Annotated in this window: 67 protein-coding genes, 1 other RNA gene, 5 pseudogenes and 1 riboswitch (2 of these 74 cut by a window edge); of the genes and pseudogenes, 22 read left to right on the forward strand and 51 right to left on the reverse strand. The window is 44.2% G+C overall.

Translation table 11 applies throughout. The features are described from left to right. Together ACWJJ5_RS14765 and ACWJJ5_RS14770 are read right to left on the reverse strand one after the other, a co-directional pair. A protein-coding gene (locus ACWJJ5_RS14765; protein ID WP_454022499.1) for a T7SS effector LXG polymorphic toxin crosses the window boundary here: on the reverse strand, positions 1–33 show its beginning. It extends 1,767 nt beyond the left edge of the window; 33 of the gene's 1,800 nt are visible here — the first part of the coding sequence; its start codon is at positions 31–33; the stop codon falls past the left edge of the window. Between the two features lie 36 nt (positions 34–69). Next, positions 70–504: an SMI1/KNR4 family protein gene (locus ACWJJ5_RS14770; RefSeq protein ID WP_088412337.1), complete on the reverse strand. Its 435-nt coding sequence runs from the start codon at positions 502–504 to the stop codon at positions 70–72. 261 nt (positions 505–765) lie between these two features. Here ACWJJ5_RS14770 and ACWJJ5_RS14775 point away from each other — a divergent pair, with 261 nt between their 5' ends. Then, complete coding sequence (locus tag ACWJJ5_RS14775; protein ID WP_003153650.1) at positions 766–1,746, forward strand: thermonuclease family protein; 981 nt, start codon at positions 766–768, stop codon at positions 1,744–1,746. Between the two features lie 128 nt (positions 1,747–1,874). On the opposite strand, the gene ACWJJ5_RS14780 is transcribed toward ACWJJ5_RS14775, so the two are convergent. Both ACWJJ5_RS14780 and ACWJJ5_RS14785 read right to left on the reverse strand, forming a co-directional pair. Next, positions 1,875–2,195: a hypothetical protein gene (locus ACWJJ5_RS14780; protein ID WP_070081995.1), complete on the reverse strand. Its 321-nt coding sequence runs from the start codon at positions 2,193–2,195 to the stop codon at positions 1,875–1,877. A 23-nt stretch (positions 2,196–2,218) separates the two neighbouring features. Beyond that, positions 2,219–2,782 (reverse strand): hypothetical protein, encoded by a 564-nt coding sequence (locus tag ACWJJ5_RS14785; RefSeq protein ID WP_454022500.1) that lies wholly within the window; start codon positions 2,780–2,782, stop codon positions 2,219–2,221. Between the two features lie 373 nt (positions 2,783–3,155). Between ACWJJ5_RS14785 and ACWJJ5_RS14790 the strand changes: the two are divergent. Both ACWJJ5_RS14790 and ACWJJ5_RS14795 read left to right on the forward strand, forming a co-directional pair. Next, a pseudogene (locus ACWJJ5_RS14790) lies at positions 3,156–4,840 on the forward strand (recombinase family protein). Then, a pseudogene (locus tag ACWJJ5_RS14795) lies at positions 4,816–5,436 on the forward strand (polysaccharide biosynthesis protein); the annotation flags it as partial. The pseudogenes ACWJJ5_RS14790 and ACWJJ5_RS14795, both read left to right, overlap by 25 nt. A gap of 40 nt (positions 5,437–5,476) precedes the next feature. On the opposite strand, the gene msrB reads toward ACWJJ5_RS14795, so the two are convergent. Together msrB and msrA are read right to left on the reverse strand one after the other, a co-directional pair. Then, positions 5,477–5,911 (reverse strand): peptide-methionine (R)-S-oxide reductase MsrB, encoded by a 435-nt coding sequence (gene msrB / locus ACWJJ5_RS14800; protein WP_003153643.1) that lies wholly within the window; start codon positions 5,909–5,911, stop codon positions 5,477–5,479. Position 5,912: 1 nt separating this feature from the next. Then, a complete protein-coding gene (gene msrA / locus ACWJJ5_RS14805) occupies positions 5,913–6,446 on the reverse strand; it encodes a peptide-methionine (S)-S-oxide reductase MsrA (protein ID WP_003153641.1) in 534 nt (177 codons plus the stop codon). 128 nt (positions 6,447–6,574) lie between these two features. On the opposite strand from msrA, the gene ACWJJ5_RS14810 reads away from it, so the two are divergent. Continuing rightward, positions 6,575–7,000, forward strand: coding sequence for a MarR family transcriptional regulator (locus ACWJJ5_RS14810; protein ID WP_003153639.1), 426 nt, complete (start codon positions 6,575–6,577; stop codon positions 6,998–7,000). Positions 7,001–7,049: 49 nt separating this feature from the next. Here ACWJJ5_RS14810 and ACWJJ5_RS14815 read toward each other — a convergent pair whose 3' ends face one another. From ACWJJ5_RS14815 to ilvA, 5 genes are all read right to left on the reverse strand, one after another. Further along, positions 7,050–7,613, reverse strand: coding sequence for a YpmS family protein (locus ACWJJ5_RS14815; RefSeq protein WP_454022501.1), 564 nt, complete (start codon positions 7,611–7,613; stop codon positions 7,050–7,052). Positions 7,614–7,622: 9 nt separating this feature from the next. Continuing rightward, entirely contained in the window at positions 7,623–8,378 is a 756-nt protein-coding gene (locus tag ACWJJ5_RS14820; RefSeq protein WP_369614708.1) for an SGNH/GDSL hydrolase family protein, read from the reverse strand. Positions 8,379–8,455: 77 nt separating this feature from the next. Then, positions 8,456–9,037, reverse strand: a complete 582-nt coding sequence (locus tag ACWJJ5_RS14825; RefSeq protein ID WP_003153633.1) for an SCO family protein — start codon at positions 9,035–9,037, stop codon at positions 8,456–8,458. 99 nt (positions 9,038–9,136) lie between these two features. Continuing rightward, positions 9,137–9,388 carry a DUF2535 family protein gene (locus ACWJJ5_RS14830; RefSeq protein ID WP_094247854.1) on the reverse strand — a complete coding sequence of 84 codons (252 nt, stop codon included), beginning with the start codon at positions 9,386–9,388 and terminating at the stop codon, positions 9,137–9,139. Positions 9,389–9,480: 92 nt separating this feature from the next. Further along, complete coding sequence (ilvA, locus tag ACWJJ5_RS14835; protein ID WP_031379000.1) at positions 9,481–10,749, reverse strand: threonine ammonia-lyase IlvA; 1,269 nt, start codon at positions 10,747–10,749, stop codon at positions 9,481–9,483. 184 nt (positions 10,750–10,933) lie between these two features. On the opposite strand from ilvA, the gene ACWJJ5_RS14840 reads away from it, so the two are divergent. Both ACWJJ5_RS14840 and trhA read left to right on the forward strand, forming a co-directional pair. Then, positions 10,934–11,926, forward strand: coding sequence for a sigma-54-dependent transcriptional regulator (locus ACWJJ5_RS14840; RefSeq protein WP_454022502.1), 993 nt, complete (start codon positions 10,934–10,936; stop codon positions 11,924–11,926). Positions 11,927–11,942: 16 nt separating this feature from the next. Next, positions 11,943–12,581: a PAQR family membrane homeostasis protein TrhA gene (gene trhA, locus ACWJJ5_RS14845; protein ID WP_003153625.1), complete on the forward strand. Its 639-nt coding sequence runs from the start codon at positions 11,943–11,945 to the stop codon at positions 12,579–12,581. Between the two features lie 41 nt (positions 12,582–12,622). Here trhA and ACWJJ5_RS14850 read toward each other — a convergent pair whose 3' ends face one another. The 10 genes from ACWJJ5_RS14850 to ACWJJ5_RS14895 all read right to left on the reverse strand — a co-directional run bounded on the left by ACWJJ5_RS14850 (position 12,623) and on the right by ACWJJ5_RS14895 (position 21,074). After that, positions 12,623–13,246, reverse strand: coding sequence for a lysophospholipid acyltransferase family protein (locus ACWJJ5_RS14850; protein ID WP_015417675.1), 624 nt, complete (start codon positions 13,244–13,246; stop codon positions 12,623–12,625). A 15-nt stretch (positions 13,247–13,261) separates the two neighbouring features. Then, the gene (locus ACWJJ5_RS14855; protein ID WP_025649779.1) at positions 13,262–13,747 is read right to left on the reverse strand and encodes a dihydrofolate reductase; all 486 of its coding nucleotides are present in this window, start codon (positions 13,745–13,747) and stop codon (positions 13,262–13,264) included. Further along, the gene (locus ACWJJ5_RS14860) at positions 13,744–14,538 is read right to left on the reverse strand and encodes a thymidylate synthase (protein WP_102422248.1); all 795 of its coding nucleotides are present in this window, start codon (positions 14,536–14,538) and stop codon (positions 13,744–13,746) included. The genes ACWJJ5_RS14855 and ACWJJ5_RS14860 overlap by 4 nt, the downstream gene beginning before the upstream one ends. Positions 14,539–14,637: 99 nt before the next feature. Next, complete coding sequence (locus ACWJJ5_RS14865; protein ID WP_031378998.1) at positions 14,638–15,246, reverse strand: YpjP family protein; 609 nt, start codon at positions 15,244–15,246, stop codon at positions 14,638–14,640. A gap of 262 nt (positions 15,247–15,508) precedes the next feature. Then, positions 15,509–16,279 carry a class I SAM-dependent methyltransferase gene (locus ACWJJ5_RS14870; RefSeq protein WP_454022503.1) on the reverse strand — a complete coding sequence of 257 codons (771 nt, stop codon included), beginning with the start codon at positions 16,277–16,279 and terminating at the stop codon, positions 15,509–15,511. A gap of 39 nt (positions 16,280–16,318) precedes the next feature. After that, positions 16,319–16,753, reverse strand: a complete 435-nt coding sequence (locus tag ACWJJ5_RS14875) for a BrxA/BrxB family bacilliredoxin (RefSeq protein ID WP_003153619.1) — start codon at positions 16,751–16,753, stop codon at positions 16,319–16,321. A gap of 81 nt (positions 16,754–16,834) precedes the next feature. Beyond that, positions 16,835–18,511, reverse strand: a complete 1,677-nt coding sequence (gene ilvD, locus ACWJJ5_RS14880) for a dihydroxy-acid dehydratase (RefSeq protein WP_454022504.1) — start codon at positions 18,509–18,511, stop codon at positions 16,835–16,837. 258 nt (positions 18,512–18,769) lie between these two features. Beyond that, entirely contained in the window at positions 18,770–19,903 is a 1,134-nt protein-coding gene (locus ACWJJ5_RS14885) for a conserved virulence factor C family protein (RefSeq protein ID WP_165625690.1), read from the reverse strand. A gap of 68 nt (positions 19,904–19,971) precedes the next feature. Further along, entirely contained in the window at positions 19,972–20,580 is a 609-nt protein-coding gene (locus ACWJJ5_RS14890) for an HD domain-containing protein (protein WP_070082001.1), read from the reverse strand. 11 nt (positions 20,581–20,591) lie between these two features. Beyond that, complete coding sequence (locus ACWJJ5_RS14895; RefSeq protein WP_007409521.1) at positions 20,592–21,074, reverse strand: glutathione peroxidase; 483 nt, start codon at positions 21,072–21,074, stop codon at positions 20,592–20,594. 283 nt (positions 21,075–21,357) lie between these two features. Here ACWJJ5_RS14895 and metA point away from each other — a divergent pair, with 283 nt between their 5' ends. The 4 genes and pseudogenes from metA to cspD all read left to right on the forward strand — a co-directional run bounded on the left by metA (position 21,358) and on the right by cspD (position 24,052). Continuing rightward, positions 21,358–22,263 carry a homoserine O-acetyltransferase MetA gene (metA, locus tag ACWJJ5_RS14900; RefSeq protein WP_003153608.1) on the forward strand — a complete coding sequence of 302 codons (906 nt, stop codon included), beginning with the start codon at positions 21,358–21,360 and terminating at the stop codon, positions 22,261–22,263. Positions 22,264–22,487: 224 nt separating this feature from the next. Further along, a complete protein-coding gene (locus ACWJJ5_RS14905) occupies positions 22,488–23,630 on the forward strand; it encodes a diglucosyl diacylglycerol synthase (RefSeq protein WP_007409520.1) in 1,143 nt (380 codons plus the stop codon). 94 nt (positions 23,631–23,724) lie between these two features. Continuing rightward, positions 23,725–23,836: pseudogene (locus tag ACWJJ5_RS14910) on the forward strand (hypothetical protein); the annotation flags it as partial. A gap of 15 nt (positions 23,837–23,851) precedes the next feature. After that, positions 23,852–24,052, forward strand: a complete 201-nt coding sequence (gene cspD, locus ACWJJ5_RS14915; RefSeq protein ID WP_003153604.1) for a cold-shock protein CspD — start codon at positions 23,852–23,854, stop codon at positions 24,050–24,052. Positions 24,053–24,103: 51 nt separating this feature from the next. On the opposite strand, the gene ACWJJ5_RS14920 is transcribed toward cspD, so the two are convergent. After that, a complete protein-coding gene (locus ACWJJ5_RS14920) occupies positions 24,104–24,286 on the reverse strand; it encodes a hypothetical protein (protein ID WP_077722488.1) in 183 nt (60 codons plus the stop codon). A 161-nt stretch (positions 24,287–24,447) separates the two neighbouring features. On the opposite strand from ACWJJ5_RS14920, the gene ACWJJ5_RS14925 reads away from it, so the two are divergent. Then, positions 24,448–24,705 (forward strand): DUF2564 family protein, encoded by a 258-nt coding sequence (locus ACWJJ5_RS14925; protein ID WP_007409519.1) that lies wholly within the window; start codon positions 24,448–24,450, stop codon positions 24,703–24,705. A gap of 26 nt (positions 24,706–24,731) precedes the next feature. On the opposite strand, the gene ACWJJ5_RS14930 is transcribed toward ACWJJ5_RS14925, so the two are convergent. Both ACWJJ5_RS14930 and ACWJJ5_RS14935 read right to left on the reverse strand, forming a co-directional pair. Then, positions 24,732–24,914 carry a zinc-finger domain-containing protein gene (locus ACWJJ5_RS14930; protein ID WP_003153581.1) on the reverse strand — a complete coding sequence of 61 codons (183 nt, stop codon included), beginning with the start codon at positions 24,912–24,914 and terminating at the stop codon, positions 24,732–24,734. A gap of 2 nt (positions 24,915–24,916) precedes the next feature. Further along, positions 24,917–25,588, reverse strand: a complete 672-nt coding sequence (locus ACWJJ5_RS14935; protein ID WP_024085518.1) for a ribonuclease H family protein — start codon at positions 25,586–25,588, stop codon at positions 24,917–24,919. Positions 25,589–25,669: 81 nt separating this feature from the next. Here ACWJJ5_RS14935 and ACWJJ5_RS14940 point away from each other — a divergent pair, with 81 nt between their 5' ends. The 3 genes from ACWJJ5_RS14940 to sspL are packed head-to-tail and all read left to right on the forward strand — an operon-like array spanning position 25,670 to position 26,929. Further along, entirely contained in the window at positions 25,670–26,350 is a 681-nt protein-coding gene (locus ACWJJ5_RS14940; protein WP_003153578.1) for a queuosine precursor transporter, read from the forward strand. A 6-nt stretch (positions 26,351–26,356) separates the two neighbouring features. Further along, positions 26,357–26,749, forward strand: coding sequence for a reverse transcriptase-like protein (locus ACWJJ5_RS14945; protein WP_454022526.1), 393 nt, complete (start codon positions 26,357–26,359; stop codon positions 26,747–26,749). A gap of 51 nt (positions 26,750–26,800) precedes the next feature. Continuing rightward, positions 26,801–26,929, forward strand: a complete 129-nt coding sequence (gene sspL / locus ACWJJ5_RS14950; RefSeq protein WP_003153575.1) for a small, acid-soluble spore protein L — start codon at positions 26,801–26,803, stop codon at positions 26,927–26,929. A gap of 5 nt (positions 26,930–26,934) precedes the next feature. Here sspL and ACWJJ5_RS14955 read toward each other — a convergent pair whose 3' ends face one another. From ACWJJ5_RS14955 to ACWJJ5_RS14985, 7 genes are all read right to left on the reverse strand, one after another. After that, positions 26,935–27,822: a 5'-3' exonuclease gene (locus ACWJJ5_RS14955; RefSeq protein ID WP_070082003.1), complete on the reverse strand. Its 888-nt coding sequence runs from the start codon at positions 27,820–27,822 to the stop codon at positions 26,935–26,937. Positions 27,823–27,917: 95 nt separating this feature from the next. Then, the gene (locus ACWJJ5_RS14960) at positions 27,918–28,061 is read right to left on the reverse strand and encodes a hypothetical protein (RefSeq protein WP_003153570.1); all 144 of its coding nucleotides are present in this window, start codon (positions 28,059–28,061) and stop codon (positions 27,918–27,920) included. A 76-nt stretch (positions 28,062–28,137) separates the two neighbouring features. Continuing rightward, on the reverse strand, positions 28,138–28,395 hold the full coding sequence (locus tag ACWJJ5_RS14965; RefSeq protein WP_031378990.1) for a YpbS family protein: 258 nt from the start codon (positions 28,393–28,395) through the stop codon (positions 28,138–28,140). A 67-nt stretch (positions 28,396–28,462) separates the two neighbouring features. Continuing rightward, complete coding sequence (locus tag ACWJJ5_RS14970) at positions 28,463–32,044, reverse strand: dynamin family protein (protein ID WP_454022505.1); 3,582 nt, start codon at positions 32,042–32,044, stop codon at positions 28,463–28,465. Positions 32,045–32,226: 182 nt separating this feature from the next. Then, on the reverse strand, positions 32,227–32,322 hold the full coding sequence (gene fbpC, locus ACWJJ5_RS14975; RefSeq protein WP_025284905.1) for a Fur-regulated basic protein FbpC: 96 nt from the start codon (positions 32,320–32,322) through the stop codon (positions 32,227–32,229). Between the two features lie 72 nt (positions 32,323–32,394). After that, positions 32,395–32,901 carry an isoprenylcysteine carboxyl methyltransferase family protein gene (locus ACWJJ5_RS14980; RefSeq protein WP_003153565.1) on the reverse strand — a complete coding sequence of 169 codons (507 nt, stop codon included), beginning with the start codon at positions 32,899–32,901 and terminating at the stop codon, positions 32,395–32,397. After that, positions 32,901–34,001 carry a type III polyketide synthase gene (locus ACWJJ5_RS14985; RefSeq protein WP_094247848.1) on the reverse strand — a complete coding sequence of 367 codons (1,101 nt, stop codon included), beginning with the start codon at positions 33,999–34,001 and terminating at the stop codon, positions 32,901–32,903. The genes ACWJJ5_RS14980 and ACWJJ5_RS14985 overlap by 1 nt, the downstream gene beginning before the upstream one ends. Before the next feature lie 165 nt (positions 34,002–34,166). On the opposite strand from ACWJJ5_RS14985, the gene ACWJJ5_RS14990 reads away from it, so the two are divergent. Continuing rightward, positions 34,167–34,775, forward strand: a complete 609-nt coding sequence (locus ACWJJ5_RS14990) for a GNAT family N-acetyltransferase (protein ID WP_454022506.1) — start codon at positions 34,167–34,169, stop codon at positions 34,773–34,775. Between the two features lie 29 nt (positions 34,776–34,804). On the opposite strand, the gene ACWJJ5_RS14995 is transcribed toward ACWJJ5_RS14990, so the two are convergent. Then, entirely contained in the window at positions 34,805–35,113 is a 309-nt protein-coding gene (locus ACWJJ5_RS14995; protein ID WP_146284443.1) for an MGMT family protein, read from the reverse strand. A gap of 222 nt (positions 35,114–35,335) precedes the next feature. Here ACWJJ5_RS14995 and ACWJJ5_RS15000 point away from each other — a divergent pair, with 222 nt between their 5' ends. Both ACWJJ5_RS15000 and ACWJJ5_RS15005 read left to right on the forward strand, forming a co-directional pair. After that, the gene (locus tag ACWJJ5_RS15000; RefSeq protein ID WP_031378986.1) at positions 35,336–35,599 is read left to right on the forward strand and encodes a hypothetical protein; all 264 of its coding nucleotides are present in this window, start codon (positions 35,336–35,338) and stop codon (positions 35,597–35,599) included. A gap of 346 nt (positions 35,600–35,945) precedes the next feature. Then, positions 35,946–36,529 (forward strand): annotated as a pseudogene (locus ACWJJ5_RS15005) (DUF421 domain-containing protein). A 205-nt stretch (positions 36,530–36,734) separates the two neighbouring features. Here ACWJJ5_RS15005 and ACWJJ5_RS15010 read toward each other — a convergent pair. Then, positions 36,735–37,301 carry a cysteine hydrolase family protein gene (locus ACWJJ5_RS15010; protein ID WP_454022507.1) on the reverse strand — a complete coding sequence of 189 codons (567 nt, stop codon included), beginning with the start codon at positions 37,299–37,301 and terminating at the stop codon, positions 36,735–36,737. A 335-nt stretch (positions 37,302–37,636) separates the two neighbouring features. Between ACWJJ5_RS15010 and ACWJJ5_RS15015 the strand changes: the two genes are divergently transcribed. After that, positions 37,637–37,912 (forward strand): hypothetical protein, encoded by a 276-nt coding sequence (locus ACWJJ5_RS15015; protein WP_070082007.1) that lies wholly within the window; start codon positions 37,637–37,639, stop codon positions 37,910–37,912. Positions 37,913–38,304: 392 nt separating this feature from the next. Here ACWJJ5_RS15015 and pbuX read toward each other — a convergent pair whose 3' ends face one another. The 5 genes from pbuX to ACWJJ5_RS15040 all read right to left on the reverse strand — a co-directional run bounded on the left by pbuX (position 38,305) and on the right by ACWJJ5_RS15040 (position 44,353). Further along, complete coding sequence (pbuX, locus tag ACWJJ5_RS15020; RefSeq protein WP_167860232.1) at positions 38,305–39,609, reverse strand: xanthine permease PbuX; 1,305 nt, start codon at positions 39,607–39,609, stop codon at positions 38,305–38,307. Continuing rightward, positions 39,606–40,190 (reverse strand): xanthine phosphoribosyltransferase, encoded by a 585-nt coding sequence (gene xpt, locus ACWJJ5_RS15025; RefSeq protein ID WP_173612999.1) that lies wholly within the window; start codon positions 40,188–40,190, stop codon positions 39,606–39,608. The genes pbuX and xpt overlap by 4 nt, the downstream gene beginning before the upstream one ends. A gap of 100 nt (positions 40,191–40,290) precedes the next feature. Continuing rightward, positions 40,291–40,390, reverse strand: a riboswitch (purine riboswitch). A gap of 133 nt (positions 40,391–40,523) precedes the next feature. Beyond that, the gene (locus ACWJJ5_RS15030) at positions 40,524–42,026 is read right to left on the reverse strand and encodes a carboxypeptidase M32 (protein WP_070082009.1); all 1,503 of its coding nucleotides are present in this window, start codon (positions 42,024–42,026) and stop codon (positions 40,524–40,526) included. Positions 42,027–42,137: 111 nt separating this feature from the next. After that, on the reverse strand, positions 42,138–44,057 hold the full coding sequence (locus ACWJJ5_RS15035) for an ATP-dependent DNA helicase (protein WP_173613001.1): 1,920 nt from the start codon (positions 44,055–44,057) through the stop codon (positions 42,138–42,140). Positions 44,058–44,161: 104 nt separating this feature from the next. Beyond that, positions 44,162–44,353 (reverse strand): hypothetical protein, encoded by a 192-nt coding sequence (locus ACWJJ5_RS15040; RefSeq protein ID WP_454022508.1) that lies wholly within the window; start codon positions 44,351–44,353, stop codon positions 44,162–44,164. Positions 44,354–44,519: 166 nt separating this feature from the next. Here ACWJJ5_RS15040 and ACWJJ5_RS15045 point away from each other — a divergent pair, with 166 nt between their 5' ends. Continuing rightward, positions 44,520–44,672, forward strand: coding sequence for a YpzG family protein (locus ACWJJ5_RS15045; RefSeq protein ID WP_003153548.1), 153 nt, complete (start codon positions 44,520–44,522; stop codon positions 44,670–44,672). A 58-nt stretch (positions 44,673–44,730) separates the two neighbouring features. Here ACWJJ5_RS15045 and ACWJJ5_RS15050 read toward each other — a convergent pair whose 3' ends face one another. The 9 genes and pseudogenes from ACWJJ5_RS15050 to ACWJJ5_RS15090 form a co-directional block, all read right to left on the reverse strand. Then, complete coding sequence (locus ACWJJ5_RS15050; protein WP_094247842.1) at positions 44,731–45,879, reverse strand: THUMP domain-containing class I SAM-dependent RNA methyltransferase; 1,149 nt, start codon at positions 45,877–45,879, stop codon at positions 44,731–44,733. A gap of 96 nt (positions 45,880–45,975) precedes the next feature. Continuing rightward, positions 45,976–46,357: RNase P RNA component class B (gene rnpB / locus ACWJJ5_RS15055), an RNA gene on the reverse strand. Between the two features lie 55 nt (positions 46,358–46,412). Next, positions 46,413–46,712, reverse strand: coding sequence for a cell division regulator GpsB (gene gpsB / locus ACWJJ5_RS15060; RefSeq protein WP_003153541.1), 300 nt, complete (start codon positions 46,710–46,712; stop codon positions 46,413–46,415). 79 nt (positions 46,713–46,791) lie between these two features. Further along, positions 46,792–47,340, reverse strand: coding sequence for a DUF1273 domain-containing protein (locus ACWJJ5_RS15065; protein ID WP_070082012.1), 549 nt, complete (start codon positions 47,338–47,340; stop codon positions 46,792–46,794). 88 nt (positions 47,341–47,428) lie between these two features. Continuing rightward, positions 47,429–47,665 carry a spore coat protein CotD gene (gene cotD, locus ACWJJ5_RS15070; protein ID WP_003153539.1) on the reverse strand — a complete coding sequence of 79 codons (237 nt, stop codon included), beginning with the start codon at positions 47,663–47,665 and terminating at the stop codon, positions 47,429–47,431. An 83-nt stretch (positions 47,666–47,748) separates the two neighbouring features. After that, positions 47,749–47,856: pseudogene (locus tag ACWJJ5_RS15075) on the reverse strand (hypothetical protein); the annotation flags it as partial. 121 nt (positions 47,857–47,977) lie between these two features. Further along, a complete protein-coding gene (locus tag ACWJJ5_RS15080; RefSeq protein WP_101562215.1) occupies positions 47,978–49,216 on the reverse strand; it encodes a ribonuclease H-like domain-containing protein in 1,239 nt (412 codons plus the stop codon). Positions 49,217–49,235: 19 nt separating this feature from the next. Beyond that, entirely contained in the window at positions 49,236–51,482 is a 2,247-nt protein-coding gene (locus tag ACWJJ5_RS15085) for a DEAD/DEAH box helicase (protein WP_102422776.1), read from the reverse strand. 98 nt (positions 51,483–51,580) lie between these two features. After that, the gene (locus ACWJJ5_RS15090; RefSeq protein WP_012117833.1) at positions 51,581–52,087 is read right to left on the reverse strand and encodes a PTS sugar transporter subunit IIA; all 507 of its coding nucleotides are present in this window, start codon (positions 52,085–52,087) and stop codon (positions 51,581–51,583) included. 138 nt (positions 52,088–52,225) lie between these two features. On the opposite strand from ACWJJ5_RS15090, the gene ACWJJ5_RS15095 reads away from it, so the two are divergent. Beyond that, entirely contained in the window at positions 52,226–52,639 is a 414-nt protein-coding gene (locus ACWJJ5_RS15095) for a hypothetical protein (RefSeq protein ID WP_076851379.1), read from the forward strand. A gap of 29 nt (positions 52,640–52,668) precedes the next feature. On the opposite strand, the gene ACWJJ5_RS15100 is transcribed toward ACWJJ5_RS15095, so the two are convergent. Then, positions 52,669–53,103 carry a YppG family protein gene (locus tag ACWJJ5_RS15100; protein ID WP_077722505.1) on the reverse strand — a complete coding sequence of 145 codons (435 nt, stop codon included), beginning with the start codon at positions 53,101–53,103 and terminating at the stop codon, positions 52,669–52,671. Positions 53,104–53,289: 186 nt separating this feature from the next. Here ACWJJ5_RS15100 and ACWJJ5_RS15105 point away from each other — a divergent pair, with 186 nt between their 5' ends. Then, on the forward strand, positions 53,290–53,472 hold the full coding sequence (locus ACWJJ5_RS15105) for a YppF family protein (RefSeq protein WP_003153532.1): 183 nt from the start codon (positions 53,290–53,292) through the stop codon (positions 53,470–53,472). Between the two features lie 39 nt (positions 53,473–53,511). On the opposite strand, the gene ACWJJ5_RS15110 is transcribed toward ACWJJ5_RS15105, so the two are convergent. Both ACWJJ5_RS15110 and ACWJJ5_RS15115 read right to left on the reverse strand, forming a co-directional pair. Next, complete coding sequence (locus ACWJJ5_RS15110; protein ID WP_003153529.1) at positions 53,512–53,880, reverse strand: YppE family protein; 369 nt, start codon at positions 53,878–53,880, stop codon at positions 53,512–53,514. A gap of 45 nt (positions 53,881–53,925) precedes the next feature. After that, positions 53,926–54,171: a DUF5446 family protein gene (locus ACWJJ5_RS15115; RefSeq protein WP_039063257.1), complete on the reverse strand. Its 246-nt coding sequence runs from the start codon at positions 54,169–54,171 to the stop codon at positions 53,926–53,928. A gap of 208 nt (positions 54,172–54,379) precedes the next feature. Between ACWJJ5_RS15115 and sspM the strand changes: the two genes are divergently transcribed. Continuing rightward, a complete protein-coding gene (sspM, locus tag ACWJJ5_RS15120) occupies positions 54,380–54,484 on the forward strand; it encodes an acid-soluble spore protein SspM (protein ID WP_003153525.1) in 105 nt (34 codons plus the stop codon). 43 nt (positions 54,485–54,527) lie between these two features. Here sspM and ACWJJ5_RS15125 read toward each other — a convergent pair whose 3' ends face one another. Beyond that, positions 54,528–54,636, reverse strand: the 3' portion of a protein-coding gene (locus tag ACWJJ5_RS15125) for a DUF2515 domain-containing protein (RefSeq protein ID WP_454022509.1). It continues 854 nt past the right edge of the window; 109 of the gene's 963 nt are visible here — the last part of the coding sequence; its start codon lies off the right edge, out of view; the stop codon is at positions 54,528–54,530.

Genomic DNA, 54,636 nt, shown 5'->3' on the forward strand with positions numbered 1-54,636 from the left:
TGAAATGAACGAGGCTGCTTCAAATACTTTCATAGCTGTCTCCTTCCCACTTGATTTTATCTAAACTTTCTATTCTGAAACATATTTATAATACTCTTGAGTTTTCGGGCTCACTTCCCAGTATTTTGTTCCATTTGAAGACACTAACATGTCAAACCATACCTCAAAGTTAGAGTCTAAATATACCGTATCTTCAATGTCATCAATTGAATCTAGATACAACATATACTCTAATCCCTTATTTGATTTGTTTGTGTCAATAACATACCTGCCATCATAGTGGTATCCAATTAGGACATAGCCTTTAGGGAAGTCTTGAACTTCATTAAATTCAATTATCCCTTCTGTGCTAAGAAGCTCAATACCATTAAACATTTCCATTCCGTTGTGATTGAATAGGAACTCTTTATAATCATTAGGCAAAGTTATCCCAAGCTTTTTTTCTAAACTGCTAACTTCATGAGGACTGGCCGGATCTCTGAATTGAAAAGCAGCGTCTTCCATGACATGCCCCCCATGTTGGAACATAGGAAAAGTTCCGTATTTAGAAACAGCATCCTTTATTCCATTAAGAGTCATGTGAATTAACTTCCCTTCTTCCATATAAATTCCCTCCTCTAATGTTTAGACCACTAAATTTTACCTCAAAACTGTATTTGAGTGTCTTAAAATGCCAAAATGGAATTTACAATCTTTGGTTTTATATTTATAATTAGGAAGGTTTGTCCGATATAGAGACAGAACAAACAAATTGGGGGAATTACATTGAAGAAATGGCTGTTAGGTATTTGCGCATTATCTTTAAGCTTTTCTTTGGCCGCGTGCGGGTCTGATTCTGATTCTTCAGATAAAACAGATTCAGACAAAGCTAAAACAACGCAGCAAGAAGAAAAGGATGTAAAAGAGACAAAGGCAGACACTCAATCAAATGACAAAAGTACTAATGACAACAATGAAAAAGCCGAAAATGCTTCAAAGAAGGATTCGTCGGATAAAAAGGCGTCTGACAAAAAGAAAAGGCTGGTCGATGTAACACTTAACAGAACAGTTGATGGGAATACGATTAAAGTAAACTATAAAGGCGAAGTCAAAACGGTTCGTTATTTACTTGTTGACACGCCTAAAACTAAGAAGCCAAACTCTTGCGTACAACCATATGGTGAGGAGGCTTCAGCAAGAAACAAACAGCTGGTTAACAAGGGAAAACTTCAACTGGAGTTTGATAAAGGAGATCGTACAGACAAGTATGGCAGAATGCTGGCTTACGTTTATGCAGATGGCAAATCAGTACAAGAAACACTGCTTAAAGAAGGATTAGCACGAGTAGCTTATGTATATGAGCCAAACACGAAGTATTTAGACACGTATAAGAAAGATGAGCAAGCTGCGAAAGATAAAGACTTGAAGATTTGGAGTAAGAATGGGTATGTGACTGATAAAGGATTTAATGGCTGCGCAACGAAACCGAAGAAATCAGTAAGTGTATCTAAGCCGGCTCAAAAGTCAGTTACAACACACCAATCCGAGACACATAAATCGAACCCCAGCAATTCAAATTCAAGCAGTTCAGCATCAAGCAGCTCTTCTAACTCTGCACAAGCCTCCCCTTCTGCTGGAGGAACAGAACACTTTGCAAACTGCACAGAGCTGAGAAAGAAATACCCGCATGGCGTACCAAGCACTCACCCTGCTTATACATCTAAGATGGATCGCGATAATGACAACTTTGCATGTGAGAAGAATTGATAATTTTAGAAGTCCTCTGAGGCTTCTTTTTTTATTTGGATACATTCAAAAAAACCACAGAGCGTGTGAAGGACTCTGTAGTCTATAGTGGCTGATTAAACCCCTATGATACATCAATTAGGATTTTATCAAAACTTTTCTTTTAAAGATAACATCATCTCTGTCTCAAATAATGCCTGCAGCAGTTCATCTATATTAATTTCGTTCTGCTTGTAATTATTCTTTTCATAAGTACGAATAATTTCTTCATATTCTGATCGATTATCTCCTTTAATGGAGCTAATTCCAAGCTCTTCACCATATCGGGTAATGAATAATTGCTTACTCATTTCTTTCGCTTTATCATTTTCATAATTACAAAATGCACCTGACAACTGGACGAGAAAAGTTTCGTCTTCAGAATTTAGGTTATTTTCGTTACACCAGTCTACAAAACGATTTCCAGTCATGGTATCACCTTTAATTTTAGTATTTAAAGAACAAGATAATCTGCAGCAAGGATGATATATTCTACCGCCATGCCAATTGTTTCAGCAACTCCTGCGCCAACTGCACCTTTAATAGCTGGTGGAATTTGTTTTCTTGCCATAGCAGCAACCTCTTTAGGAGCTCCGGTTATACCTTCGAGAACCTTACAAATTTTGTTTGTGTTTTTAATAATCTTGTTTACCGTGGACTTTCCGAACATTGTACCTAAAATGTCTTTTGCCCAAGCATTATTCGCTAGTCCTCTAATAACCTTAATCGCTTCTTTAGCTGCGGCGCTTTTAGCTCCCATAGTACTCATTTGATCTTGTGAGTTACCATTTTCGAGACCTTTTAATTCTTCAGCCGCATTTAAAATGCCTTTTTCTTTAACTGACGGGACTGAGTATTCTTTAGCAAGTTTTTGAAGCTCGGTTGGATTATAAGTAAATTGCACATCCTGTTTAGAAGTACTCGCTTTTTTCACTTCCGAGGCCGAAGCTCCAACAGTTGGGATGGCTATAACGGCTGCAAGCAACATAAAGAGAATTTTAGCAAATAGACTTTTCAATTTGAACTCTCATTTATCCCTAATTTTATTGTTTAACACATTGAACACCATACCATAAAACATTTATATTTTTTCCTGTTTTTATTATATTCGTTTAAAAAAGGTAAGGCAGTCCTACGTTTGAAACCGTTCAAAAATCACTGCGGTGATCAAATATTCATTCACAATTTAAGATATATTTACTACACAAAAAAGGCTGTTTTTGAGACAGTCTTAGATGTTTTTAATCTATATATCCGTTAGAATAGATCAAGATTCAAACAATACAATCCTTACAATATATTACGTTATTTTCGTATTCAATGTCAGACAGAATATTGTACGAATACTTCTGTTTTTACAGTAAATACAATAAAGAGGAGGTGCTGATTTTTTGGAGTTAAAAAACATCGTTCATTCTTACAACATTACAAATATTTTGGGTTATCTTAGACGCTCTCGTCAGGATATGGAGCGGGAAAAAAGAACAGGCGAAGATACGCTAACAGAACAAAATGAACTCATGAATAAAATACTGAAGCCGATTGAAATCCCCTATGAATTAAAAATGGAAATCGGGTCAGGAGAAAGCATTGAGGGTCGCCCTGTTTTTAAAGAATGTCTTAAAGACCTCGAGGAAGGCAAGTACCAGGCAATTGCTGTTAAAGAAATAACAAGACTCAGCCGCGGGAGCTACAGTGATGCGGGACAAATTGTTAACCTTCTTCAAAGCAAGCGATTGATTATCATTACACCATATAAAGTTTATGACCCTCGAAATCCTGCAGACATGCGTCAGATTCGTTTTGAATTGTTTATGGCCAGAGAAGAATTTGAAATGACCAGAGAGCGTATGACAGGCGCTAAATACACATATGCGGCACAAGGGAAATGGATTTCCGGACTAGCGCCTTATGGATACCGGTTAAACAAAAAAACATCCAAACTAGTCCCAGTCGAAGAAGAAGCAAAAGTCGTTCAATTCATCTTTAACATCTTTTTAAATGGGTTGAATGGAAAAGATTATAGTTATACAGCGATTGCTTCTCACTTAACAAAATTACAAATACCGACTCCATCAGGAAAAAAGCGCTGGAATCAATACACAATTAAAGCAATTCTGCAAAACGAAGCGTATATCGGAACTGTTAAATATAAGGTTAGGGAAAAAACAAAAGACGGTAAACGAACAATTAGACCTGAAAAGGAACAAATTGTAGTATCGGATGCACACGCCCCTATAATAGATCAAGAACAATTTCAACAATCACAAGAGAAAATTGCAAACAAAGTTCCCTTGCTGCCTAATAAAAACGCATTGGAATTAAGTGAATTGGCAGGCGTATGCACTTGTTCTAAGTGCGGTGAACCATTATCTAAATACGAAACTAGGCGAACGCGAGAAAACAAAAACGGCACGGAAAGTGTGTATCACGTTAAATCACTCACTTGCAAAAAGAATAAATGCACTTATGTGAGATATAACGATGTTGAAAATGCCATTCTGGATTACCTCTCTTCTTTAAGCAACTTAGATAATAAGACTTTAACAAAACATATCATTTCGATGATTTCTAAATACGAAGACGTAAATAGTAATATGAAAACAAAGAAGCAAATGTCTGAACATCTTTCACAAAAAGAACAAGAGTTAAAAAACAAAGAGAATTTTATCTTCGAGAAATATGAAAGCGGCATTTACACTGATGAACTTTTTTTGAAAAGAAAAGCTGTTTTAGATGAAGAATTTAAAGAACTCCAGATTGCCAAGCATGAGCTCGATGGAACTCAAGAAGTACAATCAGAAATAGACAGTAATACAGTCAGAAACAACATAAATAAGATAATTGATCAATACCACATTGAAACAAGCACAGAGAAAAAGAACTCACTATTAAGAATGGTCTTCAAAGATGTTATCGTTACGATGACACAAAAAAGAAAAGGACCAATTCCGGCTCAGTTTGAAATCACCCCTATCCTGAGGTTTAATTTTTCGCTTTCGATCTCACCGCCACTGATAGTTCCTCAAAATGCAGTAAATATCTTAAAAAACCGATAAAGCCGTTTCCCCGGTAAACACAATGGGTGCTACGAAGCTGTTGTCCGAGAAGCTGTTTCATCAGGCAAATCATCATGTTCAAAACCGCGGTACGGTGTTTTGTTCGGTCCGCTTCGGCAATGTGCTCGGTTCACGCGGTTCCGTTATTCCTATTTTATTTGAGCAGTTGATGGCAGGCGGTCCGCTCACCATTACGGATAAAAACATGACGAGGTTTTTTATGTCGATCGATGACGCCGCAACGCTCACTCTGCAATCTGCGGCGATTACAAAGGGCGGAGAAACGTTTATTTTTAAAATGGAGTCCCTGAGGCTTGAAGAACTGCTTCACGGGTTTGAAGAATATGCGTTCCGGCACGGACTGCCGCGGCCAGCCGCTGTTGAAGTGGGAAAACGCCCCGGTGAGAAGCTTCATGAAGAACTGACCTCTCCTCATGAGACGGAATCTTTATATGAATGGGGCAATCTTTACGCGATATTGCCGGATCCCGCCAAACATCCGGAATTTCGGAAGGTCAATCTCCCCAGATATCAATCCGATCAGGCGCCGCTCATCACAAAAGACACAATCGTAAAAATTATTGAACGATTACATGAAGAAAAAAAAACATAGAAAAAAGGCCTGTCTGATAGGCAGGCCTTATTGCTGAGCTCTATTTTTCAAATAAATGCAGGCAGGATTCATAGCCCTCTTCCTTCAGCTTGTCTTTCGGAATAAACCGGAGTGCCGCAGAGTTAATGCAATAACGGAGACCGCTTGGCCCCGGGCCGTCATTAAATACGTGGCCTAAGTGGGAGTCCGCTGTTTTGCTTCTCACTTCCGTCCGGATCATCCCGTGGCTTGTGTCCAGTTTTTCGTCAACCTCTTCTTCCTCAATCGGTTTTGTAAAGCTGGGCCAGCCGCAATGAGAATCGAATTTATCCAGAGATGTAAACAAGGGCTTTCCTGATACGATATCAACATACAGCCCCTCTTCTTTGTGATCCCAGAATTCATTTTGAAACGGCGGCTCCGTTCCGTTATTTTGCGTGACTTCATATTGCATGCGGTTTAATGATTTGATTTTTTCTTCTTTATTAAAAGCCATCTTATCTGTCCCTCCAATGCTCATCCAGAAAGCCTTGACGTCCGGAACCTACACGGTAGCGCCCGTAGTGATCAGGATTTTTCTTATAAAAGTGCTGATGATAGCCTTCCGCTTCATAAAAAGGCTCAGCCTTTAAAATGTCTGTGACGATCGGCTTTTTAAATATGCCGCTTTCTTCAAGCTGTTTTTTTGAGGCTTCAGCGATTTGTTTTTGCTCATCATTATGGTAATATATCGCCGCCCGATATGAACTTCCGCGGTCTGCAAACTGGCCGCCTGCATCAGTCGGGTCGATCTGCTGCCAAAACAGCTCGACAAGCTTTTCATACGGATAAATGTCAGGTTGAAATGTGATTTGAACGGCTTCTCTGTGTCCGGTCGTTTCACTGCACACTTCTTCATAAGTCGGATTCTCAGTATGACCTCCTGTATAGCCGGACACCACCTTTTCAATCCCGGGCTGTTCGTCAAACGGCTTCACCATGCACCAAAAACAGCCGCCTGCAAATGTGGCGATTTCTTTTTTTTCTGACATACGGGTGCCCTCCTTTGTTCATACGTGGTATTATTATATTATAGCATGTATAAACAGAATAAAAATAATTCTGCTCTCAGGGGAAGCTGAACGAATGCCACGCTGACTACATATTGGAGGTTCATGATTTGAAAGTAAGGACACAAATGATGTATGATATGGAAGCTTTGCTTCGAAAAGTGTTTAAACAAATCAGAAATGAAGTTAATGAAATTCTAGATAAAGAGCTGTCCAGGAACGAATTCACCATTTTGCGGATTCTCAGTGAACAAGGGCCTAAAAAAGTAACGGAATTTGCCCCCATTCTTGAGGTCTCCGCAAGCCACATTACCGCAGTGACCGACGCTTTAGTAGAAAAGGAATGGATCACCCGCATCCGTTCTAAAGAGGACAGGCGAATTATCAGAATCCATATTACGGAAGCCGGGGAGAAAATTGTCGATCATTTCAACCAGAAAAAAACAGAATACTTTTTTAAACGGTTTGACTGCTACTCTGATGAAGAGCTTGCAACGTTAATCAAACTGTTCAGCAAGCTAGACAAAAAACGCTGACACAAAAAAACACAAATCCCTGAAAGGATCTGTGTTTTTTTATGAAAACTTATTGTTTCGGATGATAATAGGAAAATTCAATTTCATCCGTGTCGAGATTGATTTTATCCGCTTTTACATACATGCCGTTGTCTAAAGGCATTTCTGACAGACGGATCTCGATGCTTTTATCCCCGGAATGAACGTGCACAAATGACGGGAGTTCGTAAAAGCTGTCCATATAATTCAGCACAAAGCTGATCGGCAGGCTTAATTCGCCTAATGAAAACTTCGTCACTTTCAAAACCACATCTCCGTTCTCCTGTACGGACGGTTCAAATGTGACGACCGCGTTAATGGAGGTTGAGAATGCTTTGATTTTACCTGCCACGTGCACATCGTTATTGATGTCCACTTTGTAGTCAAGCTGATTCGATGCCTTCTCTTTTAAGTACGAATTCACAAACCTGGCAAGTGATTCTTTGGAGCTTGTGATATGAAAGCCGTACTCACTTTTTGTCTGATCTTGTATTTTCGCCTGCTCTCTCGGCATAACCAATAATGTCACAATTACCGCGGCGGCAATCACATTGAGTGCGAGAAGAACAAAAAACAGCGATTTCCACTTTTTCATCATTTCACCCTATTCTGCTGGTAACCCTTGTTTTTCTATGATGCCGTATAATCGGTCGGCGATGAGTGCATACCCTTTTGCGTTCGGATGAAAATCATCATCCTTTGAAATCCGTCTGCTGCCGCTTTTTTGACTGAACAAGTCTTCAACATTCACCGCAGCGGCGTGGGGATCTTTTTCCAGCTCTTTTGCGGCGATCTTGTTCCAATCCGTCACAACCCCATTAATTTCTTTTAATTCAGGCAGCGTAAACGTGAACGGATTATACATGCTGACATACACCAGCTCTGCGTTTTCATTATATTTGCGGATTTTTGAAACGATCGCCTTGAACCGTTTTTCAAAAGGTTTCTCTTCCTTTTGGAACGGCTGAACCGTCAGCTGCATCATATTCTGGCGGAGCACCTTCATTAAGTCATTGCCGCCGATGGTAAAAAAGATATAGTCGGCGCTCTTTAATGATTTCTGCACTTTTTTATTATCAAGCTTTTCCAGCAGGTCCGACGTTTTGTCGCCCTGCACCGCATAATTTTTAATATCTACCGTTTTCACATGTCCCTTTTTCTTAAGAGACTCCGCTGTCTTGCCGACGTATCCTGAACCGTCAGGATCTCCTACTCCTTCAGTCAATGAATCACCGACCGCAGCTATGACAATATGATCTTTCGTTTTCGGTTCTTCAGCGTCAGAACCGGTGCGCTGGACAGAACAAGCTGATAAAAGCAAAGCCAGTCCGGCGATCAATGAGAACATTCGCAGCTTCAATCTGGTTGCTCCTTCCCCGTCTACTAGTGGAAAGTGTAACATGTTTTTTCAGTTTTGAAAATGTCTAATCTGCCAGTTTACTTGAGCTCCTCAGCCGCTTTGACATCTGAGAGGATATCATCATACGGAACCTTCTGCACGCCGTCATAATCTTTAAGCACCTTGCCGTCAGGTCCGACTAAATAAAAAGAAGTTTTATGTATTACCTGATCCTCTCCCTCCGGCTTTTTGACGATTGCTTTAAAGCTGTTCAGCGCAAAATCTTCAATGTCCTTTTGGCTGTAACCGGTCAGAAAATCCCAGTTGCGAAGCGAAAGCGGATATTTGGAAGCAAAGGCTTTCAGCTGTTTCGGCGTATCATTTTCAGGATCTACACTGAATGACACAATCCGCACGTCCAGGTTCTCAGCCTTCAGTTTTTTTTGCAGTTCGGTCATGTGGGCCGTCATCGGCGGACAGACTGTATTACAGTTTGTAAACATAAAATCGGCAATCCAGACATGCCCCTTCAGGCTTTTCAGTGACACTGTTTTCCCGTCTTGGTTCTGATATGAAAACGGCTCAATCTGATAGTTCAGCGGGTCTTTTATCGTTTTCCCCCCGCAGGCGCACAAGAGCAGCAAACAAAAGACGGCAGCGAAGCTTTTCATTTTTTTCATTTCCATTCCCCCCCATAGATAAAACGCTTACAGCGTTCATCATAAAAAAATTCCCGCACCCTCCCTTATCAAAAGGAAGGCGCTAAGGAATGTGCACCGTTATGCGTTATGTTTTAAAATCTCTTGGATGAAAACGGCCTCATAATCTTTCCACTTCATACGGCGCTTGACATATTGTCGGAATGAATACACTGTTCTCACACTTTGTGAAGCAAAAACTTCTCTCAAATAAAGCTCAAGGTGCTGATGAATTTGAAAAAAATAATGTTCACCTTCCGTGACAACCGGTATTTCTGTCACTTTTACCTGAATCCCGTCCTGTCGTTTGAACTCTAGGCTTTTGAGTAACAAGATATCAATCCTTCTTTTTCGATTGTTTTCTTTTTATTATATACAATCTGAGAAAGCGTGTCTGTCATTTTGCGCGGCCGTTCTAAAAAAAGTCAGATTAACAGGTGGAACAGATCCTGATCTTTATTCACCTCTACGTAATGAAATCCTTTTTGATTCATCCGGGCAATGAGCGCGCCGTAATCTTCCCGATGCTTAAGCTCAATGCCGACCAATGCGGGGCCGCTGCTTTTGTTATTTTTTTTCGTGTATTCAAACCGGGTGATGTCATCATCAGGACCGAGCACCTCATCAAGGTATTCGCGAAGCGCTCCCGCCCTTTGCGGGAAATTAACGATAAAATAATGCTGCAGCCCCTCGTAAATCATGGAGCGCTCCTTCATCTCCTGCATTCTGCCGATGTCATTATTCCCTCCGCTGACCATGCAGATGACGTTTTTCCCTTTAATCTCTTCTTTGTACAGATCAAGTGCTGACACGGACAATGCACCCGCCGGTTCAGCCACGATAGCGCATTGATTATATAATTCAAGAATCGTGCTGCACACTTTTCCTTCCGGGACAAGCAAAACGTCATCGACGATGGTTTCGAGCGTTTGAAAGGTTTCAGCGCCGATTTTTTTTACGGCCGCCCCATCGACAAATTTATCAATTTTCTCAAGTTCAACCACTTGTCCGGCTTTTTTCGATTCAAAATAGGAGGCTGCGCCCTTCGGCTCTACCGCTATGATTTTTGTATCCGGCGAGATGTTTTTCATGTACGTGCCGAGCCCGGACAGGAGTCCCCCTCCCCCTACGCCTGCAAAAAGAAAATGCGGTTCAACATCAATGTCATTTAAAATTTCGATGGCAGCCGTTCCCTGTCCGGCCATGACATCGGGATCGTCAAACGGATGAATAAACGTGCGGTTTTCTTTTTCACAGCATTCCGCAGAACTCTTATACGCATCATCGAAAGTGTCACCCGTCAATATGATTTCAACAAATTCTTTTCCGAACAGCTCCACTTGGGATACTTTCTGTCTCGGTGTAGTTGACGGCATAAAAATCTTGCCGTGAATGCCGAGGTGTTTGCATGAAAACGCAACCCCCTGCGCATGGTTTCCCGCACTTGCGCATACAATTCCGTTTTCAGTCTGCTCTTTTGAGAGCTGCCTCATTTTATTATAAGCCCCTCTGAGCTTAAATGATCTGACCACCTGCAGGTCTTCTCTTTTCAAATAGATATTGCAGCCATACCTCTCAGAAAGTCTGTCATTCCTCTGCAAAGGCGTATGTATCACCACGTCCTTTACGTTTTGGTGCGCTTTTAAAATGTCTTTTACCTGGATGAGAGAGTCTTCTTTAAGCAACGGTTTCATTTACAGAGTCCTTTCTTATTTAAATCCCTATTTAATATGCCATTATAACATGAATATTCGAACAATAAGATAATTATTTTAATTTTGTAAATAAAAATAAATGAACCGACACAAGAGAAAAAGATATTTTCGATCGCATAAACGTGTTATACTTAAACCAATTAGAACCAAAAGGAGCCAATTCATGAGTGTAATTGAACAAACTGATCCTTTTTATCAGCTAGCCGGCGAACATCACACCTTTTCAGAAGCGAAACGATTGGCCTCGCAATTTGCCTTATCTGATTTGCCAGTCTTCATAACAGGTGAAGTCGGAACCGGAAAAAAACAAATGGCCAGAGCGATCCATCATAAATCCCGCAGAAACAGCGAACTATTTATTACCGTTCACTGCAGCCAAAGCGAAGAGCGGCTCGAATATGAACTGTTTGGCGCTGAAGGTGCATTAAACAGGGCCCGCCGCGGAACATTATTCTTATATGAAATCGGAGACATGCCGCTCTCGGTACAGGCCCGCCTTCTTTCCGAGCTGGACGCCGGGCTTTCCGCCCGCATCATTGCAAGCAGCACGGCGAATCTTGGCGATACCGGCGCGGAAAACACGTTCAGCATAGATTTATTTTACAGGCTTCACGTGTTATGCCTTCCGCTCCCTGCTTTATCTGAACGAAAGAGCGATATACCGCTTCTTCTGCAGCATATGCTGACAGCCTCGGGGCAGCATATTCATATCGATCCGTCCGTTTATCCGCTGTTTGAGCGGCACACCTTTAACGGCAACATCAGAGAACTTCAAAATGCGGCGCACTATATGGCCGCGGCAGCATCCGGCAGCACGATTTATCCCGAGCATGTCCCGCCGTATATCAAAAACAGCCAGAAAGCGAAAACCGCTAAGAAAAAAGAAAAACGGCTGACATTGATGGAGAAAGAAGAGTTTTTGTTTATTTTGGAATCAATTAAAGACTTAAATACAAAAGGCGAACCCGCCAGCAGACGGAGCATATCCGAATTAAGCGAAAACAGCACAATGACATTAACGCCCCAGCAAGTCAGAAACAGGCTTGATTACTTAGAAAAGATGAACTATGTGACAAAAGGCCGGGGACGCGCAGGAACAAAAATCACATTAGAAGGGTTGACCTTTTTGCAGTCACTGCAAAAACAAATCCTTTAAAAAGGAGGACATTTGATTGTTCACAATAAAAGAAGAAATCGCAAATGCCGTCACACACGGAATCGGTGTATTGCTGTCGATTCCGGCGCTTATTTTTCTCATTATCTTCGCGGTGAAATACGGCTCGCCGACAGACATCGTCAGCTTTTCAATCTTCGGCGCTTCAATGCTCCTGCTGTATCTCAGCTCGACTCTTTTGCACAGCATCCAGCATAAAAAAACGAAAGACATTCTTGAGATTGTGGATCATTCCGCGATATACGTATTAATAGCCGGAACATATACGCCATTTTTATTAGGACCCCTTAAAGGGGCGCTCGGTCTGACCCTTTTAATTATTGTTTGGTCGCTTGCCATCGGAGGCATCGTGTTTAAAATCTTTTTCGTGAAGCGGTTTATCATTTTTTCAACGCTTGTCTATTTAATGATGGGCTGGCTGATCATCATCGCCATTAAACCGCTGTACGCTTCGCTGTCAGGCCCCGGTTTCGGCCTTCTTCTTTTCGGCGGCTTATTGTATTCCGCCGGCACAATATTTTATATTTGGAGAAAGGTTCCGTATCATCACGCCATTTGGCACAGTTTTGTTTTAGGCGGCAGCGCCTCGATGTTTTTCTGTATTTTGTTTTATTGCGTCAAAGTTCCCTTTATCTGAAATAAAAAAGCACAGCCTCTCGTATAGAGACTGTGCTTTTTTTATGCACGGAGCCGTTTCTGACCGGCCGGATAATAAGCGGGCTTTATATGTAATTCAATGTCAGCCGGTTTCAGCCGTTTCAGTAATCTGCCCCGCAGCAGCCGGTCTGTTCCCGAAGTGCTGACGGGCACAATCGGGAGATCGAAACGTAGGGCCAGTTCCTCCGGATTGATTTTGCCGTCTTCGGACAGAATCAGACTTTGCCCTTTTTGCAGACGGACTTCCGCCTCCTGAAGCACTGCATCCCGGCTGTCTCCGCCACAAATGACACCCATCAGACGCAGCCAATTTCCGAGAAACGGCATCCGGAAAGCTTTCTCGCCAGCGATAAAACCAGCCGGCTCTTCAAGATGTCCCGCGAGCAGCAGAAGATCAGCCGGGCGCAATTTGGGATGCACATACAATACGGGGCCGTCCGGGATCGGCTGATCATGATGAATGCCGATTGTCGATCCCGAGACGTCAATACAGCCTCTCATAAAGGCTTTCGGCCGCTCATACACCAGCCTCATCTGTTTTTGAAAAGAAAGCCGCGGGTCAAGCTCTTTTTGATTGATATATTCCTGAATATTTTTCATGAACATAAATACAACGTACATCACAAGGCAGCCGTAACGAATCAATTCTTGTCCCCCTGCTTAATTCTTTTTCTCGTATACAAGGTACTCATAATCGTAAGGATTTTTTTCATTTTTTACTCCCTGTTTGCGGGAGGTCAATTCCCATTCAGCTTCATTAAATTCCGGAAAAAAACGGTCTCCTTCAAAGACATGGTGAATTTTTGTCATGTAGAGTCTGTCCGCATAAGGAAAGAGCGCACTGTACAGCTGGGCTCCGCCGATTACAAAGCACTCTTCATCCGCCGGGATCAGCTTGAGCACTTCCTCAGCCGAGTCGGCGGTAATACAGCCCGGGAATGAAGATTCGTCCCGTGAGGTTACAACGATGTTCCGCCGGTTCGGAAGCGGGCGTCCGATTGATTCAAACGTTTTGCGCCCCATTACAATGGTGTGACCCGTCGTCACTTTTTTGAAATATGCGAGATCATCGGGAAGGTGCCAAGGCAGATCGTTATCTTTTCCGATCAGCCGGTTTTCATCCATCGCAAAAATAAACGAAATCATACGCTGACAGCTCCTTTTATGTGCGGATGCGGGTCATAATCCTCAATGATAAAGTCTTCAAACGTAAAATCAAAAATAGAATCAACATTTCGCGCAAACCGCAGTTTCGGCAGCGGACGGACATCCCTTGTCAGCTGCAAATTCACCTGCTCCACATGGTTTTGGTAAATGTGGACGTCTCCGAATGTATGAACAAACTCACCCGGTTCAAGCCCCGTCACATGCGCGATCATCATTGTTAAAAGCGCATAAGACGCAATATTAAACGGCACGCCGAGAAAGACATCCGCTGAGCGCTGATAAAGCTGACACGACAGTTTTCCATCCGCGACATAAAACTGAAACAGGCAGTGGCAAGGCGGAAGCGCCATACGATCAATTTCTCCGACATTCCAGGCGCTGACGATTAAACGTCTGGAATTCGGGTTTGTCTTGATGTCATGAATCAGCCGGGAGATTTGATCAATGGTCTCGCCGTCCGCTCCGCGCCACGAACGCCATTGAGAGCCGTAAACCGGTCCGAGTTCTCCGTTTTCATCCGCCCATTCGTTCCAGATGCGGACTCCGTTTTCCTGAAGGTAGCGGACATTCGTATCTCCTTTTAAAAACCAAAGCAGCTCATGCGCGATGGATTTAAAATGGAGCTTTTTCGTCGTAAGCATCGGGAAACCTTCCTGAAGGTTAAACCGCATTTGGTAGCCGAACGTGCTGATCGTACCCGTTCCCGTACGGTCTCCTTTTTTTTCTCCGTTTTCTAACACATGACGGCACAAATCTTTATATTGTTTCATTTTTTTCATCCTTTTAAATTAGTCTTTTAGTAGTGTAACACAATAAAAAATCATTTCTGCAAAATTTCTCAGAAATGATTTTTTTATTTCTTCTCGCTATTACACGCTCATCCAGTCAGGCGGCGTATTGCGGTCCCAGTAAATGCTGCCGAGCTCATGATGTGATTGAAATCCGTCTTCAGCGGTATGGTAATGAAAATTAAACCAGTAGCCGTCTTGCGGAGGATGATCCCGGCGGACGTGGAACCTTAAAAGATCTTCACCTGTCAGCCTGTTATACACATGAAAAATTTTTTCGGTTTTTCCGGCCGACGGTTTACTGGAAATAACCACATCCTGATACGCTTCATCATCTTGAAACTTGGCTAAATGTCCTGTGATCACATCTTCGATTTTAGGCAGAATTTCACTTCTGTAATCATCTTCAATGACCGGAGAGATTTTGCTGCCGAATTTTAAAAATGATTGATTTTCAGCATCACCGAGAAGCTGCTGCTGATACGATTGAAACAGTAATTCAGGCTCCCGCCCTGCCTTCGCTTCTCCCGGCAGGGCGTGTTCATCATAAAAAGCGGTGTAATCATTCTGCTCAAGACTGCTCGACTGTCCTGAAGGCTTGTCTGTCATCAAAGCAGCCGGAGGAGACACGAGTCCGAACGTTACAATGGTAAACAGAACCACAAGGGTCTTTTTCATCCACAATTTCATGATAGATTGTTCCCCTCTGTTTTATTGTCCTCTTTTCCTTTATTTTAGCATAGATTAAAGCGCGGCGTCATGCCCGGCAGCGTATTATCATGCAATATGGGAAATTGGTAACTGTGACCGAGCGGATAAACCGCTTACAATAAGAAGGAGAAAAAGGAGGGGATGAGATGATTAACGCTTTATTTGCGACTGTATCACTTCTCACGCTGCTTTATTTTGTCGTTATGGAAATCACTGATTAACGAAAAAGAAGCCCATGATATCATGAGCTTACATGGATGACACCGAAGTGGAAAAGCGCCGTCTTTCTTTTCAGCACCTTGAAGCCGTATCGTTCAAACCGCGGGCTTTTCCAATGGTCTTTAAGCACTACGCATTTTTTCGCCGCCCGGACGGCTTGCGTGATGCACTCTTCGTTAAAACCCTCTTCTGCCAGCGCGCGGAGCGGTGCAATGCCGTCTGACGTTTTAACAGGTTCGTGAAACATCGGGTCAAAATAAATGACATCTACCGATGAATCAGGAAGCTCCCGCAAATAATCGGCGCAGTCGGCATGTTTAACCTGAATGCGTTTCATGGCGGTTTGGAGCTGCTTCATTCCGGTTTCCCACGTTTGAAGTCCTGTTTCTACAAGCAATGAGACAAGCTTGTTTTTCTCCAGGCCGATGACTTGCCCGCTTTTTCCGACTGCCAGGCTTGCCAAAATCGCATCGGATGCCAGGCCGAGTGTACAATCTAAAAAGGAATCCCCCTCGCGTAATCCGGCTGCTTTTAACAACGGCTCGGCTTCCCCTCTCAAAAACCGCTTTGCGCGGAACATCGCTGTATTCGGGTGAAAAAAGAACTTCTCCCCTTGCTTCGTGTAAAGTTCGAACCGCTCCTTTCCGATGACTAAAAGATCGCTAGCGGCTTGTTCCAGCATTTTTTCAATGGGCTGTTTATTGCGGCTGCAGTAAGTGTCACCCAGCCTGACACTGAGTGACTGCGCTGTGTGTATCGTATATTCGCTTGGTCTGTAACTCGTTGTGATCATCTTTTTCTCCAAAAAGAAAATGCCCGGAATTCGGGCATTTCAGCAGTGCGCATCGAAGGCATCCGTCAGATTTTTCATAATTTCCTCCATGTCATGCCCTTCGATTTCGTGGCGGGGAATAAAATGAACGACCTCTTTCCCTTTTAACAGCGCCATTGATGGCGAGGAAGGTTCCTGCCCCGTAAAATATTCACGCATTTTTGCAGTTGCGTCTTTATCTTGACCGGCAAATACGGTAACCGTATGATCAGGCGCTTTTTCATGCTGTAAAACAGCCTGAGTCGCAGCCGGACGGGCGAGACCGGCTGCACAGCCGCACACGGAGTTGACAACGACCAATGTCGTGCCCTCTGCCTGTTCCATAAAGCTTTCTACTTCTTCAGCAGTCGTTAATTCCTGAAAACCCGCACCCGTCAGCTCACGGCGCATCGGCACGACCAGCTGGCGCATATATTCTTCATAAGCCATTGACATAAAAAAGCCCCCTCTAAAATCCTTATATGAAGTCAAGGATACTATAGAGGGGGCCGGAATTCAATTGTTCAGGCCTCTGTTTTATATTTTCATGATTCCGCCTGTATTGGCGCTTGTTACGAGTTTGGAATACCGGGCTAGATATCCTGTTTTTACTTTCGGCTCGAAGCCTTTCCATTCGGCCTTGCGTTTTTCCCATTCTTCTTCAGGCACTTGTACGTCCAAAATCTGTTTTTCTATGTCAACGATGACATGGTCGCCGTTTTCTACGAATGCGAGCGGGCCGCCTTCAGCCGCTTCAGGTGATACGTGCCCGATTGAAAGACCCCGGGACGCTCCTGAAAAACGGCCGTCTGTAATAAGCGCCACTTTCGGGCCAAGCCCCATTCCGACAATCTGAGACGTCGGAGCAAGCATCTCCGGCATGCCCGGTCCGCCCTTTGGCCCTTCATAACGGATAATGACAACATCTCCTTCTTTTACTTTGCGGTTTATAATGCCTTCAAGCGCGGCATCCTGAGAATCAAAGACGACAGCGGGACCTTCATGTCTTGTAATCCCGTCCTGTACGCCGCCTGTTTTGATAATGGCGCCGTCCGGAGCCAGATTCCCAAACAGGACGGCCAAACCTCCTTTTTCGGTAAACGGATTGTCAAGCGGATGAATCACGTCATAATCCTTTACTTCATGACCCGCAATTGTTTCTCCGAGTGTGCGGCCTGTTACAGTCAGCGCGTCAAGATGAAGCGCCCCTTCTTTTTTCGCCAATTCATTAAGGGCCGCCGAGACTCCGCCCGCTTCGTGCAGATCTTCAATGAAGACGTCCGAGGCCGGCGCCAATTTCGATAAGTGAGGCACTCGTTCAGCCACTTCGTTAATGCGTTCTAAAGAGTACTCAACCCCAGCTTCATTGGCAAGCGCAAGCGTATGTAGCACTGTGTTGGTTGAGCCGCCGAGAGCCATGTCTAACGCAAAGGCGTTGTCAATCGCTTTTTCGGTGACAATATCACGCGGCTTAATGTCTTTTTTGATGGTCTCCATCAATTGGGCCGCTGATTTTCTCACAAACTCTCTTCTCTCCGGTGAAGTTGCCAGAATTGTTCCGTTTCCCGGAAGCGCCAGACCGAGCGCTTCAGACAGACAGTTCATGGAGTTTGCCGTAAACATGCCTGAACAAGATCCGCACGTCGGACAGCCGAACTGTTCCAGCTCCTGCAGGTCGCTTTCACCGATTTTCCCGGCTTGATATGCGCCGACGCCTTCAAATACTGAAGAAAGCGAAATTTTGCGGCCGTCGCTTGTACGGCCGGCTGCCATCGGCCCCCCGCTGACAAAAATGGTCGGAATATTAATCCGCATAGCCGCCATCAGCATTCCCGGCGTAATTTTGTCGCAGTTCGGAATGCAGACCATTCCGTCAAACCAGTGCGCCGAGACGACCGTTTCAACTGAATCGGCAATGATTTCGCGGCTCGGCAGCGAATATCTCATGCCGATATGCCCCATCGCGATTCCGTCATCTACTCCGATCGTATTAAATTCAAAAGGCACACCGCCCGCTTCCCTGATTGCTTCTTTTACGATTTTTCCAAATTCCTGCAGGTGAACATGCCCGGGAACGATATCGATGTATGAATTACAGACCGCGATAAACGGCTTGCCGAAGTCTTCTTCTTTTACGCCGGCAGCGCGAAGAAGGCTGCGGTGCGGCGCTCTGTCAATTCCCTGTGTGATCATGTTGCTGCGTAATTCTGCCATGGTGATCCCCCTACTGTTTTTAGACTGTGCATTATTTTTAAAATTTTCAGTTTATTCTAGGGCGCGTTCTGCAAATTACCTGTTTACAGTGTCTTTGCCCTGTCTCGCTTTTCTATTCTTTCTGTATTTCGATAAAAACCCTCCAACAATTAATATTGTACTTACTATATAGAGTTTTGAATCATTTTTCAACAATATTCTAAATAATTTTTATAAAAAGTGAATTCAAATAAAAAAGGTGCATGGCGCACCTTTTTGTTATAACTGTTCTTTTTTTCTGCTTTCAGTCATCTGTTTCCAGACTGAACCTTTCGCCTCTTCTCCGTGCTCAATCCGTTCAATCGCCATTTTGACTTGCAGGCTGACTTCGAATTCCGGATCGTCTTCCGCCGCTTTTAATGCTTCCAGCGCGCTTTCATCGCCGACTTCATATAAAAACATGGCCGCGCGCCAGCGCACGAGCTTGCTTGAGTCACTGAGCGATTTCATCATAGCCTGGATGGCGCTCGCATCGCCGAGATCCGACAGACAGTCACCCGCCGTCCTTCTGACCGTCACCGTTTTGTCTTCAAGCGCTTTGTATAACAGTGGAAGCACAGACGGCTTTTCGATCATTCCCAAATAAACGACGGCTTGTCTTCTGATCGAAGTCTTCGGATCATGCAGCGCCTTTTCCAATACTGGTAAATCGTCTTCATCCGGATCCATTTGCTCAAGATGGGCATAGCGCTGTTTCCAGTCTTCATCATCGAGCATTTCCAAAGTCACTTTATAAGCTTTCCGCTGCACTGCCGGTTTGGCCTCACCCTTTTGCTGTACGGCTGCTTCTGTCAGGCGTTTGAGCCGCTCATCACTGTAGGCGGCCTGAAGCTCTTCTGTGACATCGTGTCCGATTTCGGTAAAATCCCCGAAGCGCACGCCTTGTTCTTTCCAAGCCCGCTCAAATACAACATTTGAAGCTTCGGAACGCAGCTTTAAGATGGCTTCTTGGAAACGTTCCGGAAGGCCGAAGCGCTCTTCACGTTCGCCATCCGTCAATTTGACCTGCATCGGGATTCCGCTGAACATTTGTACGAAAACCTTCACTTCACCGAACGATTCCTGTTCAGAACGGCTCTCAGACTGCTCCGTATGTTCCATTCCGAAAGCGGAACGGACCTGAGGCAGAATGTCCTTCCAGTCAAAACGGGCGTTTCTCTCCACAGCCAGGAAATCGGCAACGTGATAAACGCCCTTTACTCCTTCAATGTTTAAAATATCACGTACGACGGCCGGAGCATCATCTGCCTGATCGGGCTTGTAATTGTTGCTTTTCCCTGCCGGAAGCTCTTCAGTCAAAATCACTTTCATCGTGTTCGGACTCGGCGTCGGTTCTATTGATTTAATCTTCATATTGGTCCTCCTATGCGCAATCTGACACTTATTCTAACATAGTCGGCACAAGCGTTCTATTGCGCCGCTTAGCTTTTGCCGATGCCGGCCTCTTTTTGGATACGGGCGGCGAACTGCAAAAGAAATTGATGCCGCTCCTCTGCTAAACCGGCTCCCGTTTTTGTATTCATTAAGCCTTTAAGCTTGATTAATTTATCCTCTATATGGGCCAGCACACTTGTTTGAGTTCCGTACATCGGGTGACCCTTCGCGCCGGCAAACATAAAAGCCCTGCCGATGCCCGCTGCGCCGATCGCATCAAGCATGTCTGCATCCTGAACAACTTTCCCCTCCAATGAAAGCGGCCGCTTTATCAGCAGTTCCCTGTGTCTGAATGACATTCTCGTGATGATATCCGCGATCTCCTCAATGGAGCCAGCCGCAATGTTGAAAGCAGCCAGCCGTTCTGTCACTTCGCCTGCCGTCAGCCTTTCGCTTTTTTCGAGCTTGGCGTCAATCAGATCATGAACCAGCGCGGCCGTCTCAGTGATAAATAAGTCGGCGCCTTCTTCTTTTGCCATATAAACAGAAAGTGCTGCGACCCGGGAAATATGAAGCCAGTCATGGCCCGTACGTTCATTGATAAGCTTTTCTCTGACCCAATTCCTGACGCTTTCCAGCTGCTCTTTTTCGTTCACCGTATCACCTCTTATCGGGCCAAAAGCCTCTGCACCGTATCTTCAAGCTCTTTTGGGTTGACGTTCGGTGAAAAACGCCCGGTGACTTCACCGTTTCGGTCCACGATAAACTTAGTGAAATTCCATTTGACCGCTTTTGTGCCGAGCATCCCCTTCGCCTGCTCCGTCAGATATGTGAAGAGAGGATGAGCGTCTGCTCCATTGACATCAACTTTCGCAAACATCGGGAATGTGACTCCGTAGTTTTTCACACAGAACTCTTGAATTTCCGCTTCGTTTCCAGGTTCTTGGTTCATGAATTGGTTGCAGGGAAATCCCAATATTTCAAGACCTTCCTCCCGATATGTATCATAGAGCTCCTGAAGCTGCTTGAGCTGGGATGTAAACCCGCATTTGCTTGCTGTATTCACAATGATCATCACCTTGCCTCTGTAAGCCGATAGCGTCATGTCTTCGCCTGTTATGGTCCGTACGTTTATATCGTAAATTGTCATCTGCGGCCCTCCTTTTTACATTCTTCATTTATTTTACCTGTTTTACACTGCAAAACAAACGGTAACCGCTTTTTCCTTCCACTTAACGGAAAACGTATTTTTCGAGGAACCAAACGGCTCTTTACCCGTCATAATAAAGAGCCGCTCCGAATTTATGTCCATTTACCGCTTTTATCCCTGTCATTATGCGTTAAATGCGGTTTATTACGCCAGGATGGATTGAAAAATGGCTTAAAAATTTCTATAATGAAGAAAATTAACGGGGAATAACGGAGGTGGCATGTTGCCTATTAATATACCAAATCACCTGCCCGCTAAGCAGGTGCTTGAAAGTGAACACATCTTTGTAATGGATGAAAGCCGGGCTTTTCATCAGGATATCCGGCCGCAGAAGATCGTGATTTTAAATCTGATGCCGAAAAAAATCCAAACGGAAACCCAGCTCCTCAGGATGCTTGGGAATTCACCTTTACAAGTTCACTTTACGTTCTTAATTCCGAGCACACATACTCCAAAAAATACGGCAAGGCAGCATCTGGATGAATTTTATACGGATTTTTCCAGCATCCGCCACAAACGGTTTGACGGAATGATTATTACCGGGGCTCCGATTGAGCACCTGCCGTTTGAAGATGTTTCTTACTGGGAAGAATTGAAGGAAATCATGGAATGGAGCAAAACGAACGTCACTTCAACACTCCATATCTGCTGGGGCGCTCAAGCCGGTTTATACTATCATTACGGCATTGAGAAAGTGGAGCTGCCGAAAAAAATCTTCGGTGTGTTTGAGCATACCGTTCTTAAAAAACATGAGAGATTGGTAAGAGGATTTGACGAGCTATACTATGTGCCCCACTCACGGCATACAGATATTAATACAGAGCAGCTGCAATCGGCTTCGGATCTGGATGTGCTCAGCGTTTCAGAGGAAGCGGGGGTCTGTTTAATCGTTTCAAAAGACGAAAAACAGATTTTCTTAACGGGTCATCCGGAATATGATACCGATACGCTGCTTCAGGAGTATGAGAGAGACATAGAGAGAAATCTTTCAAACGTAGAAGCTCCTAAGCACTATTTTGCGCCCGGCGGGAAAGAACCTGTTAACCGCTGGAAAGCTCATGCAACGTTATTGTTTATGAATTGGCTGAATTATTACGTATATCAGGAAACCCCGTATGAATGGGATTAATTTTTGTTTTGAGTGATACGGTGACAAAAATATGATAAAATACTCTTGATTCAGTATGCGTATAACAAAACTTTAAAATAATGGAACATATCAATTAAATTTAGTTTAAATATGTTGCCGCGCTTATTATAAAATGATGCACTTGTGTTATGTTTATCTATAGACAATAACTCCTTACGATGCATGAAGCTTGCTTGTTGTTGATTACATTGAGGTGAATTTACTTGAATACCAATAAAAAAGTATTAATTTTGACTGCAAATTACGGAAACGGGCATGTTCAAGTGGCCAAAACGCTCTACGAACAATGTCTGCGTCTCGGCTTAGATGTGACGGTTTCCAATTTGTATCAAGAGTCAAATCCGATTGTTTCAGAGGTTACTCAATACCTTTATTTAAAAAGCTTCTCAATCGGGAAACAGTTTTATCGTTTGTTTTATTACGGAGTTGACAAAATCTATAATAAACGCAAATTCAATATTTATTTTAAAATGGGAAATAAACGTTTAGGCCAGCTCGTCGAAGAGCATAAGCCGGACATTATTATCAATACATTTCCGATGATTGTCGTACCGGAATACAGACGGAGAACCGGAAAAGTGATCCCGACGTTCAACGTTATGACCGATTTCTGCCTTCACAAAATCTGGGTTCATGAAAATGTTGATAAATATTATGTCGCCACAGATTACGTAAAGGAAAAACTGATTGAAATCGGCACTCACCCGAACAACGTAAAGATCACGGGCATTCCCATCAGGCCTCAATTCGAGGAATCGATGCCGAAAGAGCCGATTTATAAAAAATACAATCTCTCTCCCGACAAAAAAGTTCTTCTTATTATGGCGGGAGCGCATGGTGTGCTGAAAAACGTAAAAGAACTGTGCGAAAATCTCGTTCATGACGATCAGGTGCAGGTTGTGGTGGTATGCGGCAAAAACAGCTCGCTGAAAGAATCCCTCAGCAGCTTGGAAGGTGACAATGCCGACCGGCTGAAAGTGCTGGGCTATGTAGAAAGAATTGACGAGCTGTTCCGTATTACGGACTGCATGATCACAAAACCAGGCGGCATCACATTGACGGAAGCGACGGCGATCGGAGTACCCGTTATTTTGTACAAACCGGTTCCCGGACAGGAAAAAGAAAACGCCATTTTCTTTGAAGATCGCGGTGCGGCTGTCGTGGTCAACCGCCACGAAGAAATTTTAGAGTCTGTCACCTCCCTTCTTGCGGATGAGGAGAAACTGAACCGGATGAAGGACAATATTAAAAGCCTTCACCTCCCCAACTCTTCTGAAGTCATTTTGCAGGACATTATAAAAGAATCTGAAATGATGGCCGGGAAGGCGGATATGGCATTATCGTAAAAGAAAAGCACACGAACGATTCGTGTGCTTTTTGTTTTTTTCCGGTTAAGCTTTGTTACTGGAAAAATAAAGATAAAAAATAGGGAGCGGCCGCTTGACGCCCGCTCCCATATGGTGTATAGTTGAACCATCATTTAACAACGTTTACATACGTACGGTTGGATGATGACAAAATTTTTTTTAGCACGAAGGTGCTACAGTACTAGGAGGAATTAAGCAATATGCAAAACGGTAAAGTAAAATGGTTCAATAACGAAAAAGGATTCGGCTTCATCGAAGTTGAAGGCGGAGACGACGTATTTGTTCACTTCACTGCTATCGAAGGAGAAGGATACAAATCATTAGAAGAAGGACAAGAAGTTTCTTTTGAAATTGTCGAAGGTAATCGTGGACCTCAAGCTTCTAATGTTGTAAAACTCTAAACTCAATACATGTTGATCAGATGACAAATAGAGGAGAGGCGTATGCCTCTCCTATTTGATTGCCGTCTGAATCTCAATTGCGACAAGATTCTGCTTACAGCGCTGCTCGATTTCTTCAATTTGCTTCTCCTTTGACGGCATTCCTTTTTTTGCCATTTCCGCTAAACTTCCCAAATCACCGTATATTTCTTTAAATGTCTGCTGAAGGATTGTTTTTAAATCATTATCATTCACGGCTGGTTTTTCCCTTCTCTCCCAAGATACCCTGAATAATAGTAAATAAGCCCTAATTAATCAGGTTCAATAGTTATATCGGCTTATTTTCTATATTTTTTTCTATTTTCCGTACATATTTCTAAAAAAAATCTCCAAACTATTTGCGGAGGTGTTTTTTAATGGACTCTGAATTTTTTCCAAACGGACTGACGGATAAACGCCAGCTTGAATTAGCAGTGGAAACTGCCCAGAAAACAACGGGAGCGGCTACCCGGGGCCAAAATTCAACTTTGGTGGAATCTGCTTACCAAGCGATTCAGGATGCCAGAACGATGTCACAATCCAGTGAACTGCAAGCTCTCGACCAGGATTTTCTGCAAAAGCAGCGAATGCTTCTCGACGATTGCCAGCATCAGCTTGATGAATTCGAAAAATAAAACCGCAGAAGCTGCGGTTTTATTTTTTATTGATTTGTCAGCACCTTGCCGTAGGCTTTCAGCTTCTCCCCCACCGTGCATTGGTTGATACAGAAAGAATGAGCGTGCGTTTTTCCAAACTCTTTGCGGAAATGCTTTTTTACGAAACAGTCTTTGCAATATTCATCCTGAAGCTCTGTCAATTCTTTATAAATGCTTTTTTTATCCAATATCAGTCATCTCCGTTACCTTCTAATGTTATGCGGCTTTCAATTTGCCGGTCCGAGAGAATTTTTCTGGCAAGGTCATCCGCTTCTTGATTTTCCTTTCGGTTTACGGCTTCATATGTCGGTGTCAGCTTTAAGGATTCGAGCAGCGCTTCAATTTTATCCAGCCATTCGTTTTGCGTTTCATCATAACACGGCCAGCTGCCGTCAAGCTGATGCAAAACGACGAGGGAATCCCCTCTTATCGTGATTGAATTTCTGCTTGCGCCAAGTTCCTGCACTTCCTTAAGCGCTTCGTACAAAGCGGCATATTCCGCCTCATTGTTCGTCTGAAGCGTTAAGCTTTTGTTTTTCCGTATGCGATGCCGCTTGCCGCCGAGAGAATAATACACGACAATTCCGAGTCCTGCGCGTCCGCTTGTTTTGTCAAAACCGCCGTCGAAATATACTGTAATGTCGTCAGGTTCGTACGCAAGTTCTTCAGTAAGCTTTTCTAATTCTTTAAGCGTCCAGCTCGCGCCTTTTTCATCCTCAAAATAAATGTCTTTTATATAAGGAAAGCGGCTGACTTCTCTTGCAAGCATGCGCGCTTTCGGAACGGTCAGCCAATCTTCGGAAAAAAACGCGACAGGGCCTGTTCCTTTTGCTTCTATTTCGATATACGGCTTAAGATTCATTGAAATCACCTTACCATTCATTAGTTGACGGGCGTGTGCTATAATCAAACCATTCTCAAATTGAAAGGAAGTCAGCAGGTTTTGTTTAACGATGTGTTATGGATCTTATTTGCGGTCATTCATTTTATCATTGTTCTTCTGTTTTATAAAGGATTTGGCAAAACGGGCCTATTCGTATGGATCGGTTTCGCCACGGTGTGCGCCAACTTGCAGGTTGTCAAAACAGTTGAGCTGTTCGGGCTCACGGCAACACTGGGAAATATCATGTACGGCACCGTTTTCTTCGCAACGGATGTGCTGAACGAAAAATACGGTCCCCGGGAAGCGCGCAAAGCCGTCTGGCTCGGCTTTTCCACTCTGCTCGCTTTAACATGCGCCATGCAGGGGGCTCTTTTATATAAACCGGCTGCGTCAGATATCGCACAGCCTGCCCTTGAGACGATTTTCGGTTTTCTGCCGCGTGTTGCGCTCGGAAGCCTCTTGGCTTTTATTTTCAGCCAAACGATAGATGTTTATGTATATTCAGCCATTCGGAGAATCTTTCCTTCAGACAGGCTTCTCTGGCTCAGAAACAGCGGAAGCACGGCGCTCAGCCAGCTGCTGGATACATTTATCTTCACTGCCGTGGCCTTTATCGGCGTTTATTCCGCGGGCGTATGGTTCAGCATCTTTATTTCGACTTACCTGATTAAATTTGCGGTATCACTCATTTCTGTCCCTTATGCGTATGCGGCAAAACGAATGACACCGAAGGGAGAGTGACGGATGATGCCTGCTGAAATTTACGTGGACGGTGCAAGCGCCGGAAACCCGGGCCCCTCCGGTATCGGTATTTTTATTAAACATGACGGGAAAACAGAATCTTTCTCAATTCCGATCGGCGACCATTCAAATCAGGAAGCTGAATTTCTCGCTTTAATTGAAGGAATGAAGCTGTGTGCCGCCCGCGGATTTGAGTCCGTGTCATTCCGGACGGATTCGGATATCGTGGAGCGGGCCGCGGATCTTGAAGCGGTTAAAAACAAGGCTTTCCAGCCGTTTGTGGATGAAATCGTCCGATTAAAGGCCGGGTTTCTATTGTTTTTTATTAAGTGGATTCCCGGCAGACAAAACCAAACAGCCGATCAGCTCGCAAAAAAAGCGATTCGGCTGAATAAATAACCGGAATGAAATTGCGTCTCACTGTTCATCCTACAAATGAGGTGAACAGCTATGAGAAAAGAAAATAAAGGCCGGCTGACCGGGGGCGTGAATCCTCAGGGAAATATGGAAGGAAATGCGCATAAAGACCCGAAATCAGCCCTTGAAAACAACGCAAAAAAAAGCAATACAAAACGCTAGAGGGATCAGCTGATCTCTCTGGCGTTCAGCTTTTCGAGCATTCTTTCAATTCCTTTTATCTGATGGCGTCTGAGCATTAAGGATGCTTCCTCCATCTTCAATGAAAAAAGTGCTTCTTCAAGCGTACAGACTAACGGCACCTCGCAATGTATTTCAGCAAGCTGCCTTGACAGCTCCAATTCTTTCAAGCTTTGCTGAATTTTCGTTTGCTGGCCCTTCGGCAAGAGAGCGAGGCTTTCTAATAACCGTTCTATGTTTTCGTATTCACGGATCAGCTTGTACGCCGTTTTTTCCCCGATCCCTTTAACGCCGGGATAGTTATCGCTTGTGTCTCCCATCAGCGCCTTAATGTCAATCAGCGCTTTTGGCGGAACTCCCGTTTCTTCTCTGAATATCTCATCTGTATATACCTTATAATTGCCGATACCCTTTTGCAGCAGCGCTACTTGAACTTGTTCATTCAGCAATTGAAGCAGATCTTTATCACCCGTTACAATCGTAATTTCCGCTTCCCCGGCAAATAGGGCAGAAAGCGTACCGATACAGTCATCCGCCTCATAGCCTTTTATGCCGATGTTTAAAAACCCGAGCTCTCGCGCTGCTTCTTTCGCTAAATCAAATTGCGGAATCAGCTCAAGCGGCGGTTCGCTTCTGTTGGCCTTATAATCTTGAAACAAATCATTGCGGTACGTTTTGCTTCCCATATCCCAGCAGCAGACGACATGTGTGGGCTGAAACGTATCAACCGCCGTGATGAGATGCTTTAAAAAACCGTTGACGCCGTTTGTCGGGATTCCGTTTTCATTTATCATAAAATTGCGATGAACGGCCGTCGCGAAAAACGAGCGGAATAAAAGCGCCATGCCGTCAACGAGCAGTAATTTGTTATTCATATATCGAAACTCCTTTTTTTATTCAATGTTCCTATTTTACCAAAGAAGGCGGTAAAAAAACAGCATCCCCCCATTTGGAAGATGCTGCCGTCACGTTACTCACCGTGTCTTTTATTGCTTGCCATCAGCTTTTCAGCTTCACGGCCGGCATAAGAATCAAATTTCTGTCCGAAGCCGTTTTTCTTTTTGGCATTGTTATTCTGCTGAGCATTTCTGTTTCCCAGTTTTGTTCTGCCCATGGTCATATCCCCCTTTAGAGAAGATACGGATAGTATGTACAGCAAGCGCTGATGACACACGCGGCAGGTTCATCCATTACTGTCTGCTGACGAATTCTTTCACCATCTCTTCACTTACGAATCGTCTTTGCGGCACGATGCCCTTTTTCGCCAGCTGGTTCATTTTTGCGGTGATGCCATTAATGGCATCTGTCGTGAACGGTTCATTCTGTCTGCATTTTACAATGGCTTCTTCAATGGCCTGTTCACGCTCATAGTCAAGCTGTACAAATGTTTTGACGTGCTGATGCTGTTTTGCGGAATGTGCTGAAATTGCTTTATGGACTTCTGACATAAAAGGTTTCATCTCGCTTTTTTCATTTTAGTCTACCACGACTGTTATCTGCCCGCCAACCGGATTTTTAAATTTTCAGCATTTCATCTTTCTTTTTCCATGCTTTTTCGGCTTCGTAAAGGTGTTCAATTTCCCTTGCACTCGTATTTTCCGCAAGACCTTGTAAATAAGTGTCCCGCTGCTCGTGCATCTGGGACAGGCTTTTATCCGCCATGTCTTCTTGCAGACGGCGCACCTGCTCAGTATATCGCTCTGAAAGGCTTTCTTTCTCCTGCTCAAGCCACTTTTCTGTCACTTTTTGCAGGCTGAGCCTGAGCCCTTCTACAAACGCTGTTTTTCCGTTCTGTTCAAAAAACTGCTTCGGCGATTTAACTTCTTTTATGTGATGTGTGAATGCCGAGACGTCAATGACCGGAGCGACCTCTTTCAGCTGAACGGCAAATTCGTTTTCGGCGCTCACATAAATAGAGAAATCTCCGTCTTCCATAAGCTTCTTCTGACAGTTTTCCATCCATTCCTCAGTCATATGGCGCTCAATAAAACCGGTCATCCGGATATCGAGCGTTTTCAGCTCTTGAATATATTCAAAACGGAATTCCTTGAGCGCTTCATTCAGCGCCGCTGATATATTTTGTTTCCAATCACCGTTTTGAAGACCCGGATGGAAGGCGGTTTTCAGCATATCATTCGCATAAAACGTCAGGCGATGTTTAATGTGATAGAGCTGCTCTTCCGTATCTTTCATCACTTTTCGAATGATGACCTCAGACGTACGGCGCTTTGAAATGTCAGCGAGAGCTTTTTCATAGGAAGACTCCAGACGCTGTTTCTTTTTCTCTTTTTCTTCTGCCGACTGGTGAAGAGATTCGTGAAGCTGTTCCACCATATCGCACAATTTGTCAGCCTCTGTTTTCAGCTGGGCGCAGCTTGCCCTCATTACATCTTCCTCAATAAAGTGCTCAAGCCCGGTTCTTACATCAGAGAACCTGTTATAAAAAGCTGCTTTTTTACCCGCAAGCTCTTCTTTACTTGAGACATGATATAATTTCGGCCGGTTAATTCCCTCTTTTGAGAGTTCTGAGCGGACATAGTCTTTGACGGTTTCCAGCTCGCTTTCGGTTTTGGCCAGATCGGCGGCGTTAATGACAAAAAACATTTTATCCATGCCGAATGATTCTTTGACGAGGCCGAGTTTCTTCAGAAAAGACCTGTCTCCTTTTGAAAAAGAATGCTGATAGTACGTCATATAAAAGAACGCGTCAGCATCTTTTATATATTGAAAGGCAAGTTCCGTATGGCGCTTGTTTATACTGCTTGCTCCCGGCGTATCAACAATGGTGATGCCTTTTTGCGTGAGAGGCGAATCATAATACACGGTGACTTCTTTTACGCAGCAGGCCGTTTTTTCTTCCGCTGCATACGGTTTTAAATCTTCAACCGGCACCGTCAGTGTCTGCCTTTGACGGATCTGTTCTTCATACGTATCAAACGCCTGCAGCATCGTCTGAATCACCGGGATAAGTTCATCCGGAACTTTTCCCTTTTTAATGGCATAATTCCATCTCTCTTTCAGTGAACGTCCCTTTACATCAGCGTCTTTCAGCTCAGTCAGCTGAAGCATTTCAGCGTCCAGCTCCTCCTCCGTTTTAAAAACGATCTCCGCAGATTTATGCGGTTTGCCGTCTTGCGGTTTCGTTATTTTGTTGATCGTAGCCGTTGTGGGCGTCGGTGATGACGGAAGCACGTATTCACCGACAAGCGCATTTGCAAATGATGATTTACCGGAACTGAATCCGCCGAATAACGCCAAGGTAAACTGGCGGTTTTCAAGCCGCTCAATCCTGCTTCGAAAGGCTTCTGCCTGTTTTCCTAATATGCTCGAGGATTCAAGAATCCCGGCAAGCTCATAGAATCGATCAGTCTGCTCTTTTATAGGAAGTTCCTTCATCGCATTTTTTTCGGGCTTGTTTACTTCATACTGTACAGTCTCTTTTGGTTTCTCTATTTGGACGGGCGCGTTTGCAAGACGTTTTTTTCGCGTATACCAGTCGCCGCTTCCAGTATCACAGGTCAATTCTTCTTCCCACAAAGCGCGGACTCGGGCTGCTTTTTCCAAGGCATTGCGTTCTTCTTTTGCCGATTGCGCGAGCTCATCCCTTATCTTCTTTTCTTTTTCGAGCCGGTTTTTCAAGTTCTCAATGAGCGGTCCGTTTTTTGCCTGAACATAAGCGGTCAGCTCCTCAATGAGTTCCGCTGTTTGTCTTTTGGCTTCCCTTCTGATCATCTCAGCGAGGTCTTTCGTATAAGTTAATACGTATTCAGATGAAAAGGCCGCTCCCTGCTTAATGGCCTGAGCGGTGATATCATCAGAAAGCGGTGTGCGGTACGCCTGGATTTTCTTGATCAGTTCGTCCGAATCCACTTCATACCGCTTGGCCGCTTTCGTAAATGTGTCGATAATATGCCAATCCGCTTCCCCTTCCGTTCTTTTTTTAATATCGGCAAAAAATTCAGCATGCCTTCTCTCTTTCTCCTGAGCCGTTTTCGCTTTTGAAAAGAATAATCCGGTTTTAAATGAGGGCTGCTGTGATTCAATATAAGCAGATGCAAGCTCCCTCATCTCAAAGGGTGTCAGATTAGCGTTCTGCAATATGTTCTGCACGTCTTTTCTGATGTCTTTCTCTGCTGTTTCAGCCTGTTGAACCGCTTTTTTAAGCTCATCTTCAACAGAACGGACAAGTGCTTCTTGTTTGTCAAACTGCTCTCCGCTGCCGTTTTTATCTTCTTTTACGAGCATCTCTGTATGCTCTTTGACTAAGTGTGCGACTTTTCTCTCCGTTAAGGACCATAAATTTGTTTTTGCCTGCTGTTTCAGCTTCTGCAGATGTTTTTTCAGCTGTTCCATGACGTTTAAAGGATGGTCAGGCTCAGTGACAGACGTAAAGAAAAGCGATTCTTTCGGTATTCCCGCGCCTTCAAGCATATCTTCCACCTGCCTGCGGTACTCTTCAAACTTCGTTTCGGTTTCATCATGCCTGTCAATTTGGTTGACGATCAGAAACAAATTCGGAATACGGTCTTTGATGGAGCTGAGAAACAGCATATTTTCTTCTGAATGAACGTGATTATAATGAACGACGTAAAATAAAGCGTCAGCCTGATGGAGAACCGAAGCGGCAGATAAAAAATGCGCTTCGTCCGTCGAATCAATTCCCGGTGTGTCAATGTAGGCCGCATAAGGCTCTGACTCCTTAAAGCCGGCATAGACTTCCACCGTTTCAATTTGCTCACCGTCTTTACAGAATTGCTGCACTTGTTTTTTATCGTAACTTCCTTTAATTTCTGCATAAGCCCCGTCCGTCGTATGAAGCACGACTTTATCTTCACCGTGCCGGATGACAACGAGGTTGGCGCTTGTGGGAATCGGGCTTGTCGGCAGTATGTCTTCACCGAGCAATGTGTTTAATAAAGAGGACTTTCCGGCCGAATAATGCCCGGTAAACGCGATATAAACCTCTTCATCAGCCGCTTTTTTCATAATGGCTGCGAGCTGATCGGCCCGTTTTTCATCTTGATGATCTAAAAATTGTGCGTATAAGGCACCCGTTCTGCTGAAAATCTCCCTGTTATGGCGTTCTTCTTCTGTCATGTGTCTTTACCCCTTTGTGTCTGTCGCATCAAATGACGTTTTCATTTTTAGAAAGCTCTGAAAAAAACCTCTCCCCCATTTTACACAAGAATGGCCCACTTTTCTTCAGGAAACGTAAAAAAGCCGCCGATATCGGCAGCTGATAAAGAAAAAACACCCGCGGCATTAAAAACCGCAGATGTTTAAGAAGACATCGATTTATTCGAAACTTTTTTCAATACGAAACCAATTAAAACACTGTATGTACAAACGGCTGCAAATAAAAATAACATTGTCATTTTCGGCACCACCTTGAATGAGAATCATTTTCATATTTACATCTTATCATGAGTGAGAATGATTTTCAATCTCTATTTTGCGGTGTTTTCTTCTAGCGCTTTCTCTTCGGCGCGAATCCTCACAGTGAGCATGCAGGCATTGAGAATCGAAAAGAGAAACAGTGTCCAATATGCTCCGTATAACAGCGGCAGAAAAATAAATTCTAAGATGACGACCGCGTAGTTCGGGTGCTTCATCCACCTGTACGGCCCCTTTCTGACAAGCTCCGCATCCGGCACGACAAGAATTTTCGTATTCCAATACCGCCCTAATGATAATAGAGCCCAATACCTGATCCCCTGTACAAATAAAATAATACATATAATGGCGGCCCACCTTGGAGAAAGCGTTTTTTGAAACGCCGCCACCTCAGCTGTAAGAGAGACAAAAAAGAGCACGTGCATCAGGACGAGAAAGGGATAATGTCCTTCTCCGTATTCGACTGCGCCTTGCTTTTTCACCTTCTGCTCATTGCGCCGGGCCACGATCATCTCCGCAATCCGCTGGGCCGCAAGCAGCATGATAAACAGCCAAAACATTAAGAAGCCCCCTTTTCCCAGCTGAACAGCAAAAGCTCAGACGAAAATCCCGGCCCGAGAGCGCCGATCAGCCCTTTTTCGTTTTCTTTCTGCCGGCCGCGGAGCAACTGTTCTTTTATCACGTGAAAAATAGTTGCGGAAGACATGTTGCCGTGTTTTTGCAGCACCTTCCGAGATGCCGCAAGCTGACCGGTGTCCATTGAAAGACTCGTTAAATAGGCGTCAATGACCTTTTTCCCGCCTGGATGGGCAAGAAAGGTTTTAATGTCGTGAGGATCGACACCATATTCTAATAAAAATTCATCAACATTGTCCTTCAGCCACTGTGAAACCAGGGTGGGAATATCTCTTGAAAAAATGACTTGAAAACCGCTGTCGGTGAATTCCCAGCCCATCACATCTTCCGCATCCGGCATCATCACCGATTGAGTGGCAAATATCCGCGGAAGAAGCGGCTGTTTGACGTCGTTTCGGTTCGCCTTTTCCCCTCCGATTAGTACTGCGGCAATTCCGTCCGCAAACAGGGAAGTTCCGATTAAGTTGCTTTTTGACTTGTCGTTCGGCTGAAACGTTAAGCTGCAGAGTTCAGCCGCGATGACAAGCACGTATGCTTCAGGATATGCGCGGCAGTATTCGTACGCCCTGGACAGGCCGGCCGCTCCGCCCGCGCATCCTAAGCCCCAGATCGGTATCCGTTTTGTTTTCGCAGAAAACGGCAGCTGATTCATCACTTTCGCTTCAATGCTGGGTGTCGAAAGCCCGGTGCTGGAAATAAAAAAGATCGCATCCACTTTTTCATATGGGAAGGGATTTGTTAAACAATCCGGGTTTGTTAAACAATCAAGCGCCGCATCCGCACTATGCTTAACGGTTTCTTCCGTATACAGCCGGTTCTTTTCTGAAAAACCCCGCGCCGTTTTATACCATTCAATCGGCCGGACAAACTGCCTTGATTCAATTTCGCCGTTTTGAAAGGCTTTTAACAGCCGATCAATATCCTTAAATGAATCGGCAAACATCCCTCTCGCAAAATCCGCCGCCGTTTCTTGCGAGACATGATACTTCGGAATGCTCGTTCCGACCGACAACACATATGCCATGCCCATCACCTCTTCACATAAAGGTTTCCGCTTTTTTCCTGAATGTATGCATAAGTTTGAATCGAGGATTTCACTGACATGCCATTTTAATTTAAAATTGGCCCTTTTGAATGATAAACCGTTCGACTATACTTGACCCATTCATAAAAAAAGGTTGTGATAAGCATGCTGAAACCCGTCATTCTTAAAGGGTCACTCGTTCAGTTAGAGCCGATGACGATTGATCACTCTCAGGCACTTTGTGAAGCTGCTTCAGAAAATAGGACGACTTACGCTTACACCCATGTTCCTGACGGAATCGAAGAAACAAAGTGTTATATTGAACGTGCGCTTTCCGATTATGAAAAAGGACTTGCATTGCCATTTGCAGTACGGAGTCTTGAAACAGACCGAATCGTCGGAAGCACGCGGTTTATGGATGCGGAAGTGTTTACGCGGCCGGCGGACGCAGCCCCGGAAGTGTGTGAGATCGGCAGCACATGGTATGCCTCTGCCGTACAGCGGACCGGTGTCAATACGGAATGTAAACTTCTGTTGCTGACCCATGCGTTTGACGCGTGGCAAGCTGTCAGGGTGACGTTGAAAACCGATGTTCGCAACCAGCGCTCACGAACTGCGATTTTGCGGATCGGTGCCCAATTTGAAGGAATCCGCCGCGCGCATATTCCGGCTGTCGACGGCGGCCTCAGAGATACCGCCTACTACTCCATCCTTCGGGCGGAATGGCCTTATATCCGGCAAAACCTTTCTGGCCGGCTTGCAGCATATAACTGAAAAACCTGCCGATATATACGGCAGGTTTTTTACATATTCGGATCATGGACGTATAAATTGAGATCGATCCGTCCGTCTGAGGTGACCGCTACCCCCTCAGCTTCAAGAGACAGCTTCTGTACAGAAAACATCTCTTCATCTCTTAATCCGATTTCACCCTTTGCATTGATGACCCTGTGCCAAGGAAGACGATGCTTTTTACTCATGGAGTGAAGAATCCTCACAACCTGCCTCGCTCCCTGCGGACTTCCCGCAAGACCGGCAATTTGACCATACGTCATCACTTTTCCTTCAGGAATCTGTTTGATAATGGCTACCGCCCGTTCCGTAAATGTCATGTAACTCCTCATTTCGCAAGAGCAGATGATTTTCGAGAAAATCAGCCACTTCCTGTTCTTATTTTTATAGATGATAATTGCTTCATCATCATACTTATTACATCTCTGCGTTTAAATAGATTATCTGTTTGTTCACAAAAAATTAACAAAGATAGGCATGTACATGTTTAACATAATATGTAATAATACAATTGTATTAAAAAAAGAAAAGGAGTGTTTGCAATGAAAATGAAAAAAGCTTTAGCCGGCTCAGCCCTATCACTCGCTTTACTCTGTTCTGCCGCCCCTGCTTTTGCCGCAGGTCCTGCTGATACACCTTCTGCAGAAAGCAAAACGAAGGAAGTATCTGCTTTGGCGACGTTCATACTTAATGGTTCTGGCCCTGATTATCCTACTTCAATTTACCAGAATGGAATCACCTATTATTTAGACAACATCACCTTCCATGGTGCTGATGGCACTTGGACAGCCGTCTACAAAAGCTGATTTTTCATGACGGCGGAATGATTGTCTTAAGTAACAACTAAAAAGCTGCTAATATAAGGGGGCTTTGCCCCTTTTTTTAGTTTCACTCCATTTTATAATTGATCCAGCATATAGCACCTAGGTGCGTAATTTCATTTCACCCGATGATCATTATCAGTCGTACTGTTTTCTGCTTTTAGACGCAAAAACACATAATCTAAAATTCTCTCCCGCGTGTCTATCCAAAAGCCGAGTCTCAACTCTATCAATCCGGAACATTTTATCGACGCCTGAGTTCCCCAGCTAACGTTAAGAAACCTCTTACTTGCTCTTTTATTTTTGATAAAACACCATCCAGGGTGATAACATGAGATTTGCTTGGGAAGAATTAATTATAATTGCATTCGGAATGATTTTACTGAGAATTTCAGGGAGAAAATCCATTGCACAAATGACCATCGCACAGACAATGGTGATGATTTCAATCGGTACGATTATCGTTCACCCCATTTTAGAAACTAGTTTATTGAAAACATTAATCACTGCGTCTATCCTTTTAGTGCTTTAATTTTGATGGAATGGTTTCAAGTAAAAGTAAACTGGATTGAATTTTTTTTAACCCGAAAATCTAAATTCGATATAGAAGACGGCCAACTCAATATAGAAAACTTAAAGAAGCTGAGACTGACAGCAGATCAACTCGAAATGCGTCTAAGGCTTCTTGGCATTTCAAAAATAAACACAATTAAATATGCCACTTTAGAAGCTAATGGACAATTAGGCTACGAATTAAAAGATGACTGTAAGCCTTTAACCATCAAAGATCTTAAAAATGTGATCGATCCAAAATTCCTTAACAATGAGTCTCCATCTCAAACAGAGGGTCAAGCCAATCTATTTGAGGAAATCAAAAGACATCAGACTCAGCACAAGCCAAAAAATCTTGAATAATTCGCTGATTAGTAAAACCTTTTGTTATTCAAAACCCAAGCCGGATCCAGACCGTTAACCGCCGATCATTTTTTACCGAAATCGGTTTATAAGAAACAAAAAAAGCATCTGAAGCAGATGCCTTTTTTCCGACGAGGTCCTTGTATGCGCCTGAATATGCTTTTCAGCCGCCTATACCCACCGTCGGCCTTAGCCATAATGTTAATCAGTTTGTTTTTATAAAATCATTGATTAATTGATCAGTCGTTAATATTGTGGCAAATTCATCATGCAATGTAGCCAGAGATATATTGTGAATAGTCTCTGCATCATAATATGTATCATTTTGGTCTCTCATCCCGAAGGCTGCTGTTGCATCTGAAATCAGGTAGGTATCAAATCCTAAATTACCGCTCATTCTTGTAGTTGTTGAAACACAATGGGGCGTAGTCAAACCAGTTATTACGACAGTTGTTATATCATTTGATTTTAAAATCTCTTCTAGATTAGTCCCGATAAAGCTGCTGTTTACTTTCTTGGTTATAATGACTTCTTTATCCATAGGTTTAACGATTTCCTTTATGGCAAACCCCTCATTCTTAGGATAAAACAAAGAACCAGGATCATCAGAAGTATGTTGTATGTATATGACTGTCCATCCTTTTTCTCTCCATAATTTCAGTATTTTACTAATGTTTTCTTCCGCTTTTACGTTATTTCGTTCTCCCCATTTTTTATCATCGAAAGCTTTTTGTACATCTACAATGATTAACGCTTTTTTCTTTTCTGCCACCAGATAACCTCCTATATTGAAAATTAGTATTTATAACATTTTAAATAAAGTTTTTACTTTTGTACAATTGTTTCAGTTTTAAATTTCATATCACACCTTTCCCGTTGGAAAAGCGCTGGAATAGCTAAAGCAAACACTCATTCAAAGGCTGCAGTTCACCAGAGGCCAGCAATAATCAACTCTTTTTCTCTATATACTTATCAGTATCCCTTTTGCCATCCACTCCCCTAACAAAATTCACGCTACGCTCACAAAATATTAACAAAAAACTCCTTGGTTATTTTTGTATTTCATGTAATAATACAAGTGTATCAAAAAACAAAGGAGTGTTTAAAATGAAATTAAAAAAAGTTTTAACTGGTTCTGCCTTGTCTCTCACTTTACTCGTTTCCGCTGCCCCTGCTTTTGCGTCCAGCCCTGGCAATACAAATAGCGACTCAACTCAAACAAAATTTTCGACACAAGCGACCAAAGATTCTTTTACAATGGATTACCTTCATAGATGGGATATCCCAAATACAACTGTTAAAAATGGTGTTACTTATTACCTTAAGAAAGTAGAGATAATCGAAGGATTCTATCGCGCAACTTTTGAAGGATGGATTAATTAGAAGAAGGGGCTTTCCCTTCTTTTACTCTCTTTTGTAAGGATCGGTGCACAAGACACTCCCCCTCAGCGCCCATTCTGCAGTTGCACTTCGGCATCAGGTATTTCATTGCATGTCTAAGACAGTTTCGTGTCATCACCGTCCGAACAATGATATTCGTTTATGATATAATCCCCCATTCTCCTTTTTTTTCTTACATTTAGTCATATGTTCACGTACATATAGCTCGGGACGGTTTTTCGGCGAAATAAGGCGGATGCCGCATCACTCAATTTGTTTCTTTTCAAACAATGAAACTAATAAAAAAAGAGAATGCCTCGCAAAAAGTTCAGCAACTTTCGGAAGCATCCTCGATCTGGATAAAATAAGATGTTATTTTAAAGAAAAACGGATCACTAACCCTCTTGAACCCTTGTCACATCAAGGGTTTTTTTCGCTTTAGGAATCATATTATAAATAATATTCAAAAGGACGGCGGTAAAGCTTCCGGCGACGATTCCGTTTGTGGTCAAAAGATTTAAGTAAGACGGCAGGTGCTTAAACATATCGGGAACGACGGTTACACCGAGTCCCAATCCGACCGAACACGCGACGATCAGAAGGTTTTCCTGCTTTTTAAAGTCAATTTGACTGAGCATTTTAATGCCGTAGGAAATGACCATGCCGAACATGGCCACCATCGCGCCGCCCAGTACTGAAGACGGGATGATGGTCGTGAAGGCTGCGATTTTCGGAAAAAGGCCGAAGAGCATTAAAAGTGCGCCCGTGACACCGATGACCGCGTTTTTCTTAATCCCCGTCAGCTGCACGAGGCCGACGTTTTGGGAATAGGCCGTATACGGAAAAGCATTGAAAATGCCGCTGATGAATACCGCCAGACCTTCCGCGCGGTAGCCTTTTGCTAAATCACGTTCAGACAGGCGCCGATTTGTCAGGTCACCGAGAGCGAAATAGACGCCGGTTGACTCAACAAGGCTGACAATGGCAACGATGGACATCGTAATAATCGGTGCCGCATGAAATGTCGGCGTCCCGAAATAAAACGGTTTAATCATTTGAATTGCGTCAGCATTCGCCACATTGTCAAATTGCACTTTTCCCATGAAATAAGCGATGGCCGTCCCGATGACAATGCCGATTAAAATCGAAATGGATTTCAAAAATCCTTTTGTAAACCGATAAAGCAGCACGATGATGACAAGCACCGTAAATCCGAGGGCAAGGTTAGCCGGATCACCGAAATCCTTGCTGCCTTCCCCGCCGGCAATATGATTCATCGCGACCGGCATTAAGGTCATCCCGATAATCGTCACGACAGATCCGGTTACGACAGGAGGAAAAAAGGATACGAGCTTGCCGAAGAAAAATGACAGCAGAATGACAAGCAGACCCGATGCCAAAATACTTCCGTAAATGGCTGAAATCCCGTACTCCTTACCGATAGAAATAATCGGCGCTACCGCGGTGAACGTACAGCCGAGCACAACGGGCAAGCCGATGCCGAAACATTTATTCCTCCATACTTGAAGCAGCGTAGCCGCCCCGCACATAAAAATGTCAATTGATACGAGATATGTCAGCTGTTCTGCGTTCAGTCCCAATGCCGCTCCTACAATTAAAGGAACAACGACGGCGCCGGCATACATGGCAAGCACATGCTGGATACCGAGGGAAAGTGTTTTGGCATAGCCGTTTTTCATGAACGGACCTCCTGTACAAATGTCACTTTTCCGTCTTCAAGCGATTGAATTCTCGCCAGTGATTCGACCCGGCATCCTTTTTTCGCCAGCTCGTCTCTTCCCGGCTGAAATGACTTTTCAATGACGATTCCGATCCCGCAAACCGCTGCGCCTGCTTGTTTTACGATGGACAAAAGCCCCTCTGCCGCCTGTCCGTTCGCTAAAAAGTCGTCAATGATTAACACGCGGTCTTCTTTCGAGAGATGATTTCCGGAGATTGCAATCTGACTTTCTGTTTTTTTCGTGAAAGAATAGACGGACGCCGTCAGCAGATCATCCGTTAACGTGAGAGACTTCCTTTTTCTCGCAAAGATGACGGGAACGCCGAGTTCAAGGCCGGCCATTACCGCAGGGGCAATGCCCGAAGATTCAATTGTGACGATTTTGGTTATCTCGTCTTTTTCAAAACGGCTCGCAAATTCCCGGCCGATCTGCTGCATGAGAACCGGATCAATTTGATGGTTTAAAAAAGAATCCACTTTCAGCACTTGATCAGAAAGAACGATTCCGTCTTCTGCTATTTTTCGTTTTAATGCTTCCACAATGATTACCCCCGCTTATACAAAATAAAAAAAAGCATTGCCCGCTCTCCAAAAAAAGAGCAAGCAATGCCGAATGATCTACACGTAACGGCCGAATAAAGCCGTTCCATTGCTCACTCATAGTCGGACATTTACGGTGACCGGTAGAAACTTGCGTGCCATATCCACGCGATTATATGAGTGTTCGTATGATATTAATCAAATTATAACAAGATACACTTCTTTTGCATAGTGAAATTTGAATATTTCCGAACTTTTACAAAGAATTAGTTTTCGATTATTCGTCTTTTTAGAATTTTTAGAAAAACGCCCGGTGTATGCCGGGCGTTTCGTTTATAAATATAAATTTGAATATTTGCCGACGAGATACTCAATGAGATATTGAACGTTCAATTCTTCTCCCGTTGCATCTTTTATGATATCAAGCGGCATTTTGCGTCTTCCGTGCTGATGAACCTTTTCTGTCAGCCATTGTTTGATCGGCTCAAAGTCGCCCCGTTCTATTAATTGATCAAATTCAGGCAGATCCTCAAGCATGGTATGCTTCAGCTGTGCCGCATACATATATCCGAGCGCATAGGAAGGGAAATAGCCGAAATCGCCGCCCGCCCAATGTACGTCCTGCAAAATGCCTTTTGCGTCAGATGGCGGCGTAATGCCTAAATAATCATGATATTTTTGATTCCACAATGCCGGCAGTTCTTCCACTGTCACTTCATTGCTGAAAATTGCTTTTTCAATTTCATAACGGATAATAATATGAAGCGGATATGTCAGCTCATCGGCTTCAATTCGGATAAAGGACGGTTTCGCCTCGTTTACGGCGCGTACAAAATCCTCTCTTTTTACATTTTGAAATTGATCAGGTGAAGCCTCAACCATTTTTTCATAATAGGCGGTCCAGAATTGTTGATTTCTGCCGATAAAGTTTTCATAAAATAACGATTGGGATTCATGAATTCCCATGGATGCACCGTCAGATAAGTTCGTTCCGCTCAGGGCTTCGTCAATATTCTGCTCGTAGATCGCATGCCCGCATTCATGAATCGTTCCGAAAATCGCCGTGCGGAAATCGTTTTCGTCATATCTGGTCGTCACCCGCACATCGCCGCGGTTGATCGTCGTCATAAACGGATGAACCGTTTCGTCCAGGCGGCCGCCGTCAAACTCATACCCAAGTTCTTTTAAGAAATACAAGGAGAGATCTCTTTGTTTTTCTTTCGGAAACGTTTTCGTTATAAAGGAAGTGTCCGGTTTATTTCCGGATGCCGTCACTTTTTTGACAAGCGGAATGATCGCTTCCTTCAATTCAGAAAACAGCTGATCCAGCACCTTTACCGTAACGCCCGGTTCGAAAATATCGAGCAATGCGTTGTATGGATGATCTTCATAGCCCCAATACGAAATAAACCGCTTATTAAAATCAATCAGCTTCTCAAGGTACGGAGCAAACATAGAGAAATCAGAGGCTGCCCTTGCCTCCTCCCAAGCCGTTTCCGCTTTCGATGTCAAAATGACATATTCTCTATACTCATCTTCAGGTATTTTTTTATTATGATCATAATCTTTTTTTGCAAGTTCCGCAGCTTTCACTGTATCTTCAGAGAGCTCTTCTGCATGCGCGAGAAGGATGTCAATCAGCTCTTTCATCCGGTCGGATGTCTGGATTTGAAAAACGTCAGCCGACAGCTGCCCGATGCTTTCCGCCCGGTCATCAGAACCTTTTTTCGGGGCTCCCGTTCTTGAGTCCCAATGCATGAGCGCAATGGCTTCTTCATAGTGGGATACTCTTTTTAACAGATCAAAAAACTCTTTTTCATATGTATGTAAATCCATATCCGTTCCCCTCCCTTTTCACTATCAATTACAGGCTAATGGAACGCCGTCATAAAGTCAACTTCCCGGATTTAAAAAAGCCGCAGGATAAGATTCCTGCAGCTTTTGTTTTTATATGATTTTCGGTGTAACAGGCAAGACCTTTTTGACTTCGGCCAGGACCCGTTCACTTTCTCCGCCCGCATAAATGGATATGGTTCCGCTGTCCTGATTAGAACGGATGAGGCGGCCGATTCCCTGCCGGACTCTCAAAAGCATGTACGGCAGATCAACTTCCTCGAACGGATCTTTTTTCGCTCCGTTTCGCTTTGCGGTAAACACAGGATCATGAGGCGGATACGGCAATGCCCAAATGGTCACATTCCGGAGCGAGTCACCGGGAATGTCAAGACCTTCCCATAAGTGGACGGAACAAAGCACGGATTCTTCATCCCGCTGGAATTTTTCGACCAGACTGCTGATCTCTTCGTCACCTTCGTAGTAAATCGGATACGGCAGATCCCACGCGGCAGCCTGTTCTTTAAATTCCTTCATGTCTTCAAAGGAAGGGAAAAGAACGAGAGTGCGTCCTTCATTCTCCTTAATGGTTTCAATCGTTTCGGCTGTTTTCTGCTCAGACGTCATGTCACCGTGAAGCGAAACAGACATTTGCTCCTCGTAATCGTACGGAGATTCAACGGTAAATGATAAAGGATCACGGATTCCGAGACTGTCAGCGATATAATCAAATGAACCGCCCTCAGAAAGAGTGGCCGATGAGAAGATATAAGGAATCTTTTTAGAAAAGACCTTTTCTCCCAAAACTTCGGCTACAGTTCTCGGCATAACGACAAACGTTGAGTCTGTATCCCGCGTTTCAAGCCAGCTGATGGCATCCTTTTGATACAGCGACAGCGAATATGCCATTTGTTCGACGTATTCTTCTACGACTGACAGCTCGTACTTATCGATCGTATACATTTCCGATTCAAATACGAGCGCCTCGCCGATTTTATCGAGCAGACGGCACAGTTCGTCAGCCGCACGCTTAACACGCTGGTCGTTTTGGATGTCCAATCGGTGAGAGCCGGCGATTTCCTTCGATTCCTCTGACAGCACATAGAAAAACTCATCGTTTGCGGCAAGGGCATCTTCAATCAGTTCGGCGAATTCCTCTCTGATGTCATTTTGAAGCAGACGCTCTAAAAACAGCTCAAGCGTCGACTGCTTCACACGATACGTTAACGCTTTTTGCGCGGCGAATTCCAGCAGATGTCCTTCATCAAACACGACGGCGCTGTGATCCGGCAAAAGCGGCAGCTGCCCTTCCCTTTTGCGTGATTCTTCCGTCCATACATGCTCCATGTAGAAATCATGGGAGCAAACAATCAGATCCGTTGATTTTCTGTAATGATCTCTTGAAAGTGTTAAACCGCATCTATGTCTCATATCACATGTTAAACAATCTTGGAAGGAATCATAGCTGACGCCTGCCCACTCTTCATTTGTCAAATCAGCGTACTGTTTGCGGTCGCCGTACGGATAAAAGCGCTGCATCGCTTGTGATTCGTGTACGAATGAAGGCAGCGACTCATAAAGATCCAGCCACTTTTCATCATCAGAACGCTGCATCGTTTTCTCAAGCTTTTTCAGACACAGATACTGCTCATGGGATTTGGACAGCCGTGTATCAATCTGCAGATCCAAATGTTCTGTCAGCTTGGAAATGTCGCCTTCTTTTTTGACAAGCTGTTCTATTAACGTTTCATCGGCGCATGCGATAATGGCCGGTTTACCCGTATATCTGGCATAGCTGATGGCAAACAGCAGATACACCAGCGTTTTCCCCGTACCGACTCCTGCCTCAGCGAACATGACCTTTTTCTCTTTAAATGCCCGTTCAAGCTGAAACGCCATAAATACCTGCTCATCCCGAAGGTCAAAGCCTTTCTCGGGAAGGATATCGTAAAACACGTCACCAATCCAATTGTTCAATTCTTCGTAAAAATTCTTTTCTTTTGTTAAAGCAAAAGGCAAACGTGATGTTGTCACCCAACTCCAACCCCTAACTATTCGGCATTCAGACCATCTATAATATCATTTAACCCTTTTCAATACAACAAAAAAACTTGGCCACGCCAAGTTTTTGTCATTACTCATTTCCGGTTAATGATATGTGTACATAGGAACGGATGGTCTGTTGAATGTGTATGTTTTACCGCATTTTCAAGTTCTTCCTGTGCGTGTGTCATGGCGGAAGGACCGAACTCCGCTCCGGCTTCCTCCAGCCGGAAAGCAGTTGCGTCTAACGCATTTTGTATTTTACTGAAGTGCTCGCTGTTCAGCATAAAATAAGATCACCTCTCAAATAGAAATAATCATCATTCTATGCCGATGCTTCACTTTCTATACATGCCATCCTGAATGATCCGCACCTGACCTGCACAAACTACAACAGATATTCGATCGAATATCCATCTTCACAAAATTATTCTATCCGGGAGTGATGGTTACATGAGTTATAAAGATCGATTAGATCAGCATTCTGAATTGTTTCATCACAATTGGACGCGGCCGAAACGCTCTAAATCGCAGGTGAACGGCCACACCGAAATGTCCCAGACCAACATTATTTTACGGAGCAACGCAAAAGCGCACCGCTGGTAATGGCAGAATAAAACGTAAAGATGCCGGAGAAGACGCTGTTTCAGGCGTCTTCTCTTTGTTACGGCTTTTTCCGCTGCGGCCGCACTTTAGCCCAGTACTGATAATAATCCGTTTTGATAAAACCGTTAAAGAGCTTCCGTTTTTTTGTTGCTTTTCTTCCGTAGACCTCTTCAAATTGTTCATTTGACGTTAACATGTAGACAGACCATGTATCAAGAGATTCAAATGCCCGGCCCATTTCTTTATACATCTGCTCGACTTCCTTTTTTTCGCCGAGCCGTTCGCCGTACGGAGGGTTTCCGACGATAACGCCGAATTCGAGTTTCGTCGTAAAATCCTGCACTCGCATCTGCTTGCATTCGATCAGGTCCCCAAGTCCCGCTTCTTCTGCGTTTTCTTTGGCGATGTTTACCATCCGGTGATCTACGTCACTGGCAAAGATCTGCAGCGGCTGATCATAGTTCGCCTTTTCTTCCACTTCAAGGCGCGCCTTGTCCCACAGTTCTTTTCCGATCCATTCCCAGTCTTCTGAAGCAAAATCACGGTTAAAACCCGGAGCAATGTTTTGCCCGATTAAAGCGGCTTCGATGGCGATCGTGCCGGAACCGCAGAACGGATCGACGAACGGACGGTCAGGCGTCCAGTTGGTTAACAGAATTAACGCGGCAGCGAGCGTTTCTTTAATCGGAGCTCCGCCCTGATCAACCCTGTATCCCCGTTTGTGAAGGCCTGTTCCTGATGAATCCAGCGTAAGCACCGCTTTATCTTTTAAAAGGGAAATCTCTACCTTATACTCGGGTCCCGTTTCTTCAATCCATTCATTTTGTTTTCCTGATTGAAGTTTCAGCTTTTCCGCTATCGCCTTTTTGACGATCCGCTGGCAGTCGGGCACACTGGCAAGCACTGATTTCACGGACTTTCCGATAACGGGGAACTTTGCGTTTTCGGGAATGTACGCGCGCCAGTCAATCGCTTTTGTTTTTTCAAACAGCTCATCAAACGTTTTTGCCTGAAACTCGGCGACCTGTACTTTAATGCGGTCAGCCGTCCGCAGCCATAAGTTAGCGCGGCAGATCGCAAGCGCATCTCCTTCAAAAATGACTTTTCCGTTGTCTACTTTGCATTCATAACCTAAATCACGCACTTCTTTGGCGACGATCGCTTCAATTCCCATCGGCGCCGTCGCTATTAGTGTGTACTTCTTCATCGTATCACCCTGTCTCTTTTAAGCTTTCGTTTCATTCAAGATAAAAGCTCCCCTTTAAAGGAGAGCTCTAATTTGTCATATCAATAATGTTTAACGTTCTGTAAGCCATGTTTTGTTCCGTCGTACTGCAATCGGCTCATCACCTCGTACTCAGGCGGCAATCATCTATCTACAGAAAGTATTCTGTCCTTCTATCTGTTCAGTTCCTTCAAGAAGGTTCCCCTACCAAAATTTGGGTTTCTCGCTCGAGGGGTTTACCGCGTTCCACTCTCACCATTTCTGATGAGACTTCGTCACTGTGGCACTTTCAAGGATACTCAGCCATATCCGGAGACGTAGGCTTTTTTCCTGCCGTCAGCCTATGAAGGCTGCCCTAGCTTATTTCTTCGCTAGGCACGAACACTACGGGCATCTCAGCACCGTGCGAGCATGGACTTTCCTCTACAGATTCAAAGATCTGCAGCGATTACCCGAACGTTAAGAACACTTGTTCATTATAAAGCAACTTGTCTCATTTGACAAGTGCATCTGCCTTATTCGTCATAAAGTTTGCTGCCGAATACATGTTTCTCAAGGTTGGACAGCCTTTTCAGAATGTCAAAGTTGGTCGTATTGGACTGCACCGGCTGTTTTTTGCTTGCTTCTTCAAGCTGTTTTTTCAGCTGCAGATTTTCCTGCTGCAGTTCTTCAATTTCTTGATGAAAGGTTTCATAATCCTTAATAATCATATCTAAAAATTTGTCAACGTCTTCTTGTCTGTAACCTCTAACGCCTGTTTTAAATTCTTTTTCCAAAATGTCTTTCGCAGAAAGCTTTACTTTATCAGCAAGCATCTTTTTCACCTCATATCGTGAATCATCATGTTATATTTTATTCAGAAACACGTCCCGTTGTCAAATATTCTCTGACGTGTTATGTAAAGAAATCTTCTTCTTCAACGGCGGCACGGAGATCATCCATCGTAATCGAATAAATCGGATATCCGTCGGTTTCACGGCGTTTTTCTGCCTGCTGCAGCATATATTTCGGCGACCCTTCCACCTCCGGATCATATAAAAGCAAAAGCGCATCTGACTTTTCAATAAAGAACGCGTTTTTCTGCCGGAATTGGAGCGGACTTTCGTACGGCCGATGCGTCAGGCTCTCCTCATAATCTGCCTGAGCAAGCACCGCTTCATACATTTCTTTATTCGGCTCCTTCCACTTTTCCTCCTGGCCGTAGAAAGGCGTGATAACGGCAACCTTTAATTCCGGATACTCTTCTCTGAGATCATACGCCGTTTCTGCCGCCCAAAGCTCAGTCCCCAGCTGTCCGGATATGAGAATCCATTCCAAGCCTTCGTCAATAAAGCTTCTGAGTCTGGTTTCTATCGCCTTTTTTATATAAACAAGCGCCCGGTCATCCCGTTTAAAAATCCCGAGTTCAAACGGCTTGTACCCCGTTACGGCTAATACTTTCAATTGATCACCTGCTTAAAAAATGGGGCTCCCCATCGGGCCCCATTTTGATTTGCTGATATCCTAACCGATCTTGCTTAAGCGTTCAATACTAATGATCGCAGCAAGGGCTTCCGCACTGAAAATGCTGGTGAGTTGTCGGGTCAACATTTGAAAAAGTGTGCGGATAGTAATGAACGTGCTCAAAGTTGTGGTGATTTACGTTAGTTGTATGTTGCGGATGAATATGCGGCACAACCGTGTTAGAAAAGCAATGGTGTTCACAGCAATGAGTCGGATGGACAATCGGCGGCATCACGTTTGGTCTGCAACAATGATGATGAAACATGCTAAATCCCCTCTCCATTAACTTTTATTACACTGTTAGGTTATGAAAAAAAGAGGGTGCATGTTCTAATTCAATCACCCAATTTAAAAGTGCGTCAGCAAGCTGTCTTTAAAATTCGAAAATACAAACGCAATCAAAAAAACCACGACAAAGAACAAGTAAAAAACACCTTTATACATACCAACTCTCCCCTATAAATAACTAACGCTATTTTACAAGATGCGGCACCATTCTACAACAAAATCGATGCGGATTCAGAAAAAAATATTTTTGGCGAAACAGCTCGGCTTTTGCGCTTTCCCGGGCAATATTTTAAGAGGAATATTTCCTCTTGAGCCGGGCAATTCTTACATGGAGCTTCTCGGCTTCTTTTTCCGATATTTCCCCGTCTTCTGCCGCCTGCTGTGCGGCCTGCAGAGCTTTTTTGTAATCTTTTGCATGATGCTCAAAATAGATCGCCAGCTCAACCGCTGATTGGTGTCTGCATGTGTGAAGATCAGAGCCCGTCAGTTTCTCCCAAAGGGGCACGGCGTCTTGCCTGCGGTTTTGTTTTTTATAAAGCATCGCTAAGTCAAAAAGGGCCCGATCCGAATCTTCAAAGTCTTTGCCTTGCAGCGCTTCCAGCTGCGAAACGGCGCGATCGGTTTCTTTATGAGCGATAAACCATTTCGCCATAGCGTATGCTTCCTGACGTTCTGACGTCTGATCAGAAGATGCAAAAATCTTTTTTGACATATGGATGTAAAGAGCGATGAGGGAAAGCACATCTTGTTCATTATGCGAGAGCACTCCCTTTAAAAGAGCCGGGTCCTCCGCCTTTAAAAATTGAAAATACAGCATCGGCGCCAAATAACCAGGGGTGTCTTCGTCCCTTTTAAAAGCAAGCTCTTCATTTTCAACCGCCGAAAGCGATACACGCTCTAATTTATGTTTCCAAAGCCGTCTCGCCCCGTGCAGAAGATCAAAGTGCCCGAAGTCAGGAAGTTTCGGAAGCCTGTCCCGCAGCAATGTATGCCTGGTTTTTACCTGCGGCCAGTCAAAGGCTTTTCCGTTATACGTAACAAGGGACGTAATGTCAACCTCACTTAAAAAGCTTTTGTAAAGAGCCGTCTCGTTTCCCGGTTTAGGGAGCAGATGCTGTTTAACCGCGACACGGTCTTCATACACTCTTGCATGGCCGAGCAAAAAGATCATATTGCCTGCCCCGCCGCCGAGGCCGGTCGTTTCAGTATCAAAGAAGAACAGCTGGCTTTTTTCGTATCCTTCTGCTGATAAAGTATGTGTCAAACCGCCTTTATTCCATAATGCCATGACGTCATCAAGTTCACTGAAGCTGTACCGTCCGTGGCGGTGCGAAAGCGGATAGACGGTTTCGCGGATAAGACAGTATTCATCCTCAAAAAAGAAAGGCTTCACTCCGAATGCCTCCCATTCTTCTCTAAACGGGACTTGAATATCCGGGACCGAAAGTTGTGAAGCTGCCGGCTTTTTTTCAGCTTCCGGCACATTCAGGTGGTTTTTCATCCGCTTTAATTTATTTTTCAAGGACATCTTTCGTCCCCCTTTTCTTTTACACGTAATTCAAGAGCTTGAGTATCGCTTTCTTTGCATCTATTCCTTCTATTTCGGAGCCGATGCAGGAAGGACATCCGTCTTGACATGGACATTGTCGGATCAGGCGCTCAGCCCCTTCATTGATTTCATCAAATCGCTTATATACTTCATCGGCAAGTCCGATTCCGCCCGGATAATGATCATACAGAAAGATTGTCGGAAGTCCCGTATGTGCGGCTTTGATTTGCGGCACGACATGCACGTCATTTCGGTCGCACATGACGTATACAGGCACGATATGCTGCAGGACGTGGGCAATGCCTAAAAGCAGCTGTTCAAGCGTTTTTTCGCCGATTTCCGAATCCGTTTCTTTTAATTCAAGCCAGGCTGCACTGGTATGCAGTTCTTCTTCAGGAAGATGAATCGGTCCTGATCCTATATTTTCAAATGTCGTCATTTTAATTTTTTTAAATATTGTCGGAAGTGCGTTCACGGTGACGTCGCCGAAATGTAAGGCCGTTTTCTTTCTGCTGTCCGTTCTGTCAATGTCCAGCACTTTCAGCTGCACCGCTAAATTGGCATCTGTATAATATTCGACATCGACCTTTCGCACGTACGCTTTTTTATGATCCCAATCAAGCTTTTCAACCTGATACTGCACCCCTTCATGAAGATAAATCGCTTCATCATGAAGCAGCGTCATCGCGCTGAAGCGGTCCATTTCTCCGATGATTTTTACATCAGCCGTCTCTGACCGGTCAACGATGACCACGTTTTCCTGTGACGCCGAACGGAGACTGATGTTGGAGGCGGGAAAAGATTCGCTCGCCCAGTGATAGCGTTCGCGGTTTTCGTGAAGCACCCCTTCTTCCTCTAAATACTCGAGAATGTCTCTCGCATCATTTTCTCCGAATGTTTCATCGGCTCTGAAAGGCAGCTCATACGCGGCGCATTTCAGGTGATCGACCAATATAATGAGATTATCGGGATTAATCCGTGCAGATTCAGGCGAGCGTTTAAAGAAATAATCAGGATGGCGCACAATATATTGGTCAATCGGATCAGAGTTCGCCACCATCACGATAAGCGCCTCTCCCTGCCGCCGTCCGGCCCGGCCCGCCTGCTGCCATGCGCTCGCGACACTGCCCGGGTACCCCGTCATCACGCAGACCTGAAGCTGGCCGATATCAACGCCGAGCTCCAGCGCGTTTGTGCTGACAACGCCGAGAATGCTGCCGTCTCTTAACCCCCGCTCTATTTCTCTTCTTTCTTTCGGAAGATAACCGCCGCGATAGCCTCTGACAGACTTCGCGCCGATTTCTTTTTTTACGATCTCCTGAATGTGGCTTAAAATAATTTCAACCCGGACACGGCTTCTGGCAAAAACAATCGTCTGGATCTTATTTTTTAAAAAAGTTTTGGCAAGTTCGTTCACTTCCGCGGTGGCGCTTTTTCGAATATGCAGCGGTTTATTTACAATCGGAGGATTGTAAAAAGCAAAGTGCTTTCTTCCGGCCGGGGCACCGTTGTCGTCAATCAGGCGCACAGATTTCCCCGTCAGCTGCTCCGCCAACTCCCTCGGATTGGCGATTGTGGCGGATGTACAGATAAATGACGGCGTGCTTCCGTAAAAAGCGCAGATTCTCATTAAACGGCGGATGACGTTCGCCACATGGCTGCCGAATACGCCGCGGTACGTATGTAATTCATCAATGACGATATATTTCAGGTTTTCAAACAGACTCACCCATTTTGTATGGTGGGGAAGAATGGCTGAATGAAGCATATCGGGATTTGTGATCACAATATGCCCTGCCTTTCTGACTTTCTGCCTGATGGCCGGAGACGTATCTCCGTCATAGGTGAAGCTTTTAATGTCCATGCCCGTCTCGTCTATGATTTCATTCAGCTCGCTTTTTTGATCCTGCGCGAGCGCCTTTGTCGGAAATAAATAAAGCGCGCGGCTTGAGGCATCTTCCGCGATAGACTGAAGAACCGGAAGATTATAGCACAGTGTTTTTCCGGAGGCCGTCGGTGTGACGGCGACAATGCTTTCTCCGTTTTGAACCGTCTGAAAAGCGGAGTATTGATGTGTAAAAAGCCGCTCGATCCCCCTCTTTTCGAGAGCAGCCCGAATTTTCGGATCTACTTGCTCCGGCATCGGCATGGTTTTCGCCTCCCGCGGTTCCTCTTCATGCCAATGCACAATATTTTCATGATTTTTTAATTCCTGAATCAGTTCGCTCAGTGATTTTTTCTTCATCGTTCACACCTCTTTATGAGGTACAGTTTACCGAATATTTGTTTGCCTGGCTAGATGAAAATCCTGCACAAGAAAAAAAGCAGGGAATCAGCCCCTGCCTACTTCATTTTTATCGTAAAAAGCTCTGTTTGTCCTTTTTTCGCTTCATTTGCGCCTGCAAATTGCAAAGGTTCTGCTGCATCGCCATTCATAATCACCATAGGGATGACGGTGCTGCTTGCTTTTTCTTTTATTAAATCCAGCCGGCACGTTAAAAGCAGATCGCCTGTTTTCACTTTGTCTCCTTCTTTTACATGCGCTTCAAAGCCTTCGCCGTTCATATTGACGGTATCCAAACCGACATGTATCAAAAGTTCCGCTCCGGAAAGGGTGCGGATGCCGACAGCATGTTTTGTATGGAACAGCTGAATCACTTCTCCCTCAACCGGTGAAACAATGTCTCCGTTTGCAGGCTCGACGGCGATCCCGTCCCCCATCATTTTTTGTGAAAATACGGGATCCGGCACTGAAGCCAAATCCATCACCGCTCCGTCAGCCGGAGAAAAAATCACTTCCTCGGCCGGCTTTTTCCGGCTGTCTCCCAATCCGAATAATTTTTTCAGCAATGTGTTGTGCTCCCCTTCCTAAATGTGAATCCGTTACCAGTTTATTCTCCACTATTTAACCATACTTTCTTTTTTCCTTCAATTCTTAACCATACGGCATAACATCGCATAGTCTGTTTGTAAAAAGGCGGTGGTCATATGGATCAATCACAAAACGATAAACTTGATCCGCAAAGAAATGAGGACATCATCAGCCATGCGATGGACCAATTTTTTCACTCAGGTCCCTTCGCAGAATTGATGCAGGGTTTTCAGCACCTTGTCAATTCGGCTTTTACTGAAGCGCAAGTGACGATTGACGTCAGAGAAGAGCCGACGGGCCTCGCGGTTGATATCGGCGTTCCCGAGACGTTCCGTGACGGGGATATGCTGGTGGAAACGAAAGGGTGCTACCTTCACGTTACAATCCGCTACGATCATAAACAGGCTCATTCATCCCACATGTCTTCAAGCATGACAAGAACCGTTGTCCTCCCGTATAAGGTAAGTGAAGAAGATATGGAAACATCCTGGAATGAACAGACGCTTACCCTCTTTTTCCCAAAAAAATAAGCATGAATGATGAATATCATTCATGCTTTTTATTTGAAGATACTGGTGAAGCCTTTCACCAGCGATCCGACCTGATTTACGGCGCTTACCATCTGCCCCGTTGTATCCATCATTTTATTAAAGTCAAACTGTCCGTTCGTTTTTTTAAACTGGGAGAGTATGCCTGAGAATTGGGAAGACTGCTGCTGATTCGGTCTGGGAACGGGGTAAGGATTCACAAACTCCGGCTGGCCCCCGGGCATGCCTGCCTGAGGAGGAGCGGGAGCATACGGCGGCTGCATATGACCGTATTCCTGATTCGGATAAAATTGCTGCGGGTACTGCCCTTGCTGATGATATGGCGGCTGCTGCAATGGCTGTATCTGCTGCGGATACGGCTGCTGTAATGGCTGTATCTGCTGCGGGTAGAAATATCCCGCCGGCTGCTGGTACATATTTTGATATGGCTGCGCTCTCCATTGCATATGACATTCCCCCTTGTCTCTCACTAAGTTTCTGCTATATATGTATGAATTCCGCCTTGGTTATGTGCTTTCGGTGATTCTGATCTTTGTCAAATGCTGTCGAAAGTCTTAATTTTTTAAAAACAGAAAAAAGTCGAATCGTTATGTTAACATAATCTCAACATACATGAGAGGGGATGCACCATTATGAACGTATCATACTTAAGAAAGCGTTTTGCTGAAGTGAAAAAATATGAAACAGATTGTGCAGATAAACTGATGGACTTTGCAAAATTTCTCTATATTCAAGGCCATCTCACCGCAACCGAATTTCGAAACAGTATGAAGGTTCTCGAAGCAAGTGGAGCAGAAAACCCGGCGTATGAATAACATACCCGACCCCTTTATATATAAAGAAGGCAGCCGTTTTCAGCTGCCTTCTTTTTCAATTTCATCCCTTAATATACGAAGCGTATATAAAACAGATTCAGTTAAATCCCTGTATCTTTTTTTATGAATATGATGAACATATGATTGGAGCATCAGCTCCCCGAAATTTTCTGTAACGGCCTGAATTTGTGCATGATGAACGTATTTCGGACGGTTTTCCTGAATAAACGCAAGCGCTGCTTCTGTCCAAAGCGCGCAAAGCCGGTCTCTTTTTTCAACATCGGGTTTAATCGTCTCAAAAAAATCATATGAACGGCCTGACTCTTTTCCATCCTGATACCTTTTTTCGGCTTCCAGAACCGCCTCTATCATTTGTTCTGTCAGCTCCAATAACGACTGTGTCTGCAAACGGACTCACCTCAGTACATATGGTACCAAAGTTTTTGCACAAAATCAGCTTATCCGGCAGGCTCTCGGCAAATCCTTTTTACGCCGGTCAGTCAAAAACAGGTCATCAATACAAACATGAAGCTCCCGCGCCTCTTCCTCAAGACGGGAAAGTTTCTCCTGCCTGATTTCTTCTGCTTCCGCCTGACAGGATCTGACTGCTTGGGTAAGCGTTTTTTCAGCAGCAGAAATCCGGATTTCAATATCAGAAAGCAGACGGAGAATATCAGCCTTGCTCGTGTAAACAGACATTCATGTTCCTCCCTTTTATCACTTGCGTCTCTTTCAAATATAATTCTCGTTTTCATACCGCTCTCCTCTGCACATGACAAAACTAGAAGCAGTTCGGCAAACAAACAGAGATTATCCTAAAAGGCGTGCCTTTCGACAAAAAAGTGCCGCAAACTTTGTATGAACCGGCACGTTAATGCAAACGATACAGTTGAGGAGGAGGTGCCGTATGAAAACGAGACCGAAAAATGCAGGTAAACAGCAAAAAACCGAAGCAAAAACAACTGATACGCTTGATAAAAAATTAGGCGGCCCAAACCGCCCTTCCACGTAACACACCAGCAGCCCGAAACCCCAGCGAACGGTTTCGGGCTTTTTCATTTCTTCAGCCACTCTTTAACCGCGAAGAGCGCATGGAGCTCCCGTCTTTTCTGGAAGTACCAGTCCGTCAGTTCAAGCTGTTTCGGCATTTTCTCCTGTAAGAAA

This window comes from Bacillus sp. JK74, assembly GCF_053663395.1.

Bases quoted from the DNA above. Each gene is read 5' to 3' on its own strand.
- ACWJJ5_RS14770 (WP_088412337.1), bottom strand. From the start codon at position 504: ATGGAAGACGCTGCTTTTCAATTCAGAGATCCGGCCAGTCCTCATGAA.
- ACWJJ5_RS14780 (WP_070081995.1), bottom strand. From the start codon at position 2,195: ATGACTGGAAATCGTTTTGTAGACTGGTGTAACGAAAATAACCTAAAT.
- msrB (WP_003153643.1), bottom strand. From the start codon at position 5,911: ATGGCTTTTAATAAAGAAGAAAAAATCAAATCATTAAACCGCATGCAA.
- msrA (WP_003153641.1), bottom strand. From the start codon at position 6,446: ATGTCAGAAAAAAAAGAAATCGCCACATTTGCAGGCGGCTGTTTTTGG.
- ACWJJ5_RS14815 (WP_454022501.1), bottom strand. From the start codon at position 7,613: ATGAAAAAGTGGAAATCGCTGTTTTTTGTTCTTCTCGCACTCAATGTG.
- ACWJJ5_RS14825 (WP_003153633.1), bottom strand. From the start codon at position 9,037: ATGAAAAAAATGAAAAGCTTCGCTGCCGTCTTTTGTTTGCTGCTCTTG.
- ilvA (WP_031379000.1), bottom strand. From the start codon at position 10,749: ATGAAACCGTTGCTTAAAGAAGACTCTCTCATCCAGGTAAAAGACATT.
- ACWJJ5_RS14840 (WP_454022502.1), top strand. From the start codon at position 10,934: ATGAGTGTAATTGAACAAACTGATCCTTTTTATCAGCTAGCCGGCGAA.
- ACWJJ5_RS14855 (WP_025649779.1), bottom strand. From the start codon at position 13,747: ATGATTTCGTTTATTTTTGCGATGGATGAAAACCGGCTGATCGGAAAA.
- ACWJJ5_RS14860 (WP_102422248.1), bottom strand. From the start codon at position 14,538: ATGAAACAATATAAAGATTTGTGCCGTCATGTGTTAGAAAACGGAGAA.
- ACWJJ5_RS14865 (WP_031378998.1), bottom strand. From the start codon at position 15,246: ATGAAATTGTGGATGAAAAAGACCCTTGTGGTTCTGTTTACCATTGTA.
- ACWJJ5_RS14870 (WP_454022503.1), bottom strand. From the start codon at position 16,279: ATGATCACAACGAGTTACAGACCAAGCGAATATACGATACACACAGCG.
- ACWJJ5_RS14875 (WP_003153619.1), bottom strand. From the start codon at position 16,753: ATGTCAATGGCTTATGAAGAATATATGCGCCAGCTGGTCGTGCCGATG.
- ilvD (WP_454022504.1), bottom strand. From the start codon at position 18,511: ATGGCAGAATTACGCAGCAACATGATCACACAGGGAATTGACAGAGCG.
- ACWJJ5_RS14885 (WP_165625690.1), bottom strand. From the start codon at position 19,903: ATGAAGATTAAATCAATAGAACCGACGCCGAGTCCGAACACGATGAAA.
- ACWJJ5_RS14895 (WP_007409521.1), bottom strand. From the start codon at position 21,074: ATGACAATTTACGATATAAACGTACGGACCATAACAGGCGAAGACATG.
- cspD (WP_003153604.1), top strand. From the start codon at position 23,852: ATGCAAAACGGTAAAGTAAAATGGTTCAATAACGAAAAAGGATTCGGC.
- ACWJJ5_RS14925 (WP_007409519.1), top strand. From the start codon at position 24,448: ATGGACTCTGAATTTTTTCCAAACGGACTGACGGATAAACGCCAGCTT.
- ACWJJ5_RS14935 (WP_024085518.1), bottom strand. From the start codon at position 25,588: ATGAATCTTAAGCCGTATATCGAAATAGAAGCAAAAGGAACAGGCCCT.
- ACWJJ5_RS14945 (WP_454022526.1), top strand. From the start codon at position 26,357: ATGCCTGCTGAAATTTACGTGGACGGTGCAAGCGCCGGAAACCCGGGC.
- sspL (WP_003153575.1), top strand. From the start codon at position 26,801: ATGAGAAAAGAAAATAAAGGCCGGCTGACCGGGGGCGTGAATCCTCAG.
- ACWJJ5_RS14955 (WP_070082003.1), bottom strand. From the start codon at position 27,822: ATGAATAACAAATTACTGCTCGTTGACGGCATGGCGCTTTTATTCCGC.
- ACWJJ5_RS14960 (WP_003153570.1), bottom strand. From the start codon at position 28,061: ATGGGCAGAACAAAACTGGGAAACAGAAATGCTCAGCAGAATAACAAT.
- ACWJJ5_RS14965 (WP_031378990.1), bottom strand. From the start codon at position 28,395: ATGTCAGAAGTCCATAAAGCAATTTCAGCACATTCCGCAAAACAGCAT.
- ACWJJ5_RS14970 (WP_454022505.1), bottom strand. From the start codon at position 32,044: ATGACAGAAGAAGAACGCCATAACAGGGAGATTTTCAGCAGAACGGGT.
- fbpC (WP_025284905.1), bottom strand. From the start codon at position 32,322: ATGACAATGTTATTTTTATTTGCAGCCGTTTGTACATACAGTGTTTTA.
- ACWJJ5_RS14980 (WP_003153565.1), bottom strand. From the start codon at position 32,901: ATGTTTTGGCTGTTTATCATGCTGCTTGCGGCCCAGCGGATTGCGGAG.
- ACWJJ5_RS14985 (WP_094247848.1), bottom strand. From the start codon at position 34,001: ATGGCATATGTGTTGTCGGTCGGAACGAGCATTCCGAAGTATCATGTC.
- ACWJJ5_RS14990 (WP_454022506.1), top strand. From the start codon at position 34,167: ATGCTGAAACCCGTCATTCTTAAAGGGTCACTCGTTCAGTTAGAGCCG.
- ACWJJ5_RS14995 (WP_146284443.1), bottom strand. From the start codon at position 35,113: ATGACATTTACGGAACGGGCGGTAGCCATTATCAAACAGATTCCTGAA.
- ACWJJ5_RS15000 (WP_031378986.1), top strand. From the start codon at position 35,336: ATGAAAATGAAAAAAGCTTTAGCCGGCTCAGCCCTATCACTCGCTTTA.
- ACWJJ5_RS15015 (WP_070082007.1), top strand. From the start codon at position 37,637: ATGAAATTAAAAAAAGTTTTAACTGGTTCTGCCTTGTCTCTCACTTTA.
- pbuX (WP_167860232.1), bottom strand. From the start codon at position 39,609: ATGAAAAACGGCTATGCCAAAACACTTTCCCTCGGTATCCAGCATGTG.
- ACWJJ5_RS15030 (WP_070082009.1), bottom strand. From the start codon at position 42,026: ATGGATTTACATACATATGAAAAAGAGTTTTTTGATCTGTTAAAAAGA.
- ACWJJ5_RS15040 (WP_454022508.1), bottom strand. From the start codon at position 44,353: ATGCTGAACAGCGAGCACTTCAGTAAAATACAAAATGCGTTAGACGCA.
- ACWJJ5_RS15045 (WP_003153548.1), top strand. From the start codon at position 44,520: ATGAGTTATAAAGATCGATTAGATCAGCATTCTGAATTGTTTCATCAC.
- ACWJJ5_RS15050 (WP_094247842.1), bottom strand. From the start codon at position 45,879: ATGAAGAAGTACACACTAATAGCGACGGCGCCGATGGGAATTGAAGCG.
- gpsB (WP_003153541.1), bottom strand. From the start codon at position 46,712: ATGCTTGCTGATAAAGTAAAGCTTTCTGCGAAAGACATTTTGGAAAAA.
- cotD (WP_003153539.1), bottom strand. From the start codon at position 47,665: ATGTTTCATCATCATTGTTGCAGACCAAACGTGATGCCGCCGATTGTC.
- ACWJJ5_RS15080 (WP_101562215.1), bottom strand. From the start codon at position 49,216: ATGTCCTTGAAAAATAAATTAAAGCGGATGAAAAACCACCTGAATGTG.
- ACWJJ5_RS15085 (WP_102422776.1), bottom strand. From the start codon at position 51,482: ATGAAGAAAAAATCACTGAGCGAACTGATTCAGGAATTAAAAAATCAT.
- ACWJJ5_RS15095 (WP_076851379.1), top strand. From the start codon at position 52,226: ATGGATCAATCACAAAACGATAAACTTGATCCGCAAAGAAATGAGGAC.
- ACWJJ5_RS15100 (WP_077722505.1), bottom strand. From the start codon at position 53,103: ATGCAATGGAGAGCGCAGCCATATCAAAATATGTACCAGCAGCCGGCG.
- ACWJJ5_RS15105 (WP_003153532.1), top strand. From the start codon at position 53,290: ATGAACGTATCATACTTAAGAAAGCGTTTTGCTGAAGTGAAAAAATAT.
- ACWJJ5_RS15115 (WP_039063257.1), bottom strand. From the start codon at position 54,171: ATGTCTGTTTACACGAGCAAGGCTGATATTCTCCGTCTGCTTTCTGAT.
- sspM (WP_003153525.1), top strand. From the start codon at position 54,380: ATGAAAACGAGACCGAAAAATGCAGGTAAACAGCAAAAAACCGAAGCA.